Origin of the sequence: Mycetohabitans sp. B8 (genome assembly GCF_021991875.1) — a bacterium.
Lineage (GTDB): Bacteria > Pseudomonadota > Gammaproteobacteria > Burkholderiales > Burkholderiaceae > Mycetohabitans.
Genome location: NZ_JAHLKR010000017.1, coordinates 1 through 57671, shown reverse-complemented (window position 1 = coordinate 57671; position 57671 = coordinate 1). Strand labels below are relative to the sequence as shown.

Genomic DNA, 57671 nt, shown 5'->3' with positions numbered 1-57671 from the left:
TGTCGAACTGCGAAAAGACGATTTGCCGCAGTGTCGCGAGCCCGCTTTGGAAGTTGCGTGCCGCAAGCATCTTGTCGAACAGCGCGCGCGGGAGCGGCTCGCCGGTGTCTACGTGCGATGTCATGCCGGTCAGCACCTCCCACTCCCAGCAGAAGTTCTCCATGAACTGCGACGGCAACTCGACCGCATCCCATTCGACACCATTGATGCCGGACACGCCCAGCTCGTCGATTCGCGTCAGCATATGGTGCAATCCATGGCCGAACTCGTGGAACAACGTGATGACTTCATCATGCGTGAAGCAGGCCGGCTTGCCACCGACCGGCGCCGAGAAGTTGCACGTCAGATAGGCGACCGGGGTTTGCAGCGTGCCGTCGGCGCGTCGGTGGCGTGAGCGCGCATCGTCCATCCACGCGCCGCCACGCTTGCCCTCGCGGGCATACAGATCCAGATAGAACTGGGCGAGCAACGTACCGTCATGGTTTTCGACGCGGAAAAACCGCACGTCCGGATGCCACGTTTCGGCCGCATCCGGTTTAATTAGTATGTCGAACAAGGCCTCGGTGACGCGAAACAGGCCCTGCAGCACGATGCCTTCCGGGAAATATTGCTTGACTTCGTTTTCGGAGAACGCATAGCACTTTTGCCGCAGCTTTTCGGACGCGTAGGTGACATCCCACGGTTCGAGCTGCGCAAGCCCAAGCTCGTCGGCCGCGAATGTCTGAAGCTGTGCCCAGTCTTTTTCCGCATACGTCCGCGCGCGTCGCGCCAGGTCATCGAGAAAGGCAATGACCTGCTCCGGCGAGTCGGCCATCTTCGGCTCGAGCGACACTTGCGCAAAATTTCGGTAGCCCAGCATCGATGCTTCTTCCGCGCGCAGCTTCAGTTGCTCGGTCATGTTCGCGGTGTTATCCCACTGTGGCTGGCCGCTGCCGTAGTCGGGCCCGAGTTCCGACGCGCGGGTCGCGTATGCGCGGTACATCGCTTCGCGCATTGGGCGGTGTTCCGCGTATTGCAGCACCGGAAAGTACGACGGGAAGTGCAGCGTGAATTTCCAGCCCGGCTTGCCGTCTTTTTCGGCTGCGTGGCGCGCCGCGTCGATCGCATCCGCGGGCAGGCCCGCCAGTTGTGCGTCGTCTGTCACGAAGTACGCGTACGCGTTTGTCGCGTCGAGCACATGGTCGGAGAACGCCTTGGACAGCGTGGCCTGCTGCTCCTGCAATTGCGCAAAGCGAGGTTTGCTGTGCTCTGGCAGTTCGGCGCCGGACAGACGGAAGTCGCGCAGCGCGTTGTCCAGGATCTTCTTGCGCGCGTCGCTCAACTGCGCATATGCGCTGCTGCTCGCAATCGCCTTGTATTTTTCGTACAGCGCAAGGTTCTGGCCGACATTGGACCAAAATTCGGTCACGCGCGGCAGGTTCTGTGCGTGTGCCGCACGCAGTGCTGGCGTGTCGGCAACGGCATTGAGATGGCCAATCACGCCCCATGCGCGCGACAGCGGCTCGGTGGCCGCTTCGACCGGCTCGACCACCGCTTCCCAGGTGGCCGGCGTTTGCGGCGCACTGGCCTGTCGTACCGCATCGTTCGCGGCTTCGAGCAGCACATCGAGCGCTGGGGTGACATGCTCGGGTTGGATCGATGCAAAGCGGGGCAGGTCTGCGAAATCGAGCAATGGATTGGGAGTAGCGGGTTGACCCATAATGTTCCTGTCTTATCCTGAAAGAGTAACAGCCCGGCGCGATGCACCGAGCTGCAGCGTCGCGCGCATCTTGTCACGATGATCTGGGGACGCGTGCGACAGTTTCCAGTCAATTATGCCCAATCCGGCACGACCGCGCTGTCAACCGGCCGCGCGTTCGGCCGCTTCGATTGTGTTGACCAGCAGCATGGTGATCGTCATCGGACCGACACCGCCGGGTACCGGCGTGATGTAGCCGGCCACCTCGCGAACGCCGGCGAAATCCACATCGCCGCACAGCTTGCCCTCGTCGTCGCGGTTCATGCCGACGTCGATGACGGTCGCACCGGGCTTGACCATGTCGGCCGTCACCAAATTGCGCTTGCCGGTTGCCGCGACGATGATGTCCGCGCTGCGCGTGTGCGCTGCCAGGTCCCGCGTCTTGCTGTTACAGATCGTCACGGTTGCACCGGCCTCGACCAGCAGCATCGCCATCGGCTTGCCGACAATGTTCGAGCGGCCGATCACCACCGCGTTGGCGCCCGCTAGCGGGATGCGCTCCGATTCGAACATTTTCACCACGCCGTATGGCGTGCAAGGGCGGAACAGCGGCTTGCCGGTCATCAACGCACCCGCGTTGGCGATATGAAAGCCATCGACGTCCTTTTCCGGTGCGATCGCCTCGATGACCTTGTGCGCGTCGATATGCGGCGGCAGCGGCAGTTGCACGAGGATCCCATGGATTTGTGGATCGCGGTTCAGCGCGTCGATGCGGGCGAGCAGGTCGGCTTCACTGAGTTCAGCCGGATAGCGGTCATAGACCGAATGCAAACCGTTGTCCTCGCATGCCTTGACCTTGTTGCGCACGTAGACTTGGCTGGCCGCGTTGTCGCCGACCAGCACCACGGCCAGGCCGGGCCGGTGACCGCGCGCGGCAAGCGCAGCGGCCCGTTGCGCCACTTCGGCGCGCAGCTGTTTGGAAAGGAGGGTGCCGTCGATGATTCTGGCTGTCATGGCAGGTGGTGGGTCGGATGATGGAAGCGCAAAGCGGTGGACGGCGCATGCTACACTGCGCTTGCATCGCAAGCGGCTGCACGCGGCCCGAAAGGACGCATTATACTGCCACGGGCGACGGCCTCGTTTGCGCCCCCGTGGCTTGACGCGCCGCTACGGCTTTTTTGACAGTGCCAGGCGCAGCAGGTCGGCCACCGTGTTCACGTTTAGCTTTTCCATGATGTTCGCGCGGTGCGCCTCGACCGTCTTGATCGAGATGCCGAGATCGTCGGCAATCTGCTTGTTCAGCCGCCCGGCGATGATGCGCCCAAGCACCTGGTGCTCGCGCGCGGTCAGCTTGGACAGGCGCTCGGCGGCCGCGCGCTGCTGCTGCGCGGTCGAGCTCTCGGCGCGGGCACGCTCGAGCATGCGCTCGACCAGCTTGCGCAACTCGGCTTCGTCGAACGGCTTTTCGATGAAATCCATCGCGCCTTTCTTCATTGTCGACACGGCCATTGGCACGTCGCCGTGGCCCGTGACGAAAATGATCGGCAGCATGGCATGCTCGGCAATGAGCCTTTCTTGCAGCTCGAGCCCGCTCATGCCGGACATGCGCACGTCCAGGATCAAGCAGCCGAGTTGCGACGGCTGGTAAGCATCGAGAAACTGTTCGGCGCTGGAGAAGCACTGGACCCGGTAGCCATTGGCCTCGAGCAGCCAGCGCAGCGAGTCGCGGACTGCTTCGTCATCGTCGACAACGAAGACGGTTTCCTGTTGTGTGGTGACTGGGCTGCTCATAGTTCTCCCGTAACAGTGTGTGGCGCGGCCGCTGCGGACCCAGGCTGCGTGGGTTCTTCGGTTTCGCCAAATGGCAACGTGAAATGAAAGGTACAGCCGGTCACGAGGCCGTCGGACTCGACATTGTTGACGACCCACAGACGCCCCCGGTGGGACTCGATGATCGAGCGGCAGATGTTCAGCCCCATGCCCATGCCGTCGGGCTTAGTGCTGTAGAACGGCTCGAACAGGCGCTCGGCGCTGGCCTCGTCCACGCCCGGTCCCTGGTCGACCACGCTGATGCGCACGCACTGGGCATCGTTGACAATGCACACCTGGACGCGGATCACTGGATCGATCGCGTTTGGGCGGGCATCGGCCATCGCCTCGGCGGCGTTTTTCAGCAGGTTCACGAGTACCTGCTCGATCAGTACCGGATCGACGTTGATGATTGGTAGCCGCGCGCGCCGGTCGGTGACGATGCGGATGTGCCGCTTGCGCGTCTCGATCTCGGCCAGGCCGACCGCGTCCGCGATGATGTCGTTGATCTTCGTGCGTTGACGCTTCGGTTCGCTGCGTTTGACAAATTCGCGGATGCGCTTGATGATCATGCCGGCGCGCACCGCCTGCTGCGACGTTTTCTCGAGCACCGGTAACAGGGTTTGCGGCGACGCGCGGCCAGACTTCACGAGCGCAACGGTGCCCGATGCGTAGTTGTTGATCGCCGCCAGCGGCTGGTTCAACTCGTGCGCCAGTGACGAGGCCATTTCACCCATCGTCATCAAGCGGCTGGTGAACTGTAGCTTCTCGTCCTGTTGCCGCGCCAGTTCCTGCGCTTGCTTGCGCTGCGTGATATCCGTGGCGATTTGCATCTGCGCGAGATGGCCGTCAACCCACTGGATATATTGCCGACGTACCTCGAACCACTTTTGGATGCTCTGCACGTAGATTTCGTACGCGTCCGACGTGCTTTCGGTCAGCGCGGCAGCCGGCAGGCCGGCGTAGGTGTCCACTAGGTCGATCGAGTCGTTCGATGCCTGGGTCGCCGTGTCGAAGCTGGAGCCTGCCAATTCCAGGTGTCCGTCCGGGCGGATACCGAACAGATGCCGGTAGTAACGGTTGGCGAACAGCAGTTCAGCCTGGTCCGCCGCCAGCACCGAGACTGCTGCGTCCAGCGACTCGAGTACCGTGGTGAAACGATCATGGGCGGCGGCCAACTCCTCGCGCGCGCGCTTGGGCTCGGTGATGTCGGTCATCGACGACATCCAGCCGGTTTGGCGCCCGGAGCTATCGATCAGCGGCGATATATACAGCCGCGCGTGAAAGATCGAGCCATCCTTGCGGCGCACCCGCAACTCGAATCCCGACGAGGGCGCTTTGCCGCGCAGCGTCATGTCAAGCTGCCGGTGCATCTCCGGATGGGCCTCGCGCGGCCAGTACGGGAACGGAGCGGTCTTGCCCACCAGGTCGCTTTCGTCCCAGCCGGTCATCCGGCAAAAGGCCGGGTTCACGTGCGTGATGCGCCCTTGCATGTCGAGCACGCGCATGCCGATCAGCACCGAGTTTTCCATCGCGCGTCGGAAGAACGCCTCCGCGTACAGCGCCTGTTGTGCCTCGAAGCGCTGCCGCGTGTGCTTCCATAAGCTCCACAGGCTCCATAACACGAAGCACGACAGGCCGGCCACCAGCCACACCAGCGTGTTGTTCGTGAAATTGGTCAGTTGCGGATACGAGTACACGCGCACCGCCAGGCCGTGGCCCGGCGGATCGAGTGGCAGGTCATAATACGCATCGCGCGGCAGCCGCGGGCGGGTGGACGTGGTGGACAGCTCGCGGTGGCCCGGATCGATGAACGAGATCTTGTATTTGGCGGACAGCTCGGCCGGAATGTCGTGCTTGAGCATGCCTTCGACCGAGAACACGGCGGCCACCGTGCCGAGGAACTCGCGCTCGCGAAAGATCGGCGTTTGCAGTGTCACGTAGCCGTTGCGCAAGTCGTCGTAGAGCAGCGCCGAATAGATTTGTCGGCGCGACGCACGTGCCTCGGTGAACGAAGCGCGGATCGCATCGTCCAACTGCGCATCGTTGAGCTTGGCCAGCCGCGAGCCGACGTGCAGCTCCGGGGCGCTGGCCCAGTGCGGCGTCTGCGAGCTGTCGAGCCAGTTCATGTAGAGGATTTCTGGATGGCTTTGCATCATGTCGCTGGCGGCCCGCTGGAAGGTCCGCGCGTCACCATGACCGGCAGCAATGCCGCGCGCGAGGGCCGCAATGTGTTCCTGCGCGCTCGTCATTGACAGACGGATCTGTTGCTGTGCCCACGCGACGTTGCGATATAGCGTATCTTCCTGCTGCTGTTGCTCGCGCCGGTTCAGGTTCCACAGAATCAGGCTCATGACGATCAGGAACACTACGATCGACACGAGCGGCGTGAGCAAGTAAGAGTTGGACCACCACGGGCCGTGGTGCCAGCGGTTGGACGGCGGCGTCGGCCCGGGCCGCGCTGCACGAGCGAGAAGCCGTTCAGTCAACATGGAAGAGATTGTAGCGCAGGGTTAAAAGCATAAAGCGAGCAGTTCGCGGCAATGCGGTGGTAGAACCCGGATAGATGCCGGATGTTCGGGTTGCACTGCAGCAATTTTTCATATGATGAGAAATCATCTCGTCATTTGAAAATTTTGTTGCGCAGGCTTAGACCGGGTCTTTACAATTCGGTGGCCACCCGGCCAGGATGCCGCTTCCGGCCGCACGATTCCGCAGGCGGAACCGCGCGCGGCGGCTGCTTAGCTTGTGCTGCATGTTCCCCATACAGGACTAGGAGACGCTCATGTCCGCCGTACCCGAGGAAGTGATGAAGTATGTCGCCGCCGAAACAGACAACGACCCGCAGGAAACCGCCGAATGGCTCGAGGCGTTGGATGGCGTGCTGTCGGCCGTGGGCCCCGAGCGCGCACATTATCTAATCGAGAAGCAGATCGAATTTGCGCGGGTCCATGGCGAGCATCTGCCGTTCTCCGCGAACACACCGTACATCAATACGATTCCCGTGTCCGCGCAGGCCAAGAGCCCCGGCGATCAGGACATCGAACACCGGATCCGCTCGTACACGCGCTGGAATGCGCTGGCGATGGTGCTGCGCGCCGGCAAGCACACGAACGTCGGTGGGCACATTGCATCGTTTGCGTCGGCCGCCACGCTCTATGACGTCGGGTACAACCATTTCTGGCACGCGCCGAGCGCCGAACATGGCGGCGACCTGGTGTTCGTGCAGGGCCACTCGTCGCCCGGCATTTATTCGCGCGCGTTCCTGTTAGGCCGACTAACTGAGGAGCAACTGGACAACTTCCGGCAGGAGGTCGGGGGCAAGGGCATCTCCTCGTATCCTCACCCGTGGCTGATGCCGGATTTCTGGCAGTTCCCGACGGTGTCGATGGGCCTGGGCCCGATCATGGCGATCTACCAGGCGCGTTTCATGCGCTACCTGGAGGCGCGCGGCATCGCGAAGAGCGCGGGGCGCAAGGTTTGGGCTTTCCTCGGCGACGGCGAGACCGACGAGCCGGAATCACTCGGCGCGATCGGCATGGCCGGGCGTGAGAAGCTGGACAATCTCGTGTTCGTGATCAACTGCAACCTGCAGCGGCTGGACGGGCCGGTGCGAGGCAACGGCAAGATCATCCAGGAGTTGGAGTCCGAATTCCGCGGCGCGGGCTGGAACGTCATCAAGGTGATCTGGGGCAGCCGCTGGGATTCGCTGTTCGCGCGCGACAAGACGGGCGCGCTGATGCGCCGGATGATGGAAGTGGTCGATGGCGAATACCAGACGTACAAGTCGGAGTCCGGTGCCTACGTGCGCGAGCATTTCTTCAACACGCCGGAACTCAAGGCGCTGGTGGCGGACTGGTCCGACGATGACATTTGGAATTTGAACCGAGGCGGCCACGACCCGCATAAGATCTACGCGGCATTTCACGCGGCGCAGCACAATGTCGGCCAGCCGACCGTGATCTTGGCAAAGACGATCAAGGGCTACGGGATGGGCGAGGCCGGGCAGGCGATGAACATTACCCACCAGCAGAAGAAAATGCAGGTGGAGCACCTGAAGAAGTTCCGCGATCGATTCCGGTTGCCCATCTCGGACGATGAGATCGCCGATGTGCCTTACCTGAAGTTTGAGGAGGGCTCAAAGGAGCTCGAGTACATGCGCCAGCACCGGCTGGCGCTTGGCGGTTATCTGCCGCAGCGACGGATGAAGGCCGATACGTCGCTGGACGTGCCGACGCTGTCCGCGTTCGAACCGGTGCTCAAGGGCACCGGCGAGGGACGCGAGATCTCCACGACGATGGCGTTCGTGCGGATTTTGAACATCCTGCTCAAGGACAAGGTGCTCGGCAAGCGAATCGTGCCGATCGTGCCGGACGAGTCGCGCACGTTCGGCATGGAGGGGTTATTCCGCCAAATCGGCATCTGGAACCAAGAGGGGCAGAAGTACGTGCCGGAAGATTCCGATCAGTTGATGTTCTACAAGGAATCGACGACCGGACAGATCCTGCAGGAAGGCATCAACGAGGCGGGCGGCATCTGCGACTGGATTGCGGCGGCGACATCGTACTCGACGCACAACGAGATCATGGTGCCGTTCTACATCTTCTACTCGATGTTTGGCTTCCAGCGCGTTGGCGACCTGGCCTGGGCCGCCGGCGACATGCGCTCGCGTGGCTTCCTGCTCGGCGGCACCGCGGGACGCACGACGCTCAATGGCGAAGGGTTGCAGCATGAGGATGGGCATTCGCTGTTGTGGGCGTCGTCGATCCCAAATTGCGTCAGCTACGATCCGACATTTGGCTACGAGCTTGCGGTGATTATCCAGGACGGCTTGCGCCGCATGGTGCAGGAGCAGCAGGACGTGTTCTATTACCTGACGGTAATGAACGAAAACTACGAGCATCCGGCGATGCCCGAGGGCGAGCATGTCGCACAGCACATCGTCAAAGGCATGTATTCATTGCGCAAGGCGGAGGCGGACCAGAACGCTGCGCGCGTGCAATTGCTCGGTGCCGGCACGATACTGAACGAAGTGATTGCCGCAGCCGAGTTGCTAAAGAATGATTGGGGCGTGGCCGCCGATCTTTGGAGCGTGCCGAGCTTCATCGAGTTGGCCCGCGAAGGGCAAGCGGTACAGCGCCAGAATCTGCTCAATCCCCTCGCCGAGCCCAAGCTGTCACACGTGCAGACCTTGCTGAAGGACACACAGGGGCCGGTGATCGCGGCGACCGACTATGTCCGCTCGCTGGCCGAGCAGATCCGCGCATTCGTGCCGCGTCGCTATGTGGTGCTGGGCACCGATGGTTTTGGTCGTTCCGATACGCGCGAGAAGCTGCGTCACTTTTTTGAGGTTGACCGCTATTGGGTCACGGTGGCCGCGCTGCACGCGTTGGCCGACGAAGGCACGATTGACCGCAAGCGGGTGGCGCAAGCGCTGCAGAAATACCAGCTCGATCCGGCCAAGCCGAACCCGGTGACTGTCTAACGCCATTTTTCCGCATCGCGCGAATGCGCTGCCCCGTGTGCGACAGCCGTGGTCGGCTGTCGCACACGTGTGGCTGATGGAGACAAAATCAATGAGTGAAGCGATCGAAGTGAAGGTGCCGGACATCGGCGACTACAAGGACGTGCCGGTGATCGAAGTGCTGGTCAAGCCGGGCGATGCCGTCGAGCCGGAGCAATCGCTGCTCACGCTCGAGTCGGACAAAGCAACGATGGACGTGCCGAGCCCGAGCGCCGGTGTTGTCAAGGAAGTGAAGGTCAAGCAGGGCGATACGGTCTCCGAAGGGTCGCTGATCGTGATCCTCGATCGCGCGAGCAGTGCGTCGGTGACTAACGGTCAAGGTACGGCGCCGGCCTCAGACCGGGCCGCAGCGCCTGCCGCGTCAAGTAGAGCCGGCGGCGGTGTCCATGAGGTTAAGGTCCCTGATATCGGTGACTACAAAGACGTGCCGGTGATCGAAGTGCACGTGAAGGTGGGCGATGTCGTCGAACCGGAGCAGTCGCTGGTCACGCTCGAGTCGGACAAGGCGACGATGGACGTGCCGAGCCCGGCCGCTGGCATGGTGAAGGCACTGAAAGTCAACGTCGGCGACATGGTGTCGGAAGGCACGCTGATCGTCGTGCTGGAGCGCGCCGATGGCGTGGCCTGCGAGCAGGCGCAGCCCGTGCCGGCCGCGCCACCGGCTACGGTGTCCACACCGCTCCAGCAGCCTTCGGGCTTGTCGGTTGTGCCAACGCCGGCGAGCGGCGCTGGCGAGCCGTCGGCGCTTGCGCAGGCGCCGGTGATCCCGATTGCCGGCGAACACCGTGCCAGTCATGCGAGCCCGTCGGTGCGCAAGTTCGCACGCGAGCTAGGTGTCGAGGTCGCGCGCGTGCTGGGCACGGGCCCGAAGGGCCGGATCACGCGCGAGGATGTGACCGCCTATGTGAAGGGCGTGATGACCGGACAGCGCGGCGTGTCTGCAGGCGCAACTGCCGCGTCGGGTGGCGCGGGACTGGATCTGCTGCCCTGGCCGAAGGTCGACTTTGCGAAGTTCGGCCCGGTGCAGGCCAAGCCGCTGTCCAGGATCAAGAAGATCTCTGGGGCGAACCTGCATCGCAACTGGGTCATGATCCCACACGTGACGAACAACGACGAAGCCGATATTACCGAGCTTGAGACGTTGCGCGTGCAACTGAACAAGGAAAACGAGAAGGCGGGCATCAAGGTGACCATGCTCGCGTTCGTGATCAAGGCGGTCGTCGCTGCGCTGAAAAAATTCCCGACCTTCAACACCAGTCTGGACGGCGACAACCTGGTGTTCAAACACTATTTCAACATTGGCTTTGCGGCCGATACGCCGAACGGGCTCGTCGTGCCGGTGCTCAAGGATGCGGACCACAAGGGTGTGTTCGACATCGCGAAGGAAGCCTCGGAACTGGCGAGGCTGGCGCGTGAGGGCAAGCTCAAGCCGGACCAGATGCAGGGCGGCTCGATGTCGATTTCTTCGCTTGGCGGCATCGGCGGCACGCATTTCACGCCGATCATCAATGCACCGGAAGTGGCGATTCTCGGTCTGTCCAAGAGCGCTTACAAGCCGGTCTGGGACGGCAAGCAGTTTGTCCCGCGGTTGATGCTGCCGCTGTCGCTGTCATATGACCATCGCGTGATTGACGGCGCAGAGGCTGCGCGCTTCAACGCATACCTGGGCCAGATTCTCGCGGATTTCCGCCGCGTGATGCTGTGACTCGACTATATCAACCCGTTGCGCAAACAAGAAGGGGACGTGGATGAGTCTCGTTGAAGTGAAAGTGCCCGACGTCGGCGATTTCAAGGACGTCAGCGTGATCGAGGTATTGATCCAGCCTGGCGATACGATCGACAAGGAGCAGTCGCTGTTGACGCTAGAGAGCGACAAGGCGTCGATGGAGGTGCCGAGCGACTACGCCGGCACCGTGAAGGAGGTCAAGGTCAAGGCCGGCGACAAGGTGTCCGAGGGCACCGTGATCGCGGTCGTGGAGGTGGCCGCCCGGGTCGAACGTGCTGACGGCGGTCGCGCCGCGGCGCAGTCGCCGACTGCGTCCACCCCGGCTCCTGCGTCGGCGCCGACATCGCCAGCTGCGTCAGGTGCGGGGCTGGCGAGCGCGTCGCTGCCGACGTCGGGAGAGCGGCCCGCATCCGGTGCGCCGGCGGTAGCCTATCGTGGCAACGCCGACATTGAATGCGACGTGTTGGTGCTCGGTGCCGGCCCGGGTGGGTACTCGGCCGCGTTTCGCGCCGCCGACCTCGGCCTGAAAACCGTGCTCGTCGAGCGCTATCCGACACTGGGCGGCGTTTGCCTGAACGTCGGGTGCATTCCGTCGAAGGCGTTGCTGCACACTGCCGCCATCGTTGACGAGGCGGCGGCGCTGGCAGCGCATGGGATCACGCTCGGCAAGCCGCAGATCGATTTGGTTAAGCTGCGTGAGTTCAAGCGCGGCGTGGTGCGTAAGCTGACGACCGGGCTCGCCGGCATGGCCAACGCGCGCAAGGTGCAGGTGGTGACCGGCGTCGGGGCGTTCACCGACCCTTATCATCTCGAGGTGCAGGCCGACGGCGGCAAGCAGATCGTGCGGTTCAAGCAGGCGATCATCGCGGCCGGCTCGCAAGCCGTGAAACTGCCGTTCCTGCCCGACGACGCACGCGTCATCGACTCCACTGGCGCGTTGGAGCTGCCGCAAATCCCGCAGCGGATGCTGGTGATCGGGGGCGGAATCATCGGGCTCGAGATGGCCACTGTGTATTCGACCCTCGGCGCGAGCATCGACGTGGTCGAGATGCTCGATGGCTTGATGCAGGGTGCGGACCGAGACCTCGTCAAAGTATGGGAGAAGTTCAACGCGAAGCGCTTCACAAACGTGATGCTGAAGACCAGGACCACGGCTGCCGAGGCTAAGCCGGACGGCATCTATGTGAGTTTCGAAGGCGAGCATGCGCCAGTGGGTCCGCAGCGCTACGACTTGGTGCTCGTCGCAGTCGGGCGCAGTCCGAACGGCAAGCGCATTGGCGCCGAGCGTGCTGGCGTTGCGGTGACCGAGCGCGGTTTCATCGACGTCGACAAGCAGATGCGTACCAACGTGCCACACATCTATGCGATCGGCGATATCGTGGGTCAGCCGATGCTCGCGCACAAGGCGGTCCACGAAGGGCACGTGGCTGCGCAGGCCGCCGCCGGCGAAAAATCCTATTTCGATGCGTTGCAGATTCCTTCGGTGGCATACACTGACCCCGAGGTCGCATGGGCCGGCAAGACAGAGGCGCAACTGAAGGCCGAAGGCGTTCAGTATGGCAAGACCGTGTTTCCGTGGGCTGCTTCCGGGCGTGCCATTGCGAACGGCCGCGACGAGGGCTTCACGAAGCTGCTGTTTGATGAGCAGACCCATCGCGTGATCGGCGGTGGTATCGTCGGGCTCAATGCGGGCGATCTGATCAGCGAAATTTGCCTGGCCGTAGAAATGGGCGCGGACGCGACAGATATCGGCAAGACGATTCATCCGCACCCGACGCTCGGTGAATCGGTTGGGATGGCCGCGGAGTTGTACGAGGGCATCTGCACCGATTTGCCGCCGCAGCGCAAGAAGTAACGCAGCCGGCTCCGTGATGCTGAGCCGGTAGCCGTTACTTCCTTGCGGCACGCGATGCCTGTGCGGCCGTCTGCTGGGCAGCCTTCGATGCAGCGGCGGCGGTGGCGTTGAAGTTACTTTCGGCGATCTCAACCGCCTGCTTCGTGGCCTTTTGCACCGTTTCGTATGTCGTGTTCGCGGCGGTGATCGCCGACTTCAACACCGAGACGGCGGCTTCCGAGCCAGCCGGTGCGTTCTTCGCGACGTTGTCAACCAAGACCTGCACTTTGCGGCTTTGTTCGTCATATTGCGTTTCGGCAACGCGAGCGAATTCGGCTTGCGTAGCCGATGCAATGTCGTACAGCTGACGGCCGTACGACAGAACCTTCTCCGCGACAGGCTGCGTTAGGCTGGCCTGCAGCGACAACAGCGCCTGCACATCCTTCACCGACAGCGTACGGTGCGCGATTTCCTGCGATTCGACCCATGTCGACTTGATCGTTTGCAGGTTCAGTTCAACGAGTTTTTCGACGCCTTCGAACGCTTTGTTCGTCAGACCAAACCACGTTTCCAGATGGCCCTTCTGGGCGGCAGCGATTTGCTCGGGGGTCAACAGATTCATGCTTGCGCTCCTGATCCGACCCTGGCGGGGCCGCTAGTGGGGGAAAGACCGCCGCGCTGTTGTGCACCGCAGCATGATACATATTCTAGAAACATTTGCACGTATGTCAAGCCTAATTTGTGCATTGCACAAATTAGGCTTCGGCTTAATAAACAATGGTTTAGCGACGCAAGACGATGGGGCGCCGCAGCCGGTGCGGCCGGCTCAATGCAGCGTCTTGGCACACTGCGCTTCGCCTGGTCGAGGTGTAGTGGCACAGTTCTGTGCCAATTTCTGGAACGTTTGTTTCGTTGTTTTGTTTTAGCGCGGCGCGCGGGATGCGAAAGGACATCCCTGTGCTGTCTCGGACCACCTGGGTTCAACGTTGACGGCACCGAACCGTTAAGCCGGCAGTAGACCTCGTTCAGCGACAGTGGAGCGAATCGCCGCGCACGCCTGATTACTGATTTCAATTACACTGTGCGGCTCGATTGGTTGCCCCGAACGCCTCACGGATGTTGGGTTAATTATCAGCGATAAGTGCCTAACATCGTTAATCTTTCCGGGCTTGGCCACACTTTCGGAAATTCGGTCATAACACGAATGAAAATTTCCCTGTTTTCGTTGCTGAAAGGCATCCGTGTCGCTGCCTTTGGCACGGCGTTGTCCATCGCCGGATCAGCCGTGCTGATGACTGCGTGGGTCACGCCGGCCAATGCGTATGCTGCCACCGTCGTGAAGAATGCGCGCGAATCCCGTGCGAGCCCTGCTTCCACCGGCAAAGGTGGCAAGGTGTTGGCTGCGAAGCGCGCGTCCAAGACCCAGGCCCGTGTCGCGCGCTCGAACAAGGTGACGCGGCAGGCCGCCGCGCAGCCGGCGAAACGGCGCGTGTCGGCGCGGCTAAAGGGCCGCGCGCACCATGCAGCGGTGCGCCGGGTTGCGTACCAGCCTAGGCCCGCGGTGGGCGCGTTCACGTTGCACGCCGACAGCAGCGTGGCGTTGCGCTCGACGGTGGGCTTCATGGTCGACCAGCACACCGGCGAGGTACTGTACGACAAGAACTCGGCGTCAGTTGTGCCGATCGCGTCGATCACGAAGCTCATGACAGCGATGGTCGTGCTGGATTCGAAGGCGCCGCTCAATGAAAGGCTGACAGTGACTGACGAGGACCGCGACTACGAGAAGGGCACCGGCTCTCGGTTGTCGATCGGCTCGACGTTATCGCGTGAGGATATGCTGCACATCGCGTTGATGGCCTCGGAGAATCGCGCCGCCGCGGCGCTGTCACGCTACTATCCCGGCGGCCGGCCCGGATTCCTTGCGGCGATGAACCGCAAGGCCGCCGAGTTGGGCATGACGCAAACCCGTTTCCAGAACGCGACCGGCCTGACGTCGCAGAACGTGTCCACCGCGCGCGACCTCGTGAAGATGGTCGATGCAGCGTATCAGTATCCGCTGATCCGCCAGTTCTCGACTGACCGCAGCTACGACGTGTTTACCGGCAAGCGCACGCTCGCCTATAACAGCACGAATGCGCTGGTGCGCAACGCTTCGTGGGACATCGGGCTGCAAAAAACCGGCTTCATCAACGAGGCTGGCGAATGCTTGGTCATGCAGGCGACGATCCATGGCCGGCCTGTGATCATGGTGCTGCTGGACTCGTTCGGCAAGTATTCACGCTTTGCCGATGCGCAGCGGTTGCGCAATTGGATGGACACGGGCGGAGTGCAACGCGTGGTGAGCGCCCAGGCCAACGGCGCCGGCACCTGAGCTGCACCCGCGTGCTGGCGCGCGGCCCATCCGTGCACTAGCGCGGGCCGGTGCCGGCGCGTGTTCGCGGGTTCATCGTTCCCGGGCCCATCGTCCGCCGTGGATACCTGGCGGACGGCGACGCTGCTCATTTCATGCGGCGACGGCCGTAGTGGCGTTCGTCGGCGGTTGGTACCCGAGCGCCTGTGAAATTTCCAGCGCGGTATGGGTGAGCTGCGCGAGCCATGCGTCTTGCAAGCGGTCCGCTGGCGCGGACAGTGACAGGCCCGCCACTAGTTTCAAACTGTCGTCATAGATGCCGGCCGCGATGCATCGCACGCCCAGTTCCAGTTCCTCATTGTCACGCGCGCACGCTTGCTGGCGCACGTGTGCCAGTTCGCGCTCTAGCTTCGCTAGGTCCGTGATGCTGTTCTGCGTATGACCGGCCAGCCCGGTGCGCGTCGCGTAGGCGCGCACGCGTGAGGCTTCATCCGCGGCCAGGAACAACTTGCCGACGGACGTCAGGTGCAGCGGCGCGCGGCCGCCAATCGCACGGACCACCTGCATGCCGGAGCGCTCTGAATAGGCGCGTTCGATATAGACGATTTCGTCGCCTTGCCGCACAGATAAGTTCACCGTTTGTCCAGTGAGCCGGTGCAGTTCGCGCATCGGGCTGAGCGCGGCGTCGCGCACCGACAACCGAGCCTTGACCAGATTGCCCAACTCGAGCAGGCGCATGCCCAAGCGGTACGTGCCCGGATCCGAACGATCGACGAGCCGGCACGTTACCATGTCGTTCAGGATCCGATGGGCGGTCGATGGATGAAGCTCAGTGCGTTGCGCGAGGTCCTTGAGGCTGACAGGATCGCTATGCGCGGCGAGCGCGTCAAGCAGCCGCATCATCCGGTCGATTACCTGGATTGAGGTCTTAGCTTCTGCGTTCGGGTCACTCATCATGGATACGGCCATGCTCCAGTAGGAACCCGATTGTATCTCGTATTGTGAAAGGTGCGAACAGGGTGACGCAGGCCTCCCAGCGTTTCGCGCGAATCCGCGCGTAGCCTGCACGCGAGTGGCGTGCAGGTGCGGTTCGGGCCGATGCGCGCATAATCGGGGCCTTTTGCAGCGCAATGCGAAGGGCGGGATGATAAGCGGTGCTGCTTCGTAACGCGAGGAAGGGCTATGACTACAGGATCGCCCGCAGCGGGCAGGGTGGAAGCCGCCGCCGGAGCGCGGCGTGATGGACGGGTCGATGCACTCGTGACAGCCGAGCATTTGAGTTATCAGGTGATCAACCGGGTGGCGGTCGTCACGCTGAATCGTCCCGATACGCTGAACGCGCTGTCGCATTCGATGGTGCGCACGCTCGCGCAATGGGTCGAGCAATGCCGGGCGGACGAGCGGATTTTGGCGCTAGTGCTGCGCGGCGCCGGCGACAAGGGTTTTTGCGCGGGCGGCGATGTGCGGGCGCTGTACCGGCTGGCGAGCGCCGGCGAGCACGCGTGGCAAGCGTTCTTTATTGACGAATATCGGCTCAATTTCGCACTCCATCATTTCCCCAAGCCCGTGGTGGCGCTGATGGACGGCATTACGATGGGCGGCGGGATGGGGTTGGCGCAGGGTGCCTCGCTGCGGATTGCCACCCAACGTAGCCGGATCGCGATGCCGGAAACGCGAATCGGTTTCGTGCCGGACGTGGGGGCCACGCGATTCCTGGCCGTCATGCCGGTGGAGCTGGAATTGTATGTTGGATTGACCGGCGTGACGCTCAGCGGCGCTGATGCGCAGCGGCTCGGATTAGCCGATCGGCTGGTTGACGCCGATGCGTTGCGCGATTTCGACGTGCGACTGTGTGAGGCGGACACCACGGACATTGACCGTGCGCTAAAGCAGGCGTTTGGCGGCCCCGGTTCCGAGCCGGGGCAGGTACGCAGTACCGTGGACGATTGGCGCGCGCTAGCCGTGCGTCATTTCAAACCTCGCCACTCGGTTGAGCAGATCGTTGCATCGCTACGCGGCCATCTGTCGGCCGGTCCCCGCGAGGCTGAGCGCGAATGGCTCAGCGCGACCCTCGATGCGCTGAGCGCCTATTCCCCCACCATGCTCAACGTGACGCGGCAGGCGTTACTGCGGGGACGCCACATGACGCTGGCTGAATGCCTGCGGATGGAACTGGCGATCGCCACGCAGGCGATCGACGAGGGCGACTTCTGCGAAGGGGTGCGGGCGCACCTGATCGACAAGGACAAGCGGCCGCGCTGGGCGCCGGCCACGCTGGCCGAGGTCCGCGAAGAGCGTGTCGCCGCGATGTTGCGCTCGCCGTGGCGCGCCGACGCGCACCCGCTGGCCGACCTGCACGGCTGAGCCGTTCAACTCACGCATCGCGTACGCCGCCGCGGCGCCTGCTCAGGGCCAGTGTGCGTGTCCGCCTTGCGGGCTCTTCCATGCAGGGTTGGCTTCGGAGCCGCCAACGCCACCGCCCGGAGCCGCCAACGCCACCGCTCGCGTTGTGGCCCTGGGCATGACCGCACGCCGATGCGTGGACGGGCGCCGGCTGCTGCGGATCGGCGCGACCGTGCCCGTCGGTTCATCGATGCTCAGTCGATGCCCGGGCGGGCGGAGCGGCCAGTGCGCGACGCGGCAATCGTGCCGATCAGCACAAGCGTCCAGCACGAGCATTGATTCCAGCGTAGAATTGCGGCGCTCCGAACATTCAAACCCATGAAAACCGTCGCGCTGCTTTTCGTCTGTCTTGGCAACATTTGTCGTTCCCCCACCGCCGAAGCGGTGATGCGCGCCAAAGTACACGAGGCCGGGCTGGCCGACACAATCCACTTGGACTCGGCCGGCACGGGCGACTGGCATGTGGGTGCCGCGCCCGACCCCCGTGCGTGCCGCGCGGCGATGTCGCGGGGTTACGCGTTGGACGCGTTGCGGGCCCGGCAGGTCAGCGCCGGCGATTTTGCGCAGTTCGATCTGCTGCTCGCAATGGATCATGACAACGCCGCCGAGTTGCGGCGCCGCTGCCCGTCCGAGCATGGGCATAAGATTCGTCTGCTGATGGAGTTTGCGCGCCGTCACGATACCGACATCGTCGACGATCCTTATTTCGGTGGCCACGAGGGCTTCGAGCGCGTGCTTGACGAAGTCGAGGACGCCTGCGACGGCTTGCTCGCGCAGTTGCGGCATCGCTACGCGATCTAAGCGGCACAAAGCGCGCGGGCCGACGCGCTGGCGCGCGTCGTCGCAGGGGGCGGCGTACTGTTCTGTCCCTAGCCGCGGTAGGGGTACTTGACTAAAATGCTAGGATATTTATACTTGACAGGAATTGTCGAGAATTACGGGTGCCCCACACCATGAGACTCACTACAAAAGGCCGCTTCGCCGTTACCGCGATGATCGACTTGGCTTTGCGCCAAGAGACGGGCCCCGTGACGCTCGCAGGCATTAGCCAGCGGCAGCGGATCTCGCTGTCCTATTTGGAGCAGCTGTTTGGCAAGCTGCGTCGGCACGAGATCGTCGAGTCGGTGCGCGGACCGGGCGGTGGCTACCATCTCGCGCGCCGCGCCGACGAGGTGACCGTGGCCGACATCATTATCGCTGTTGACGAGCCGCTGGACGCGACGCAGTGTGGCGGCAAGGGCGCGTGCGAGGGCACCAAGCAGCCAGACGGCCATTGCATGACGCATGAATTGTGGTCGACGTTGAACCAGAAGATGGTCGAGTACCTCGATTCCGTGTCGCTGCAGGACTTAGTTGACCAACAGCGCTCGCGCGAAAGTACAGCGCCGGTGCGGCTCGACCGACGAGGCGAGCCGGTAGCGCCGGACACGGTCCGCGTTGGGCCGAAAGGACCGAATTCCGTGTTCAACATCGCGCAGTCCTGAGCGGACAGCGACGCAACACAACGTATTGGCAGCAGACTCAGACTTGCGGAGCCCCACATGAAAAATCTTCCGTCCCACCTGCCCATCTACATGGACTACAGCGCGACAACGCCCGTTGACCCGCGCGTGGCGGATAAAATGATCCCGTACCTGCGCGAGCAATTCGGCAACCCGGCCTCGCGCAGCCATGCGTATGGTTGGGACGCCGAGCGCGCGGTCGAGCAGGCGCGCGAGCAGGTGGCCGCGCTGGTGAATGCCGATCCGCGCGAGATCATCTGGACGTCGGGCGCGACCGAGTCGGACAACTTGGCGCTGAAGGGCGCAGCGAATTTTTATCGCAGCAAGGGCAGGCACATTGTCACGGTGAAGACCGAGCACAAAGCCGTGCTCGACACCACGCGCGAATTGGAACGGCAGGGCTTCGAGGTCACGTACCTGGATGTGCAAGACAATGGCCTGCTTGACCTGGAGGCATTCAGTGCGGCGCTGCGGCCGGATACGATTCTCGTGTCGGTGATGCATGTGAACAACGAGATTGGCGTGATCCAGGATATCGCGGCGATCGGCGAGATCTGTCGGCAAAAAGGGATCGTGTTCCACGTCGATGCCGCGCAGGCGACCGGCAAGGTCGAAATCGACTTGCAGAAGCTGAAGGTCGATTTGATGTCGTTTTCCGCGCACAAAACCTATGGGCCGAAGGGAATCGGTGCGCTATATGTGCGGCGCAAGCCGCGCGTGCGGATCGAGGCGCAGATGCACGGCGGCGGCCATGAGCGGGGTATGCGTTCCGGCACGCTCGCCACCCATCAGATCGTGGGCATGGGCGAGGCGTTCAGACTGGCGCGCGAGGAAATGGCCACCGAGAACGAGCGGGTACGCATGCTGCGCGACCGCTTGCTCGACGGCCTGCTGCGGATCGACGAGGTGTACGTGAACGGCGACATGCATGCGCGCGTGCCGCACAACCTGAACGTGAGCTTCAACTTTGTCGAGGGTGAGTCTTTGATCATGGCGGTCAAGGATGTCGCGGTATCGTCGGGCTCCGCCTGTACGTCCGCGTCGCTGGAGCCGTCGTACGTGCTGCGCGCGCTGGGCCGTAACGACGAATTGGCGCATAGCTCGATCCGCTTCACGGTGGGGCGTTTCACGACCGAGCAGGAAGTGGACTACGTGATCGAGTTGTTGAACAACAAGATCGCGAAGCTGCGCGAGCTTTCGCCGCTGTGGGAAATGCATCAGGAAGGGATCGACCTGTCGTCGATCCAATGGGCTGCGCATTGAGCGCAACGGCTTGAACCTCTACGGATACAGCAAGGAGTACTGCAATGGCTTATAGCGACAAGGTTCTGGACCACTACGAAAACCCGCGCAATGTCGGGTCGTTTGCGAAGGACGACGATGCGGTCGGCACGGGCATGGTCGGCGCGCCGGCATGCGGCGATGTGATGAAGCTGCAGATCCGGGTCGGCGCGGATGGGGTCATTGAGGACGCGAAGTTCAAGACCTATGGCTGCGGCTCTGCGATCGCGTCCAGTTCGCTGGTGACGGAATGGGTCAAGGGCAAGACACTGGACCAAGCACTATCGATCAAAAACACCCAGATCGCCGAGGAGTTGGCGCTGCCGCCGGTGAAGATCCACTGTTCGATCCTGGCGGAAGACGCGATCAAGGCGGCGGTGGACGACTACAAGCAGCGACGTGGGGCGGTGGTCGACAAACCTGCTGTCCAAGCGGGTGAAGCGGCGGCTTGACCGTCGTGGGGAGCCGCACGAGCGGCCGGCCCAGCCGGTCTAGCGCGGCAGTGGGCAAACCGATCAATGACGGCCGGCTGGGCCGGTGAACGAAGATGGCGATCACTTTGACGGAAAAAGCGGCGCAGCACGTGCACAAGTACCTGATGCGCCGCGGCAAGGGCATCGGGCTGCGGCTCGGTGTGCGCACGACCGGCTGCTCAGGCCTGGCGTACAAGCTCGAATACGTCGATGAATTGGACTCCGGCGACAAGGTGTTCGAGAGCCACGGGATCAAGGTCATCGTCGATCCGAAGAGCCTGGCGTACATCGACGGCACAGAATTGGATTTCGCTCGCGAAGGGCTGAACGAGGGGTTCCGGTTTAACAACCCGAACGTGAAGGACGAATGTGGGTGCGGCGAGTCGTTCCGCGTCTGATTTGTCGCATGCTGCCTTGGGCGCCATTGGCGTATTTCCTCGGCGCCACCGTACAGTAGGGCGCCAGTTAAGAGTCCCGACGATGCGTTCGCTGACCCAGAACCATTTCGAATTGTTCCAATTGCCCGAGCGTTTCGGGTTGGATGGGCACGCGCTCGATCATGCGTATCGTGCCGTGCAGGCGCAGGTGCATCCGGACCGTTTCGCTTCAGCCGGCGACGCGCAGAAGCGCATTGCGATGCAATGGGCGGCGCGCGCGAATGAGGCATACAGGACACTGAAGTCGCCGTTGCGACGCGCGACCTACCTGTTGCACCTGCGTGGCATCGACGTGGGTGCGGAAAACAATACCGCGATGGAACCAGCGTTTCTGATGCAGCAGATGGAATGGCGCGAGCGGACCGAGGATGCGGCTGCGGCGCGCAATGTCGATGCGCTGCAGGCGCTGCTGCACGAGTTGCAGGATGAGGAATCGGCACGGCTCGCGCGGCTCGGCGAATGGCTCGATTCCGGTGCGCACCAGCCGGCGGCCGAAGCGGTGCGCCAATTGATGTTCATTGAACGGGTCGCACACGAAATCGACGCACAGATCGACAAACTGCAGGCGGCATAAAGCTGGCCGCCCGATGCGATGCACGGTCGCCACGCGCCCGGCATCGTACTCCACATGGATAAAGATGGCCTTACTGCAAATCTCCGAACCCGGCATGGCGCCGGCGCCGCATCAGCGCCGAATCGCGATCGGCATCGACCTTGGGACGACCCACTCGCTGGTGGCTGTGGTGCGCAACAGCATCCCGGAGGTGTTGCCTGACGGCGAAGGGCGGGCGTTGCTGCCATCCGTCGTCCGCTACCTGCCTGGCGGTGGGCGCAAGATCGGTTATCCGGCGAAGGAAGACGCGGCGCTGGACCCGCGCAACACGATTGTCTCGGTCAAGCGCTTCATGGGGCGCGGCAACGCTGACGTGCAGGACCTGGACAACGCACCTTACGCGTTCATTGATGCGCCTGGCATGGTCCAGCTGCAGACCGTGGACGGCGTGCGCAGCCCAGTCGAAGTTTCTGCGGAGATTCTTGCGACATTGCGGCAGCGCGCCGAGGATACGCTTGGTGACGAAATAGTCGGGGCCGTCATCACAGTTCCCGCGTATTTCGACGACGCACAGCGGCAGGCCACGAAAGATGCTGCCCAGCTCGCCGGCTTGAATGTGTTGCGCTTGTTGAACGAGCCGACCGCCGCGGCGATCGCCTATGGGCTAGACAGCGGTGCGCAAGGGTTATACGCAGTGTACGACTTGGGTGGCGGCACATTTGACTTGTCGGTGCTCAAGCTCACGCGCGGCGTGTTCGAGGTGCTGTCCACGGGCGGCGATTCGGCGCTGGGCGGCGATGACTTCGATCAGGCGCTGTATCGGCATGTGCTGAACCGTGCGGCGCTCGGCACGCTGCCGCCGCAGGACGTGCGGGCGCTGCTGGATGCGGTGCGTGTCGCGAAGGAAACGCTGTCGGCTCAGGATGAGGTCGTGCTCGACGTCACGTTATCTTGCGGCCGGCGCGTCGTGCTAACGCTCACGGAAGCCGAATTCGCGACGATGACCCAGCCGCTGGTCGAACGTACGCTGGCGCTCACGCGCAAAGCGTTGCGCGATGCGAAATTGATGCCGCGGGATTTCGACGGCATCGTGCTGGTAGGCGGCTCCACGCGTATGCGGGGCGTGCGGCGCGCTGTCGAACAGTATTTCGGCAAGGCGCCGTTGACCGACTTGGATCCGGACCAGGTCGTCGCACTGGGTGCCGCGATCCAGGCCGACGTGCTGGCCGGCAACCGGCGCGAGGGTGACGACTGGTTACTGCTCGACGTGATACCGCTGTCGCTCGGATTGGAGACGATGGGCGGGCTGGTGGAGAAGATCATTCCACGGAACTCGACGATTCCTGTGGCACGGGCGCAAGAATTCACAACGTTCAAGGACGGCCAGAGCGCGATGGCCATTCACGTGGTGCAAGGCGAGCGTGAATTGGTGTCCGACTGTCGCTCGCTCGCGCGTTTCGAGTTGCGCGACATTCCGCCGATGACCGCCGGCGCCGCTCGGATCCGCGTCACATTCCAGGTCGATGCGGACGGGCTGTTGTCCGTGTCCGCTCGCGAGATGCAGTCGGGCACGGAGGCCGCAGTGGTCGTCAAGCCATCGTACGGCCTCGGTGACGTCGATATCGCTCGGATGCTCGAGGAGAGTTTCAGCAGCGCGGAGCACGACATGCAGGCGAGGGCGTTGCGCGAGGCACAGATCGATGCGCGGCGCTTGGCGGACGCCACCGACGCGGCGCTGGCGGTCGATGGAGAATTGCTCGACGCCACTGAGCGTGCCGACGTCGATGCCAAATTGAAAGCACTGCGCGCCGTGATCGACGGCGACGACGCGGACCGCATCGACGCGGCGACGAAAGCCCTGTCGAGCGCGACCGACGAGTTCGCCGCGCGGCGCATGGACAAGAGTATTCGTGGCGCACTCGCTGGCCGCAAGCTTGACGAAATCGGCTGATCGGTGCCCTATTGCCGCTTTACAGGACTGTTTTTCAATGCCTCAAATCGTTGTTTTGCCCCATGTCGAGTTGTGCCCCGACGGAGCGGTGCTTGAAGCCGAGCCTGGCAAGAGCGTCTGCGACACGCTGCTGGACGCTGGCATCGAAATCGAGCATGCGTGCGAGAAGTCATGCGCGTGCACCACGTGCCACGTGATTGTGCGCGAAGGGTTCGATGCGCTGGCGCCGTCGGAGGAGGATGAGGACGACCTGTTGGACAAGGCCTGGGGCCTGGAGCCAACTTCCCGGCTGTCGTGTCAAGCCAAGGTGCCGCAAAATGCGGATCTGGTGATCGAGATTCCAAAATACTCGATCAATCATGCGAAGGAAAACCACTGAGTCCGAGGAGGGCGGCGGCGATGAAATGGACCGACACGAACGACATCGCGATGGCACTGACCGATGCCTATCCCGACGTTGACCCTCAATACGTGCGTTTCACCGACCTGCATCGATGGGTGACGGAACTGGACGGCTTTGACGACGACCCGGAGCGCTCGAGCGAAAAGATTCTCGAGGCGATCCAGGCCGCGTGGATTGAGGATGCCGACTACTAAACGTCGCGCACGTCCCTGATCTGCGTCGCCGGCGCCCTAGTCTGCGGCCTGTAAACCGGCGTGCGTTAGCGCGCCGTTTTTGATTCGTACGCGTTCGCCAGGCTGGAAGGAGGGCGGCTGCCGGTACGTGAAGTAGCGCAGCTTGCCGTTCTGCATCCGTACGTGGACCCGATAATCCGTTTCGCTGCGCATCTGTTTCTCGACCGAGTTGCCAGCCAGTCCGCCGCTGAGTGCGCCGAGCAGCGTCATCGCGGTACGTCCACCGCCGCCGCCGAACTGGTTGCCGATCACGCCGCCTGCCACCGCGCCGCCGACCGCGCCGAGGCCTGTGCTATGGCCTTCGCGCCGAACAGGAACGACCGACTCTACGGTGCCGCATGATGCGCATGCTACTGCACGGGGCGGAGCATATTGTGGCTCGGCGCCGGGCCCAGTGCCATTTTGCGCGTAGCCGGCGGGCGACGCGGTCATGGCTGTACCGCCCGATTGCTGTGCACGGGGTGCATACGACGTGGCGGGCGGCGCTGATTGTTGTGCGGATGATGGCGCCTGGGGTGACGTAGCGCTCGGCTGCACCGCAGCAGCCGGTGCGGCGGCATCCATGACCAGCTGCTGCGCGGTTTGGGTGATTGGCGCGGCATCGTTCCGCGTGCTACTGCTGCGGGATGCGTTGGGCAGTAACCTCGTGACGGCCGCGGTTGCGGCCAGGCTGGCAATGATGACCCCGACTGCGGCGGCCGCGACCAATGGGTGAAGTTTGCGTGGGCTTTCCAATTTTGACCTTCACGAAGGGGCGCTTTCCGATGCCGCCTAGTCTGCGCGATGCCTCGCCCGTTGTTGGTTTCAAGTTGTAACCAATTGCGGCGTACCGGCCGCCGCACCCGCGCCGCTTGACCGTTTGTTACAAATAATTAGGGCCGGCAATTTGCCGGCCCGCAGGGCGACGTTGGCGCACAGATCCACGCGGGGCCGACCGTGCGCGCGTATGGCCGTGTTAATCCTCGCGCCGCAGGTGCGGGAATAGGATCACGTCACGGATGCTTGGGCTGTCGGTCAGCAACATCACGAGCCGGTCGATGCCAATACCGCATCCACCGGTCGGCGGCATGCCGTATTCGAGCGCGCGGATGTAGTCGGCGTCGTAGTACATTGCTTCCTCGTCGCCGGCATCTTTCTGCTCGACCTGCTTGCGAAAGCGCGCCGCCTGGTCCTCCGGATCGTTCAGCTCCGAGAAGCCGTTCGCGATCTCGCGGCCGGTAATGAACAACTCGAAGCGTTCGGTAATGCCAGGGACCGTGTCCGACGCTCGCGCGAGCGGTGATACTTCCACCGGATAGTCGACGATATAGGTTGGCTCCCACAACTGCGCTTCAGCAGTTTCCTCAAACAGGGCAAGCTGCAGCGCGCCCACGCCGGCGTTGCGCAACGGCGCGTCGTGCGTATCGACGCCGAGCCGGCGCAATTCAGCACGCAGCCAGTCGCGGTCAGCAAGCTGTGCGTCACTGTATTGCGGGGCATACTTTTGGATCGCGCCGGTGATCGTCAAGCGGTGAAAGGGTTTGCCCAAGTCCAGTTCGCGCCCCTGATAGTGGATCGCCGTCGAACCCAGCGTGTCCAGCGCCGCTTGCCGAATCAACTGTTCGGTGAAGTCCATCAGCCAGCGGTAGTCAGTATACGCGGCGTAGAACTCCATCATCGTGAATTCCGGATTGTGCCGCGGCGAAATCCCTTCGTTGCGGAAATTCCGGTTGATTTCGAATACGCGGTCCAATCCGCCGACGATCAGCCGCTTCAGGTACAGCTCCGGCGCGATGCGCAGGAACATCTGCCTATCCAGCGCATTGTGGTGCGTGATGAACGGCTTGGCCGACGCGCCGCCCGGGATCGGGTGCAGCATTGGCGTCTCGACTTCCATGAAGCCCGCGTTCGTCATGAACTGTCGGATCGACGTGATCGCGCGCGTGCGCGCCTGGAACGTCTGGCGTGCTTCGGGCGTGACGATCAGATCCACGTAGCGCTGCCGATAGCGCGTTTCCTGGTCGGACAACCCATGAAACTTGTCCGGCAGCGGCCGGATGGCCTTGGACAGCAGTCGCAGCCCGATGCAGCGTACCGACAGTTCGCCCTTGTTGGTCCGGAACAGCACGCCGTGCGCCGCGATGATGTCGCCCAGGTCCCATTTCTTGAATGCATCGTAGACATCGGCACCGATGTCGGCCGGCGTGATGAAGAACTGGATCTGACCGGTGCCGTCCTGCACGGTCGCGAAGCTTGCCTTGCCCATGACGCGTTTGAGCATCATCCGGCCGGCAATCGATACGTTGAGCGCGTGCGCTTCGAGGGCGTCTTTGTCGGTGCTGGCAAAGCGAGCGCGCAGATCCGCCGCGCTGTTTTCCGGGCGGAAGTCGTTCGGATACGCGACACCTTGCTCGCGCAGCGCCCGCAGCTTGTCGCGGCGCTCCGCGATGATCGCGTTGTCGTCGCTGTCGATGCCGGTCTGCACGGCATTGGGATTCTTTTCGGTCATGGTCAGTTGCGCCCGCGGTTATACGCCTTGCTTCAGGCTCGCGCTGATGAAATCGTCGAGGTCCCCGTCGAGCACCGCACGCGTGTTGCTGATTTCGACGTTGGTGCGCAAGTCCTTCACGCGGCTCTGGTCGAGCACGTAGGAGCGGATCTGGTGGCCCCAGCCCACGTCGGTTTTGCTCGATTCGAGTTTGTCCTGCTCGGCTTGGCGCTTGCGCATCTCCGCTTCGTACAGCCGAGATTTGAGCATCGCCATCGCCTCGGCGCGGTTTCGATGTTGCGAGCGGTCGTTCTGGCACTGCACGACGATGCCTGACGGCAAATGCGTGATGCGCACCGCCGAGTCGGTCTTGTTGATGTGCTGGCCGCCGGCCCCGGATGCGCGAAACGTGTCGATGCGCAGGTCGGCTGGGTTAACATCGATGTCGATCGATTCATCCACTTCCGGATACACGAACACCGACGAGAACGACGTATGGCGTCCGCCGGACGAATCGAACGGCGACTTGCGTACCAAGCGGTGGATGCCGGTCTCGGTGCGCAGGTAACCATAGGCGTACTCGCCTTCGACCTTGATCGTCGCATTCTTAATGCCTGCTACTTCACCGTCGGATTGCTCGAGCACTTCGGCCTTGAAGCCCTTGCGCTCGCAGTAGCGCAGATACTGGCGCAATAGCATCGACGCCCAGTCCTGTGCCTCGGTGCCGCCGGCACCGGCTTGAATGTCGACGAAGCAGTTGTTCGGATCGGCCGGATTGTTGAACATCCGGCGAAACTCTATGTCGGCCACGCGGCGCTCCAGGGCCTGCACGTCGCGCTCGCAAGCGAGCAGCGTGTCATCGTCCTGTTCCTCGTTGGCCAGCTCGAACAGCTCCTGCGTGTCCGTCAGGTCACCGTTCAGCGCCGAGAGCATTTGCACGACCGCGTCGAGCAGTTTCTTCTCGCGACCGAGCGCCTGCGCCTGCTTCGCGTCGTTCCAGACGTTCGGGTCCTCGAGCGCCGTGTTGACTTCCGCTAGGCGGGCTTGTTTCGCATCGAAGTCAAAGATACCCCCGTAGCTCTCCCGCGCGCTTGCGCAGGTCGGCGAGGGTCGCTTCGATCACGTTCAGACGTTCTGCTTCCATGTCGATCGGGGCCTTGCAAAAAGGGTAAATTATAGCGGATCAACATCAGGGCGCCGCATGCTCGACGACCAACTGCACACGCGACACACCGTTCCAAGTGTCGCGCACGAGCCGGTAGGCGAACAGCGCCCGTGCCGGAAGTGTGTCGATGTGGTTGAACCAGATTGCCGCATAGCGCAGGCGCCCGCGGGCAAGCTGCAACTTCAGGTGCCGCTCCTTGACGAGTGACTGAGACAGCACGTCGAATTCCCCCGAAAAAACCGGCGCCGGGAAACCCTGGCCCCACACCGCGTTGTCGATCAGCTCGACGAACGATGGCGTGTGATACGCGTCCTCCAGCTCGCCATCGGTCTCGATCTGCCGCGCGAGCGCGTCCTCGTTCAGCCATTCGCGCGCCAGCGCCTCGAATGCCGCCGCGAAGCGCGGCACGTCGCTGGTGCGTAGCGTGAGGCCGACAGCCATCGCGTGGCCGCCAAAGCGCTCGATCAGTCCGGGCTCCCGCTTGGAGATCAGGTCCAGCGCGTCGCGCAAGTGAAAGCCCGGGATCGAGCGTCCCGAGCCTTTCACGCGCTCGCCCAATTCGTCGGCCGGCGCGAACGTGATCGCCGGTCGGTGGAAGCGCTCCTTGAGCCGGCCGGCGACGATGCCGATCACGCCCTGGTGCCATGCCGGGTTGAATAGCGTGATCGTGGCCGCGTCGCGCGGATCGAGCTGCGCGAGTTCGGCCAACGCCTGCTCCTGCATCCCCGCCTCGATTTCACGCCGTTCGCGGTTCATTGCATCGAGTTGCTGTGCCAGTGCATCGGCGCGCTGTGCATCGTCGGTGATCAGGCATTCGATGCCAAGCGACATGTCGGAGAGCCGACCAGCCGCATTCAGTCGCGGCCCTAACGCGAACCCCAGATCGAATGCGGATGCGTTGCGCGCATCGCGCGCGGCTGCCCGGAAAAGCGCAGCCACGCCCGGTTGCATCTTGCCGTTGCGGATGCGCTGAAGGCCCTGCGCAACCAGCACGCGATTGTTCGCGTCCAGCCGTACGACGTCGGCTACCGTGCCCAACGCGACCAGGTCGAGCAGACCGTCCAGCCGCGGCTCGGGGCGGCCGTCGAAGGCGCCGCGCTCGCGCAATAGCGCACGTAGCGCCAGTAGCACGTAGAACATCACGCCGACGCCGGCCAGGTGCTTGCTCGGAAACGCACAGCCTGGTTGGTTCGGGTTGATGATCGCGCGTGCCGCGGGCAGCGTGTCGCCGGGCAGGTGGTGATCGGTAATCAGCACGTCGATGCCGAGCGCGTTGGCGGTTGCCACGCCGTCCACGCTGGCGATCCCGTTGTCGACGGTGACTAGCAGGTCGGGTCGTGCGCCGGGGCGGCGGGCGGCCAACTCGACGATATCCGGCGTCAGGCCGTAGCCGTATTCGAACCGGTTCGGCACCAGGTAGTCGATGTGCGCGCCGAACAGGCGCAGGCCGCGCACGGCCACCGCGCATGCGGTCGCGCCATCACAATCATAGTCGGCTACCACCAGGATCTGCCGTCGTGCGGCAATCGCGTCGGCCAGCAGCGCGGCCGCGGCGCTGGCGCCCGAGAGCTGCGCTGGCGGCAGGAGTCGCGCCAGCGCGGTTTCCACGTCGGCGGGTGCACCGATGCCGCGTGACGCATACAGCCGCGCGAGCACCGGATGGATGCCATGCTGCGCAAGGGCATGCGCGTCGGCGGGTGGGCAGGTTCGGGTGACGATTCGGGTCATAGGCACGGGCTCACGGCAACAACGACGCAAATGGCCGGCGTCGCCAGAATTTTTTTATGTCGATGGGACGCACGACGAGCGTTGTCGTGCCGGTGTCGCCGCACAGCGTCAACGCGAGTTCTGCGAGTTCGCGGCGCTCTAACGCCGCGAGCGCTGGCGCGAACCAGTCGCGCTCCAGCACCGCGAACGCGGCGCGAAAGCGCGGCCAGTCCTGCTGCACGAAGGGTGCGCTCAGTTGATCGAGTTCGACCAGCGTCACGCTGGCTGTGCCGCGACCCGCGGCGCGGGCCGCGGCCTGGTCGCCGGTGTGCTGCCGCAGCATGTCGAAAGTGGCAGGCGGCATCTCCCATGCCGCGCCGGACGCGAGCGCCAGCCCACGCGTGGCCGCTGCCTGCGATAGCACGCGCTCGAAGGGGCGCGACACCGGCATCATACGCCCTTGCGCGTGAAGCCAGATCGAGTTGGCGGCGGGCAGCCCGCGTGCTTCCCGAGCCTGGTTGACCGGATGCTCGAACCAAGCCATTTGGACCTCGTTTTGCAGCTTCATCCATGTGCGCGGCCGGTGGCCGGTATGGGCCTCATGCGGCAACCAGATCTCGATGTTGCGTCCGGCGGCGCGCAGTGGCGCCGCGCTGGCCAACGCGCCGAGTTGCTCACTTGACAAGTACCAGCGCAGCGGCGTCGGGGCAGCCAGTTCGACGCCGAGTTCCTCAATAAGGGGCCGCGCGACAGCGAGTAGCGCGGCCGCGTCATCCGTCGAAAGCTGCAGCGTCTCGGGATCGATCAGTACCAGATGATCGTGCGCGACCTGCACATGGACGGGCTCGACGCATGCCCAGACGGCATCGCGCGGTTCGCCGCCGTCCGCCAACAGCATGTACGGGGCGAGCGGCGCATCATCGTTGGCTGCTGCTGCTGCTGCTGCTGCTGCGGTTGCGGACGGATCTGCTCGCCCGTTTGATGCTGCATCGTCCGCTTGCTGGCGCAACGCAGCAGGCGCGGCGGCATGGCCGACGCCGAAACAGCGAGCGACCCATCGCTCGTGTGGCAATGTGCGCTGGAAATCGTCCCCAATGACGCGTTCGACGAGCGTCGCGCGTTCGAGCAACTTGTCTAGCGCCGGCTTATCCAGGCCCTGCAGCGCAGGCTGTGCGCTGGCCGCAGTGGGCAACGCAAAGGGCAGCAGTAGGTGGAGGCGGGAAATGGGATGTGCGACATGCATGATGGAGCGCATTGTAGGGCAATCACCCGGTCATATCGACGTCGTTCGCCTATCGCGCGTCATTTTCGCGCGAGGGCACGCTTTGCGCGTCACCATTGAAAACCGCCTGCCGCGACCATGCCAACGTAGCCACGGCTGCTCGCGTTTGCGGCAAATTTCAGCACCCAGCGGTTATTCGGCGTCACGTGCGATATGCCAAGCGCCACACCGTACTGGCCGCGGTAAGTCGCACTGGCGAACGTCATCAGGCTCTTGCCGGGCAAGGTTGGCTGTGGCAGCCCCGCGACCGCCATCGCCGCCGCGGTGCCCGCCGATGCGTTGCGGTCCACCTGTGCGACCGCTTCATCCATTTGCGCCTTGTTCACTGCGTCGGTGGGCTGCGTGCCGCGTGCGACGTCCGTAATCCTGCGTTCATGGCCGGGTTGGCCGACCGAGACGCGCGTGTCGTCGACGTGGATATCCAGTTTTTCGGCCAGGAGCGAAGGTAGGTCAGCCCCGATGAATTCGCGCAGTCGCCCTTGTGCAGAGCCGTGCCCGCACTCGGCAGGCTGGTCGCAGGAGGCGATGTCATCGCGAGCCGACACCCCATCGTCCGCGAGCATGGGCCCGGGATGGCCGCTGCTATCCCGGAGCGCTCGCCAAGCGGCGCGGACATCGTCGGCGGTCATCGGTTCGACGGCCCCGCGTGGGTCCGCCGGCGCAGGTTTAGCATGGCCGCCTGGGTCCGCTGGCGCAACTTTGGTATGGCCGCGTGGGTCCGCTGGCGCAACTTCGGCATGGCTGCCTGGATCCGCTGGTGCAACTTCGGCATGGCTGCCTGGGTCCGCTGGCGCAACTTCGACATGGCTGCCTGGGTCCACTAGCGCAACTTCGGCATGGCCGCCTGGGCCCACCGGCGCACGTTCGGAGGGCCCGCCTTGGTTCGCCAGTGCAAGTTCGGCATACTGGCCTTCGTCCGCCGGCGCAGGCCCGGTATGGCGGCTTTTGTTCGCCAGCATCAGTGCTGGCTGGCTGTCGGCGTGCGTCAGCTGGAGCCCCGGACGCACTTCATTGCCCGCCAGCATGGGCTGCGAAGACCCACCGTCGTTTGCGTTGGCCAACTCTGCTTGCAGCGATACCGTGGTGGATGACCCTGCAACGAACGTGTCTTTCGGGTTTTTGTACCGATTGCCCGGGCCGTCCTTTGCGCTTCTGTGGTTTTTTGTTTGTTCTTCTATTTGATCTACCCTGTTTTCCAGTATTGTTAATTCATTTTTAATGATTTCCTTGTGCTCCGTGAGTTGGTTTTTTGTCGTCAATGTGAGTTCATTTATGGTATCTATAATTTCTCCGTAATACTTATGTGACTGATTCTGGGTATTATTTATTTGATTCTGAATTAGTGCTTGTGCATTATTAAGCTTATTGCTAAGTGATTGGTTGTTATGTGCTATCTGCTCCACGGTGCTATTGAGTTCGCGTATATTTTGGTGTAGAGATTTTTTGAGATTAGCTTGTTCATTGGATTGCCGGGTTATCTTTTGATTAAGGTTGTTGATTTTATTTTTGAGATTGTCTACTTGCTCTTCCGTTTCCAAGCTGATACGATCTATCTTTTGATTTATTGTTTTACTTTCTGTGGCAAGCTGATTTTTGAAATTTAAAAGAGCGCTACTGGTGTTTATTTTTAGTTTGTCCAATTTTTCTTCCGTTTTTGAGTGAGCGACGTCTAATTGAGCGACGTCTAATTTGATTGGCGCCAATCCAAAGGATGCTAGTTTGTTTGATATGATGTTTGTTATGATGTTTTCCAGGGTTGGTTCGTCATAATGGTGGGTGGACGCAGTGGCGTCATTGATAAATGCCAAGGCTAAAATTATGCTAAATGTAGATGATTTGCTAGATATTTTTTGGATAATGAAGTTCGAGCGTCGGGAGAGCGGAGCGCTATAACCTGTGACTCGTCGCGAATAATAAAATCCGGTCATTTTAAACCTTTGGTTGGCATTGAGTCGAAAAATGAAATGCGGGAAAAATGTACGCGGCAATACCGGGGAATGCAATCGAGTCGAACTATTCGTGCGGAATGAAAAAGGGGTATGGCGGCTCCAAATAGTTTAAACCGATAATCATTGGCAATGGGAGAGTCAAATGAATAATGGCCCTGGGGGCGATCCCGTTGCGCAAAACTTCAGGTATTAGTGTCAAAAAAACTGAAATTTCGTCGGCCTGCCGAGGCAACGGCTTGTGGTAGCCTGGAAGCCGTCGTGCCCCGGTTTGGAGCCGCGCGTGTGATGGCTTGGGCCGAGAGATGGACATGAGCCAGAAGCGATGGCGGGTGCCCGGCATGCGCGAAACAACACGATCGTGCGTCTCACGGGTGCGTCAGGCCAGCAGGCGGCCATCGGATCCGGTTATTGTGGCACGTAGCGGCGGAAGGGCACCGTTGTGTGGCAAACTTCGCTGTTACCCGCGATGGTGTCTAGCGGCGGGATCAGTCAGCGTGGATACAAAGGATTGATTTGAAGCTCCCTTACGAATGGCAAATCGGCTTGCGCTATACGCGTACTGGCAAGCGTTCTTCAGGCAACGGGTTTATTTCGTTCATTTCGCTGATTTCGATGTCGGGCATCGCACTCGGTGTCGCGGCACTGATTGTCGTGCTGTCAGTGATGAACGGCTTTCAGAAGGAAGTGCGTGACCGGATGCTGTCGGTACTGGCGCACATCGAGATCTTCTCGCCGACCGGCTCGATGCCAAACTGGCAATTGACCGCCAATGAGGCGCGCGAAAATCCGGCGGTGATCGGCGCGGCCCCGTACGTCAACGCGCAGGCGCTGCTCACACGGCAAAGTGCGGTCAACGGCGTCGCGTTGCGCGGCATCGACCCGACGCTGGAGCCGCAGGTATCCGACATGGGTGCTGAGATGAAGGCGGGCCGGCTGGCCGATCTGCAGCCGGGATCGTTCGGTATCGTGCTCGGCGTTGACCTGGCGAGTGCGCTGGGCGTGACCGTCGGTGGCAAGGTGACGCTGGTCGCTCCGGAGGGCACCATCACGCCGGCCGGCATGCTGCCTCGGCTTAAGCAGTTCACCGTGGTCGGCGTGTTCGAGTCCGGTCATTATGAGTTCGACAGCACACTGGCCATGGTATCGATCGCCGATGCGCAGGCACTGTTCCGGTTGAGCGCGCCCAGCGGCGTGCGGCTCCGGATCAAAGACATGCAGCGCGCTCCGGAAGTGGCACGACAACTCGCGCGGTCGCTGTCCGGCGACCTGTATATCCGCGACTGGACGCAACAGAACAAGACTTGGTTCTCGGCGGTGCAAATCGAGAAAAGGATGATGTTCATCATCCTGACGCTGATCATTGCGGTCGCCGCGTTCAACCTTGTCTCCTCGCTGGTGATGACGGTCACTGACAAGCAGGCCGACATCGCGATCCTGCGCACGCTTGGCGCGCAGCCGCGCTCGATCATGAAGATTTTTGTGATTCAGGGGGTGACTATCGGCTTCGTGGGCACCGGCATCGGCATTGCACTTGGCTGCGCCCTCGCCGTCAGTATCCCGTGGCTGGTACCGTTGATCGAGCATGCGTTCGGCTTCCAATTCCTGCCGCCGTCGATCTACTTCATCAGTGAGCTGCCCAGCGACTTGGTCGCGGCTGATGTGGTGAAAATCGGCGCAATTGCGTTCGTGCTGTCTGCGCTTGCGACACTGTATCCGAGCTGGCGGGGCGCGCGCGTGCGTCCGGCTGAGGCATTGCGCTATGAGTAAAACAATGAACGAGCAGCCAATCGTGCTGGCCGCGACCGGCATATCGAAGACCTTTGTGCAGGGCGGCCAACCGGTGCCGGTGCTGGCCGACGCGCATCTGCACGTGTATCGCGGCGAGAAGCTGGCCATCGTCGGCGCTTCCGGCTCGGGCAAGAGTACGCTGCTGCATCTGCTGGGCGGGCTCGATGAGCCCAGTACAGGGCATGTTGCGCTATTGGGTCGACCGTTTTCGCACCTGGCGGAGCGTGAGCGCAACGATTTGCGCAATCGCGCATTGGGTTTCATCTATCAGTTCCATCATCTGCTGCCCGAATTTACCGCGCTGGACAACGTTGCGATGCCGCTGCGGATTCGCCGGATGCCGGTCGAGGGCGCGCGTGGCGAGGCGTTGGCCACGCTGGAGCGCGTTGGCATCGCGCATCGCGCGAAACATCGGCCTGGAGAACTCTCCGGGGGCGAGCGGCAGCGCGTGGCAATCGCGCGCGCGTTGGTGACGCGGCCCGCGTGCGTGCTGGCGGACGAGCCGACCGGCAACCTCGATGGCCATACTGCGGAAACGGTGTTCCAACTGATGTTGACGTTGTCGCAGACGTTCGAGACAAGTTTCGTGATCGTCACGCACGACATCGAGTTGGCCGCGCGCTGTGATCGGGTATTACGCTTGCGGGACGGTGTGCTGCACGATGAAACAACGGTGGCGCGCGCCGCGTTCGCAAAGACGATCGCCTAACGACGGCCGGGTCCGCGCAGCGTCACACCGGCGTGGAGGACGAGAAGCCTCAATGTGGATCGATACCCATTGTCATTTAGATGCATCCGAATTCGATGCGGACCGGGCTGCCGTGGCGTCGGCGGCGCGTGATGCGCAAGTGTCGCGCATTGTGATTCCAGCGGTCGCCCGCTTCAACTTCTCGGCGGTGCGCGAGTTGGCCCATTGCGTGGATGGGGGCGCCTACGCGCTGGGCATTCACCCGCTGTACGCGCCGGCTGCGCTGGATGAAGATCTCGCGGTGCTGCGCAGCGAGATCCACGCCAGCCTGGATGATCCACGCTTTGTCGGCATTGGCGAAATCGGTCTGGATTTTTTCGTGCCGGGGCTGGATGCGGTTCGTCAACGCGAGATCTATACGGCGCAGTTGAAGATGGCCCGCGACTTCGACTTGCCGGTGATCTGCCACGTGCGCAAGTCACAGGACGCGGTGATCGCCGAGTTGCGACGCTTCAATGTCGTGCGGGGCATCGCGCATGCATTCAATGGTAGCTTTCAACAAGCCGATGCGTATATCGCACAAGGCTTCAAGCTCGGTTTTGGCGGCAACGTGACGTTTGAGCGTGCGCGGCGTATCCGCCAGCTCGCTGCGCAATTGCCGCTCGATGCGTTGGTCGTGGAGACCGACGCGCCGGATATTGCGCCGCAGTGGATCTACAAGGGGCGCAACACGCCCGACCAAGTGCCACGCATTGCAGCGGTGATCGCGGCCATGCGTTCGCTGACGTTGCCGCAACTGGCCCTCTGTACAACGGCCAACGCGCATGCCGCGTTGCCGCGGCTCGCCCTCATGCAGCGATAATTCGATTTCGCATTTAAACGTTCCGGACGTTTGTCGCGGTGCCAGGTTGTGCGGCTTGCGTCGGTCGCCAGCTTCGCGGCGGCGCGTCTGTCGCTGTGCCGGCGTGGGTCGTCGCTACGTAATCCGTCGCGCACGAACGCACGGTCAAGGGGAATGATGCTCGCACGATTATGCGCGTTCGCCGTGGGCACGGGCGTGTTGCAGTGGCAGCCCAGTTTGCCGGACGTTGCCGGTTGGCTCGCCTGGGATGCGGCAGTGTTCGTCGCCGCCGGGGTGGCATGCATTGCGTATCGTGCGCGGGCAGCGGGGCACGCCAGTTGGCACATGTTGTGGCTGGCGCGGGCGGCTAGCCTCGGGTGCGCGGCGCTGCTCGGTTTTGGCTACGCGGCGTGGCGCGCGCATAGCGCGCTGTCGGATGCTTTGCCGCCACAGTGGGAAGGGCGCGATGTGACGCTGACCGGCACGGTGCGCGGCTTGCCGTCACGCGATGCGCGCGGGCTTCGCTTTCTGTTCGATGTTGAGTCGACATCGCCCCAGATCGAGCGGTTTCCCCGCACCGTCCAGTTGAGCTGGCTTGCCGCGTTCGGCCGGCAACCATCGGTGACGCTCGTGCCGGGCGGGCGTCATACGCTCGTTGCAAGGCTCAAGCGGGTGCATGGCCACGGCAATTTCGGCTTGCCGGACACCGATGTGCGGCAACTGGCGCGCGGCGTGCGCGCGCAGGGCTATGTGCGCCACCTGCAGGCCGATCCACGCTGGCAATCGGGGGCATCCCCCGGCTTACCACACGCGCCCGATATTGAGCGCGGTCCCGGCATCCGAGCGATGCTCAACGCCGTGGACCGTCGGCGTGCGGCCATTCGCGCGCGAATCGAGCAGGTCTTGTCCGAGTCTGACCGAACAGGGACGGATAGCGGCAGCGGCGAGGCCGCGCGGTCGCATGCTGGGATCGTGATTGCGCTGGCGATCGGCGTACAGGATGCGATTACGGAGCCGGACTGGGAGCGGCTGCGCCGTACCGGCACGAATCACTTGATGGCCATATCGGGCTTGCATATCGGCTCGGTTGCGGCGTGGGCGGCCACAATCATCGCGCTGGCCTGGCGTCGCGGTTTCGGCGTTGCGCCGGCGTTGCCGTTGCACGTGCCGGTTCCTATCGCATGTTGTGTCGGTGCGATGCTCGCCGGTGCCGGCTATGCCGTACTCGCCGGGCTGGGCATTCCCGCCCAGCGCACGGTTGCCATGCTGTCGATCGCGACGCTTGCCTATGCGAGCGGGCGTCGCGTCGACCCGTTGTTGGTCCTTGCGTGGGCGCTCGTGATCGTGGTGCTCGTCGATCCATGGGCAACGTTGTCGGCGAGCACGGCACTGTCGTTCGGTGCGGTCGCGGCGATCGTGGTGGCGTTGCGCTGCGTGGGCCGCAACCATCCGCAGCGAGACGACGACGAACCGGATTGGCCGTCACTCGATCCGGCCGATGCGTCGCCGCAGGCCGGCGTGGGCGGGCCAGGCGAGCGGCCTGCTGGTATGCGTGGCACGCGCGTGGCCATGGCCGTTGGCGCGCTTGGGGCCCGCATGCGTGCCGCGGCGCGCAGGATGCCGGCGCGGCTGGCGTCGGCCATGCGCGTGCAATGGGCGGTGACAATCGGTCTTGCGCCGCTGACGCTCGTCTGGTTTTCGCAGATTCCGGCACTCGGTCCGGTGGCCAATGCGATCGCGATTCCGTGGGTCAGTACCCTGGTCGTGCCCTGCGTGCTGCTCGCGATCGCGATCCCGGCGCCATTGGACGCGCCGCTGCTGCAATTGGCGCATCGGCTGGTGCAGTGGCTGTTTGCCGTGCTCGATGCACTGGCTTCGCCCGCGTGGGGGGTGTGGTACTTGCCGGCGCCGGAACCGGCCGCGTTGCTGCTCGCGCTCGCTGGTGCGGCTTGGATGCTGGCGCCTCGGGGCTGGCCATTACGTGCGGCCGCGCCCATCCTGTGGCTGCCATTGCTGTGGCCGGCGCCGCGGGCGCCACTCGGCGACGGTTTTCGCGTCACGGCGCTTGATATCGGGCAGGGCACCGCCGTGCTGGTCGAGACCGCGCGGCGACGGCTGCTATTTGATGCCGGTCCGGGCCCGGAAGGGGGCAATGCGGGACAGCGTATCGTCGTGCCATTCCTGCGCGCGCACGGCGTCAACGCATTGGACATGCTGGTCGTCAGTCACCGCGATGTTGACCACGCGGGCGGCGTGCCTGCGGTGCTGGCCAATATGCCGATCGCGCAGATGCACGCTTCGTTGCCGTCCACTCATCCGTTGTGGGCGCGTGCCACCGCGCGCGGCGCAATAACGCGGGCATGCCGTGCCGGAGCGCGATGGCGATGGGACGGCGTGACGTTCGAATTCCTGTGGCCGGCGGGCGCGGCGGATCCGCGCAAGCCGAATGCAACAGCATGCGTGCTGCGTGTCTCGAATGCGCTTGGCGCAGTGTTGATCGCATCGGATATTGAACGGGCCGCCGAGCGAGCACTGGTCGAGCGGCATGGGCCGGCATTGAGCAGTGACGTGCTGATTGTGCCGCACCATGGCAGCAAGACGTCGTCAACGAATGCTTTTCTCGATTCGGTACGGCCACGCATGGCGGTATTTCAGGTGGGCTATCGCAATCGCTTTGGTCATCCGCACCCGCTGGTTGCCGCGCGTTATCGTGTGCGCGGCGTCGATATGCTGCGCAGCGATAACGATGGCGCGGTGCGCATTGACAGCGGGGTGTCCGGCTGGGTGGTCGATGCGTATCGCCGCTCACGCAGGCGCTATTGGACCGAGCGCTGACCTGCGTCACTTTCCGCTGGGCAAAGCGTGTCGATCTGCGTTGCACGGGCCGCGTCGGTCGCCAAGGCTGCCAAAGGCACGCAATCAAGGCTTCCAAAAGCAGCGAATGCCTGCGATGCCGTATGCTCCGTGTCGTTCGGCATGAGGCAGTGTAGCCGTTGAGAGGCCGCCTAGTGCGTAGACGGGTAGCGTGGCCCGCGAGGCTAGCGCGAGAAAGCCATCCCATCCCAGTGGCTCGGTGTCGGGATGGCTGGCGGTTCGCAGCACGGGCGAGAGCGTGACGAAATCCGCGCCAATGGACTGAGCCTTGTCGAGTTCCGCCATCGTGTGGCACGACGCAGCCACCAGTTTTGTTGCCGGGAGTGGGCGTTCGTCGCACGCCATTAGGCTTTGGCTGTCCAGGTGCAGCCCATCGACGTTGCGCTGTGCACTACGCGGGGCGTGGGCGTTCAATAATAGAAACGCATGATGCTGCTGGCATAAGGCCATCGCTTTCTCGGCCAAACGCATGTAATGGATGGGATGCAACTTTTTTGAACGAAGCTGGACCAGTTCAATTCCTGAGTCCAACGTCCGCTTCAACTGTTCGAGAAATAGCGCCGGATGGTCGGCATCATAGGGGTCCGGCGTGATGAGATAGTGTTTGGGTAAGAGCATTTGGGCAAAAGCACCGAAGGCTGCGGGCTGTTTACGGTTTTTTCTCAGATTAGCAGAACTGGGCGGGCGCCAGAGTCGGGATTTTGACGCTTGGTCCCGGCGGTCCCTGTGCACTAACGTTTGACCGAGCGATTGAATAGCCGATCTACCGCACGCTGCCCTGTACCCTCGGCGCGCGCCTCGCGCATGGTGCGCCGAGGCCGATCGGATTCGCGGCCGGCACGCATTCCCGCGAGATGCGGCAGGCCGGGCTCGATGCGACACAGCACATCGTCGGTCCCCGTTTTGACTGGATCGACGGCTCGTATTGATTTCCCATGGAGCGTGCGCTCGATACCGCTCGCGCGATCCGGCGCCTGCTGCGTGATCTGAAGCGGAGCGCTTAGAAAAAGCCGGGCTTTCGAGTATAATCCGGCTTTCCCGCGAGCATCCAGCGATGACCCAATATGTATTTGTCACTGGCGGCGTAGTGTCCTCTTTGGGCAAGGGCATTGCCGCCGCCTCCCTCGCCGCGATCCTCGAGTCGCGCGGTCTTAAAGTCACTCTACTGAAGCTCGATCCCTACATCAACGTTGATCCTGGCACGATGAGCCCGTTTCAGCACGGTGAAGTGTTCGTGACCGAGGACGGCGCCGAGACGGATCTGGACTTGGGCCACTACGAGCGCTTCATCAGCACGAAGATGCGCCGCGCCAACAACTTCACGACGGGCCAGATCTACGAGTCGGTGATTCGCAAGGAGCGCCGCGGCGAGTACCTCGGCAAGACGGTCCAGGTCATTCCTCATATCACGAACGAGATCCAGGCGTTCATCGAGCGCGGCGCCGCGTCGGCGACATGCGGCGAGCCGGACGTGGCGATCGTCGAGATCGGTGGCACGGTTGGCGATATCGAATCGCTGCCGTTCCTAGAGGCAGCCCGCCAGATGAGCTTGCGGCTTGGGCGTCGCAGCGCGTGCTTCGTGCACCTGACGTTGGTGCCGTTCATCGCAACGGCCGGCGAACTGAAAACCAAGCCGACGCAGCACAGCGTGCAAAAGTTACGGGAAATCGGTATCTCGCCGCACGTGCTGCTGTGCCGCGCCGATCGCCGGATCCCGGATGACGAGCGCGCTAAGATCTCACTGTTTTCGAACGTGCCGCAGGATGCGGTGATCTCCGTGTGGGATGTGGATAGCATTTACAAGATCCCGCAGATGTTGCACGACCAGGGCCTGGACGAAATCATCTGCGACGAGTTGAAGCTCGCGCCGAATCCCGCCGATCTGACGCTGTGGGCGGACCTGGTGTACCGGCTCGAGCACCCGGAGCACGAGGTCACGATTGGCATGGTCGGCAAGTATGTCGAACTCACCGAATCGTACAAATCGTTGATCGAGGCACTGCGCCATGCGTCTTTGCATACGCTCACGCGTGTGAACATCGAGTACATCGACTCGGAGCAGATCGAGACGGAGGGCGTCGACAGCCTCGCCCACTTGGACGCGATCTTGGTGCCGGGCGGTTTCGGTCGGCGTGGCACGGAAGGCAAGATCAAGGCGATCCGCTACGCGCGCGAGGCAAAGGTGCCCTACCTAGGAATCTGCCTGGGCATGCAACTGGCGGTAATCGAGTTCGCGCGCCATGTCGCGAACCTGCAGCAGGCCGATAGCACCGAGTTCGATCCGTCAACGCCGAATCCGGTTGTCGCGCTGATCACCGAATGGTACGACCGTGATGGTACCGTTGAGAAACGCAGCGAATCGTCGGACCTAGGTGGCACGATGCGGCTGGGCGCACAACGCTGTCCGGTCAAGTCGGGTACGCGCGCCGAGCAGATTTACGGCAACGATGTCAACGAGCGGCATCGGCATCGCTACGAGGTCAACAATCATTTCGTACCGGCGCTCGAAGCTGGCGGGATGATCATCAGCGCGCGCACGCCGACCGAGGACCTGCCGGAGATGATGGAGTTGCGCGAGGACCTGCATCCGTGGTTCGTCGGCTGCCAGTTCCATCCCGAGTTCACGTCGACGCCGCGTGATGGTCATCCGCTGTTCAAAGCCTACGTGCAGGCCGCGCTTGCGCATCGCCAACAACGCGAGCATGCCGCGAAGGTGGCGGCCGCGCTGCGCGCCCATTAACGTGGGTCGGGAGCAAATATGAAACTATGCGATTTCGAGGTCGGCCTGGACAAGCCGTTCTTCCTGATCGCCGGCACCTGCGTAGTCGAGTCCGAGCAGATGGCGCTCGACACCGCTGGCCGGCTCAGCGAGATCTGCGGCGCGCTGCGTATCCCGTTCATTTACAAATCGTCGTACGATAAGGCCAACCGCAGTTCGGATAAATCGTTTCGCGGATTCGGCATCGACGAGGGCCTGCGTATCCTGGGTGAGGTGCGTCGCCAGATCGGCGTGCCGGTGTTGACCGACGTGCACACGGAGGATGAGATCGACGTGGTCGCATCGGTCGTCGATGTGCTACAGACGCCGGCATTTCTGTGCCGGCAGACCGATTTCATTCACGCGTGCGCTCGTTCGGGTAAGCCCGTCAATATCAAAAAAGGGCAATTTCTGGCGCCGCACGACATGAAGCATGTAATCGACAAGGCGCGTTCGGCAGCCAGCGAAGCCGGGCTGTCGGCGGATCGCTTCCTCGCTTGCGAGCGCGGCGCTTCGTTCGGCTACAACAATCTGGTCTCCGACATGCGTTCGCTCGCGATCATGCGCGAGACTGGCGCCCCGGTCGTGTTCGACGCGACTCATTCAGTGCAGTTGCCTGGCGGCCAAGGCACCCAGTCTGGCGGGCAGCGCGAGTTCGTGCCGGTGCTGGCGCGTGCCGCGGTTGCGGCCGGCGTGGCGGGATTGTTCATGGAGACGCATCCGAATCCCGCGCAGGCGAAGTCAGACGGCCCGAACGCGGTACCGTTGCAGCGGATGCATGCATTGCTGGAAACGCTGGTGACACTCGATCGCGCGGTGAAATCTACGCCGCTGCTCGAGAACGATTTCAGCTGAGCCACCCGCAGTGGGACAGGCCGGTGGCATTGTGAATGAACCTAGTCACGGTTTCGTGCGTCTGATCGGCAAGTCCGTACTGCCAGAACGCGGCGCGTGGCATGCTAGCGGTCGGCATCGGGCGGCGACGCCGACCGGCGCGCACCGCGGTTCCGATTGGACCTGACTGGCCCCGAACGGCGCAGACCGCGGCCTCGTTGACTCAGTGTAGTCGAAACCGATTCATCCATCCTTTGAGGACATCATGAGTGCTATCGTAGACATCATCGGGCGCGAGATTCTCGATTCGCGCGGCAATCCGACCGTTGAGTGTGACGTATTGCTTGAATCGGGCACGATGGGGCGCGCAGCGGTGCCGTCCGGTGCATCGACGGGGTCGCGTGAGGCGATCGAACTGCGCGACGGCGAAGCGGGCCGCTACAGCGGCAAAGGGGTGCTCAAGGCGGTCGAGCATGTGAACACCGAGATCTCCGAGGCTATCATGGGCTTGGACGCGTCCGAGCAGGCGTTCCTGGACAAGACGCTGCTGGAGTTGGACGGTACCGACAACAAGTCGCGGATCGGCGCGAACGCGATGCTCGCCGTATCGATGGCGGTCGCGAAGGCCGCTGCCGAGGAGGCCGGCTTGCCGCTGTACCGCTACTTCGGCGGTTCCGGTGCGATGCAATTGCCGGTGCCAATGATGAACATCGTCAATGGCGGGGCGCACGCGAATAACAGCCTGGATATTCAGGAATTCATGATCGTGCCGGCGAGCCAGCCGACCTTTCGCGAGGCGCTGCGCTGCGGCGCCGAGGTGTTCCATGCGTTGAAGAAGATTTTGTCGGACCGTGGCATGAGCACCGCAGTCGGTGATGAAGGCGGCTTTGCGCCGAACTTCGGCAGCAACGACGAATGTCTGTCGACAATTCTTCAGGCGATCGAGAAGGCTGGTTATCGCGCCGGCGAAGACGTGCTGCTCGCGCTGGACTGTGCGGCCAGCGAGTTCTACCACGACGGCAAATATCAATTGGCCGGCGAAGGCCTGCAGTTGTCGTCGTCCGAGTTCACCGACTATCTTGCGACGTTGGCCGACAAATTCCCGATCGTGTCAATCGAGGACGGCATGCATGAGAGCGACTGGAACGGCTGGAAGCTGTTGACTGATCGGCTTGGCAAGAAGGTCCAACTGGTCGGCGATGACCTGTTCGTGACCAATACGCGGATCTTGAAGGAAGGCATCGAGAAGGGCATCGCGAACTCGATCCTGATCAAGATTAACCAGATCGGGACGTTGACCGAGACGTTCGCGGCGATCGAGATGGCCAAGCGGGCCAGCTATACCGCCGTCGTGTCGCATCGCTCCGGCGAAACCGAGGATTCGACGATTGCCGACATTGCCGTCGGGCTGAACGCCGGCCAGATCAAGACCGGCTCGCTATCGCGTAGCGACCGGATCGCTAAGTACAATCAGCTGCTGCGCATCGAAGAGGATCTGGGGGATATCGCGAGCTACCCCGGACGCTCTGCGTTCTACAATTTGCGCTGATCCAACGTGCTGGACCGCGTGGCGACGCGGCCGGCGGCCCGATAAGGGCCTTGTGACACGCGTGGCCGCCGCTCCCGGACTCGGGGCGGCGGCTTTGTGCAACCCACGCCTGCCCGGCGGCAGCTCGTTATGCGGCTCGTTACCGTTGTCTTGATCGGATTGATCGTGCTGATCCAGTTTCCGTTGTGGTGGGGCCACGGCGGCTGGCTGCACGTGCACGAGCTGCAGCAGCAACTCGCAGCGCAACAGAAGAAAAACAATGACTTGAAGTTGCGCAATGAGCGGATCGCTGGCGAAGTGCAGGATCTGCAAGGCGGGACCGCCGCGGTCGAGGAGCGGGCGCGCTATGAGATGGGGATGATCAAGGACAGCGAGGTGTTCGTGCAGTTCGTGTCGCCGAACGCCTCGACCGTGTCCGCGACGGCCGCGCCGTCGAACATGTCCATGCGCGGCCAGGTGTCAGCCCAACCGATGCGCGTGGTGCCGAATCCTGAGCCGCGCATGCCGAAGGCGAAGGCCAGCCGGGCCGCGAAGGGCTCGGCCGTGCGACGCGGTGACAATCAGGAACCGGCAGTGATCGGGAACCGACGGTAACGCCGGGCATCGCTTGCGCGCTGGCACCGGTCGCGGCAGGACCGGTCAGCAGTATCACCAGCCTGGAGAGTACCCCGGATAGCCCCATCCGCTGCCGACACCCCAGCCGGGTCCCCAGCGTCCGCTGTAGTACTGACCATACACCGGCGTGACCGCGTACGGATACCGGGACCACGCGCGCGCGAGCGCGTCAGCCTGCATGGCCGCGTCCTGCTCACGCAACACCTGGCGACCCATTTCGTCATAGCGCCGTTTTTCTGCGGGGGTCAACGGCGTCGGTGCGTTGCGGGACGACTCCGGCAACTGGCTCAGCACGGTCTGTGGAGTGGGTGGGTAACTGACGGCGCAGCCGCCGAGCAGCAGCGCCGACGCCGTCACGGCGGCGCGAGCGCCAAACGCCGCCACGGTGGCGCGAAGGGAATATTTGTTCATGTCGATCTCCGTCGTCGGTGTCATACTGTGCTCGCCGTGCGCGATGGCTCGCGCCGGCCGCTTTTCCCGCGCCGATCCGCCATTCAATGCCGCTGTTGGCTCGGTGCGGCCGCGACGTTCAATGAGAGTTGATTGCCGTGGAAAAGTTGCGTGGCGTCGACCGCGTCGAATTCATAGCGCTGGTTGCAGAACTCGCAATGCACTTGCACATGGCCTTGCTCGACCAGGATGCTGTCGATCTCGTCACGTCCGAGCATTTGCAGCATCCCGCCGACCTTGTCGCGTGAGCAGGTGCAGGCGAAACGCGTGGGGGCGGGGTCGAAGCGGCTGACGTTCTCTTGCCAGAACAATCGCCGCATCAGCGTATCCGGGTCGGCTGCGAGCATCTCGTCGGCCTTCAGCGTCGAGCCGAGGTGGCAGACCCGGTCCCACGTGTCGGCGTCGGTCTGCACCGCGCGCGGCACGATCCCGCCGTCGCCGGGCAATTTCTGCAACAGCATACCGACCGCGCGCCGTTCGTCGGCCGCCAGCCACAACCGCGTGCCGAGTTGCTCCGAGTGGTGCATATAGTGCTCGAGCACCTGCGCGATGCTGTCCAGCGGGCCATCATGCGCGTTGGTCAACGGCACGATGCCCTGGTACGGCTGCTGGCCGGTAAGCTTTTCGTGTGGATCCAGCGTGATGATGCAGCGCCCACGACCGTTTGCGTTGACCAACTCGGTCAGCGACGCGGTGTCGCTCAATGTGTCACACTCGCTGCCAAGCTTGGCCGTCGCTCGCATCGACAAATCTGAGCGGCACTGGACAACCAGCATCTTGACCGGCCCGTCGCCCAGGATCTGCATGACCAGCGTGCCATCGAACTTGATGTTGGCCGACAGCAGCGCAGCGGCGGCCATCATTTCGCCAAGTAACGTGCGCACCGGCGCCGGATAGTCACGGCGCACCAGGACTTCCTGCCACGTCTTCTCCAGCGTGACGAGTTCGCCACGCACCGGCGCGGCTTCGAACATGAATTTTTGCAACTGGTCTGTCACAACTGACTTCCTCGACTACGACAAATGGATTGCGGCGCGGCGCCGGGCTGGTCCCGGCGGTCCGGATCAGCCGATGCGCACCAGGTTCTCCTTGAACAGTTGGCGCCGCTCGATGTAACTGCGTGCGTTCCTTTGCAAGCCCTGGATCTCGTCATCGCTGAGCTGGCGCACCACGCGCGCCGGCGCTCCGAGGATTAGTGAATTGTCAGGAAACGTCTTGCCCTCGGTGACCACCGCGCCGGCGCCTACTAGGCAATGGCGGCCGATCACCGCGCCGTTCATTACCACGGCCTGGATGCCGATCAACGTGTTGTCATGGACCGTGCATCCGTGCAACATCGCCTGGTGCCCAATCGATACGTTTGTGCCGATGGTCAGCGCAAAGCCCGGATCCGTATGCATCACCGCGCCGTCCTGCACGTTGCTGCCGGCGCCGATCGTCAACGGCTCGTTGTCACCGCGCAGCACCGCCGAGAACCACACACTGGTGTTTTCGGCGAGCACGACCAGGCCGATCACCGTTGCAGTGTCAGCGACGAATGCGGATTCATGGATCGTTGGCGCGTCCTCGCCGAGCTTGTAGATCGCCACACTGCCTCCTTGTCGAAATCCAGCCTAGCCGGCCAGAGAGTCCGTGACGCGCGAGCGCGCCGGTAAAATGCATGCCACGGGACATTGCCCAAAACGATATTGTACCGGCGCGTCAGCGGCGGTGTCTGGGCTGCGCGCGGCCCGTTACCGCGGTGCCGCCCGAGCGCCGCCAGCATAAGGAAGCATCAACATGGTCGAGTCGCTCGTTCAATTGTGTTTACGGCAGCGCGCACTGGAGGCACTCCTACTCATCGATCCGAGACGCAAGGTCGATGCGGTGACCGCGCTCGGCGCGCATTGGCGCTCGGGCGGCGTCGTCATCGATGCGAACCGGGCGCTTGGCGAGCCGCCGGGCGTGCCGGGGCGCCCGGCGCGTCCGCGGCGCGTCGCGCCCGAGCGCCTGGAGCGGCGCAGCATGCATACGGAGCAGGGTCGGGCGGCGCTGCTGCACGCGCTGGCGCATATCGAGTTCAATGCGATCAATCTCGCACTCGATGCGATCTGGCGGTTTCCGGCGTTGCCCGACGCGTTCTATCACGATTGGCTAACCGTGGCCGAAGAGGAAGCGTATCACTTCACGCTGTTGTCCGATCATTTGGGCACGCTCGGGTATGCGTACGGGGACTTTCCGGCGCACGACGGGCTGTGGGAGATGGCTGAGCGCACGCGTGCGGACGTGCTCGCGCGTATCGCGTTGGTGCCGCGCACGCTGGAGGCACGCGGACTCGATGCATCGCCGCCGATTCGCCGCAAGCTCGAGCAGGCCGGCGACCTTGCCGCCGCGCGCATCCTCGACGTGATTCTGCGCGACGAGATTGGGCATGTGCGGATCGGCAACTTTTGGTTCCGGTGGTTGTGCGAGCGCGCCGGCATTGCGCCGCTGCCCACCTACGCTCGGCTTGCGCGCGAGTATCGCGCGCCGCGGCTGAAGGGCCCGTTCAACGTCGATGCGCGTCGTGCGGCGGGCTTTGACGACGCGGAGCTTGCCGCGCTGAACCATCCGGACGCGCTTGGGTGACATGGGCCGATTCGGCGCGACGACCCAATCCGACGCGACGCGACGAGCCGAGCCGAGCCGAGCCGACGCGTGACGCAGCGGGACAGCGTGACGCCACGTGAGTCAGCATCTCGATGCGCCGCAGTATAGGCGTCGCTATAATCGAACGATCATTCGTTTTTAGGGGTGTGGTCAGATGAATGCTTCAACCTCCGAGTTCTTCACGGTGCGCGGTGTGACGCTGCACATGCGTTGCTGGGGCCCGGATGATGCGCCGGTGTTGTTCATGCTGCACGGCTGGATGGACGTATCGGCATCGTTCCAGTTTGTCGTCGATGCGCTAGGCGGGAACTGGCGCGTGATCGCGCCCGACGCACGGGGATTCGGATTGTCGGACTGGCCTGTACAGCAACACGGCGGTGGACATTATTGGTTCCATGACTATCTGGCGGATCTTGATGCGTTGCTGGATCGGTACGCCCCTGGGAGGCCGGTGAACCTGGTCGGCCATAGCATGGGGGCGAATCTGGCTTGTCTGTACGCCGGTGTGCGACCGCACCGGGTGCGTCGCGTCGTGGACCTGGAGGGGTTCGGCCTACCGGCGTCCAATCCCGCCCATGCCGGCGCGCGTATCGAGCACTGGCTCGATGACTTGCGCCAGCCGCCCACGCTGAAGACCTATGCGTCATTGGACGAGGTAGCGGCACGGCTGACCCAGACTAACCCGCGCCTGGCGCCGTCGCGTGCCGCGTTCCTGGCGGCACACTGGTCGCGTCAGCGCGCGGACGGGCGCTTCGAGTTGCTGGCGGATCCTGCACACAAGCTGCGCGGGCCGTTGCCGTATCGCCTCGACGAGGTGATGGCGGTGTGGGCGCGCGTGAGCGCGAAGGTGTTGCATGTCGAGGCGGTCGATTCGCCGACATTACACGCGCTGGCCGGCGATGTGCCGATTCCGGCGTTCAAGGCGCGGTTCCGGGCGTTCACGCACTGGCGACAGGAGACTATCTCCAACGCGGGCCATATGCTGCATCATGACCAGCCGGAGCAGGTGGCAGCGTTGATCGACGCGTTTTGCGCCTGATCTGTCACGGCGCTGCACCATGGCGCGCGGTGGCGCGGACCGCTGCGCCGCGCTTGCAGTAGAATGGTCGGACCTGCCGTGAACGACCATGAATGCTGATCTCCATTGCCACTCGACCCTTTCTGACGGACGTCTGTCGCCCGCCGATGTTGCGCGCCGCGCGGCTAACGGCGGCGTGCAGTTGTGGGCGCTGACCGACCACGACGAGGTGCGCGGCATCGCGCAGGCGCGCGCGGCCGCAGCGGCGCTGCAGATGCGCTATGTGACCGGTGTCGAGATTTCGGTGACGTGGGCGTCGCGTACCATCCACGTGGTGGGGCTGGGCATTGATGAAGGCCACCACGCGCTGGTCGATGGGCTGGCGGCGACGCGCAGCGGCCGGCAGACAAGGGCGGTCGAGATCGGCCGGCGGCTCGCCGAGGTCGGCATCGATCATGCGTACGAAGGCGCGCTGCGCTATGTATCGAATCCGGACTTGATCTCGCGCACGCACTTTGCGCGCTTTCTCGTCGACGCGGGCTATGCGGTGTCCACCGCCGACGTGTTCGCCCGTTACCTTGTGGAGAGCAAGCCGGGGTATGTGCCACACCGCTGGGCCCTGCTTGAGGATGCAATGGGATGGATTCTCGGCGCAGGCGGCGTGGCGGTGCTCGCGCATCCGGGGCGCTACCAGTACACACCGTTGGAATTCGACACGTTGCTCTCGACATTCAAGCAACTCGGCGGCGAGGCGATCGAGGTGGTGACCGGCAGCCATACGCCGGATCAGTACCGCGAATATGCGCAAGTGGCGCGGCGCTTCGGCTTGCAGGCCTCGCGCGGTTCCGATTTCCATGCGCCTGGCGACGGCGTAACCGAGCTCGGCAGCCTGCCGCCCTTGCCGTCGGATCTGACGCCGGTGTGGACCCGCTGGCTCTGACCGATCGATGTCCCAATACTTCCGCATTCACCCGGACAACCCGCAACCGAGACTGATCAAACAGGCCGCGCAGCTCATCGACGGCGGCGGCGTTGTCGCGTTGCCGACCGATTCGAGCTATGCGCTTGCTTGCCATCTTGACGACAAGGCTGCCGTCGAGCGGTTGCGACGCATCCGCGGCCTTGACGAGCGCCGGCATTTGTCGCTGATGGTACGCGACCTGTCTGAATTGGCGACGTTCGCGATGGTAGACAACCGGCAGTATCGGCTGATCAAATCCGTCACGCCGGGCCCCTATGTGTTCATCTTGCAGGCGACTAAGGAAGTGCCGCGGCGCCTGTCGCATCCGTCGCGTAAGACCATTGGGCTGCGCGTGCCGGATCACGCGATCACACTTGCGCTGCTCGAGGTGCTTGGGCAACCCGTGATCGCATCGACGTTGATCTTGCCCGGCAGCGATGAGCCGCTGAACGAGCCCGAAGCGATCCGCACGCGGCTGGAAAAACAACTCGATCTTGTGATCGACGGGGGCGCGTGCGCGGCCGAGCCGTCAACCGTGATCGATTTGAGCGGGGACGAGCCCGTGCTCGTGCGGGCCGGCCGCGGCCCGTTGGAGACCTTCGGGCTCGCGCCGTGAGCGTCGGCCGGCGCAGCGTGGGGCGCGTCGCGTGCGCGCAGCTGGCTATCGGTGCCTTGTTACAATAGCGCGATGGACTCTTTCGTACAGACAATCTTAGTTAGCGCGTTGCCGCTGCTCTTCGCGATCACGTTGCATGAAGCGGCGCATGGCATCGTCGCCCGCCGCTTCGGTGACAATACCGCGTACCTAATGGGGCGTATCTCGCTCAATCCGATGCGTCACATCGATCCGATGGGCACGATCTTGATCCCGCTGATGATGTTGTTTGCGACCAGCGGTGCATTCATCTTCGGCTATGCGAAACCGGTGCCAGTTGATTTTGGCCGCTTGCGTAATCCTCGCTGGGACAGCCTCTGGGTTGCGCTCGCGGGGCCCGCGTGCAACCTGTTACAAGCGCTCGCGTGGGCCTGTATTGCGATCGGACTGCGCGGCCTCGGCGTCGAGGAGCCATTTTTTGTGCGCATGGCGTCGGCCGGTGTCGCGGTGAACCTGGTGCTATGCGCACTGAACCTGTTTCCGCTGTTGCCGCTCGATGGGGGCCGCGTGCTCGCCGCGCTGTTGCCGGTGCGCGCCGCGTACCGCTTCGCGAAGATTGAGCCTTACGGCTTTTTCATCGTGATGGCGCTGGTGATGACGCGCGTGCTCGATACATTGTGGCTGCGTCCGCTGGTGAACGTAGGCTACGACGTGGTGTTCGGCCTATTGCGTCCGATCGTTTCTTTGTTCAGCCACGTCTGAGCGGGCATTGGCCAGACTCCGACGATTTCCTCACATTCGACCTCTCGATACCATGTTCCCCGACCGTATCTTCTCCGGCATGCGTCCGACCGGCTCACTGCACCTTGGCCATTACCATGGTGTGCTGAAGAACTGGATCAAGCTGCAATCCGAGTATCCGTGCTTTTTCTGCGTGGTCGACCTGCATGCGCTGACGACGCACTATGAAACACCGGATGTGATTGAGAACAATGTGTGGGAAGTGCTGATCGATTGGCTTGCGTCCGGTATTGACCCGGCGCAGGCCACGCTGTTCATCCAGAGCCGCGTGCAGGAGCACGCGGAGTTGTCGCTGCTGCTGGGCATGAGCACGCCGCTTGGCTGGCTCGAGCGGGTGCCGACCTACAAGGAGCAGATTGAGAAGCTGCGCGACAAGGATCTGGGCACGTACGGCTTTCTTGGCTATCCGGTGCTGATGGCCGCGGACATCCTGCTGTACCGCGCGTCGCTAGTGCCGGTGGGCGAGGACCAGGTGCCGCACGTGGAAATGACGCGCGAGATCGCACGCCGCTTCAACTACCTGTATGGGCGCGAGCCGGGCTTTGAGGATAAGGCCAATGAGGCAGCGCGCAAACTCGGCGGCAAGCGCTCCAAGCTGTACCACGAATTGCGCAATGCTTATCAGCAGGAGGGCGACGAAGAGGCGCTGGAGCAGGCGCGCGCGCTGCTGCAGGAGTCGCAAAGCCTGTCGATGAGTGACCGTGAGCGGCTGTTTGGCTATCTCGAAGGCTCGCGCAAGATCATTCTGGTCGAGCCGCAGGTACTGCTGACCGAGGCATCGCGGATGCCGGGGCTTGATGGGCAGAAGATGTCCAAGTCGTACGGCAATACAATCAGGCTGCGTGAAGACAAGGTGTCGATCGAGAAAAAGGTCCGCACGATGCCGACTGACCCGGCGCGCGTGCGCCGCAGTGATCCGGGCGATCCGGACAAATGCCCGGTATGGCAGTTGCACCAAGTCTATACGGATCAACCGACGCACGAATGGGTGCAGCGCGGTTGCCGCAGCGCCGGGATCGGCTGCTTGGAGTGCAAGCAGCCGGTGATCGACGGCATCCTGCGCGAGCAGCAGCCGATGCTCGAGCGGGCACAGAAGTATATGGACGATCCGTCGCTGCTGCGCGCGATCGTCGCGGACGGCTGCGACAAGGCGCGCAAATTGGCTCATGAGACGATGCGCGACGTGCGCGAGGCCATGGGGCTGTCGTACAGCTGATGGCGATCCCCGCTGCCTCCGAGTGGGTCCGCCGATGGACCCATCTGGTGCCACGCGATGGCACTGTGCTTGACGTGGCGTGCGGCAGCGGCCGGCATGTGCGCTGGTTTGCCCAGCGCGGCCATCCGGTCGTCGCGCTGGATCGCGATGCGCAGGCGTTGGCCGCGTTGGCCGAATTGCTGACGGTGCGCATCGTGCATGCCGATCTAGAGCCGGGTGAGGGTAGCGCAGCATGGCCCTTCGAGGCGCACCAGCGCTTCGCGGCTGTCGTCGTCACGCAGTATCTGCACCGGCCGCTGTTCGATGACTTGACCGAAGCGCTGGCGCCGGGCGGCGTGCTGCTGTACGAAACGTTTGCGCAGGGCCACGAAACGCTGGGGCGGCCCTCGAATCCGCGCTTCCTGTTACGCTCGGGCGAGCTGCTGGAGGTGGCGCGACACGCCGCGTTGCGCGTCGTTGCGTTTGAGGACGGCTTTGTTGCCGGACCTAAGCCCGCGTTCGTGCAGCGACTGTGCGCCGTTCGAGAAAGCCGCGGTGACATGCACGGCGGTAAAATGGGGTCGTATGAAGGGCCAGCGAGATACGATTTGCCTGGCCAATCCGCTACAATCTCAGTTTAACGATTGATTTTTCAGACAGTTTCATGAGCCAAGCAATGCAAGCCACATCGATTGGCGGCAGCATCCCGGCAATTGTCACGCCGATGCTGGAGGACGGGGCGCTGGATCTTCCGGCGCTGCGCGCGCTGATCGACTGGCATGTCGAGGAAGGCAGCGATGCACTGGTCGTGGTCGGCACGAGCGGCGAGTCGGCGACGGTATCGGTCGAAGAGCATGTATTGCTGGTCAAGACAGCGGTCGAGCATGCAGCGCGCCGCATCCCGATTATCGCCGGCGCGGGTGGCAACTCAACGGCCGAAGCGATCGAGTTGACTCGGGTGGCCAAGGAGGTCGGCGCCGACGCATCGCTGCAGGTCGTGCCGTACTACAATAAGCCGACGCAGGAAGGAATGTACCGGCATTTTAGAGCGATCGCCGAAGCGGTCGATCTGCCGGTATTCCTGTACAACGTGCCGGGCCGTACTGTCGCTGACATGAGCAACGAGACGATTCTGCGGCTCGCTCAGGTGCCAGGCATTGCGGGCGTGAAGGATGCGACCGGCAATATCGATCGCGCGGCGCATCTTATCAAGACAGCACCAGCCGATTTCTCGATTTTCAGCGGCGACGATCCGACCGCGATCGCGTTGATGTTGCTGGGCGGACACGGCAATATCTCGGTCACGGCCAACGTGGCGCCGCGCGCGATGAGTGAGCTGTGCCGCGCCGCGATCGCCGGTGATGCGAAGACCGCGCGGGCAATCCACCTGAAGCTGTTGTCGTTGCACAAGCACTTGTTCGCCGAGTCGAATCCGATTCCGGTCAAATGGGCATTGCAGCAGATGGGCAAAATTCGCGGTGGTATCCGCCTGCCGCTGACACCGCTGGCCGATCAATATCATGAAACAGTACGCGCCGCGTTGCGCGAAGCGGGGCTGGTCGGTTGACCGCGCGTTGCCGGGGCGGTTGCAGGGCCGGGCCAGCAGTATCATTCGCATCACGAAGGATTTCATGAAACGTTTCGATTTCTCCGCGCGCGGGTTGCGCGTGACGGTATGGGCGATTGCTGTGTTGTCGCTGGCAGGTTGCGACACGCTCAATGACGTACTTGCTCCGGATCGCGTCGACTACCAGAACGCGACTTCCGCGCCGCGGCTCGAGGTGCCTGCGGATCTGAAGGCTGCGCCGCTGGACCAGCGTTATGTCGCTCCGTCCACGACCGCGGGCTTGGGCGGGCAACCGACGCGGGCCACGACGCCGGCCGGCAATGCGACCGAGGGCGTGCCCACCGCGCAGGACCCCTATGGGATGCACGTGGAGCAAGATGGCACGCGCCGCTGGCTAGTGATCAACGGGCGCACGCCAAACGAATTGTGGCCGCAGCTCAAGGCGTTCTGGGAGCAGAACGGCTTCGCGCTGAAGACGGATTCGCCGGCAACGGGGATCATCGAGACGGACTGGGCCGAGAACCGCGCGAAGATCCCGAGCGACGGGTTCCGCAACTCGGTGGGCAAGCTGTTGGACTTCGTGTACTCGTCGGGCACGCGCGATCGCTTCCGCATGCTGGTTGAGCGCAATGCGAACAGCAACGCCACCGTGATCACGATATCGCACACCGCGATGGAGGAAGTGCTGACCGGGCGGGACAAGGCGTCGTCGCGCTGGGTCGAGCGGCCGCGTGATCCGAAGCTGGAGGCGGCGATCTATGCGCGACTCATGCAGCAGTTTGGGCTGACTGACAAGCAAGCCCAGCAGTTGATCGACGGCGCGCGGCACGCCGGCCCGAAGGTGGAGGTGGCGCTCGGCAGCGCAGGCGCATCGACGCTCGACTTGGCCGAGTCATTCGAGCGCGCGTGGTTGCGCGTCGGCCTGGCGCTCGATCGCACGGACTTTGCCGTTGACAACCGCGATCGTGAACGCGGTATCTATTACGTCCGTTTCAATGATCCTGTACAGGAAATCAAGCGGGAGGGTTGGCTGGGTAAGTTAATCTATGGCAGCAAGCCGAATGTCATCGGCAACGAGTATCGGGTCAACGTGCGCCCGAGGGGCGACGGCGCCACGCAGGTCGCAGTGATCGACGCGAGCGGCCAACTTGATACGTCCAGCAATGCGCAGCGGCTGATGGCGGCCTTGCATCAGCAACTGAATTGAGCCCGTCCGGATTACAACCTGCTGATCGCGTGATGCCGTGCGTTTTGCAAGCCTAGGTAGCGGCAGCGACGGCAACTCGCTGCTCGTTGAGGCGCAAGACGGCACCACGACGACCCGCGTGCTGCTCGATTGCGGGTTTTCCGCGCGCGAACTCGAGCGGCGGCTCGCCCGCTTGGATGTCACGCTTGATGCGTTGCACGCGATTGTGATCACGCATGAGCACGCCGACCATATCGGCAGCGCGCTGACCGTTGCCCGGCGGGCTTCGATTCCGCTCTACATGAGTTGGGGCACGGCGCTGGCGGTCGGCGCAGACGATGCTAAGGGCGTCGAATGGCGGGTGTTGTGGGGCGGGGAGCCTGTTGGCATCGGTGACCTGGAATTGCTGCCGTACACCGTGCCACATGACGCGCGCGAGCCGCTGCAATTCGTGTTCGGCGATGGCCAGCACCGCGTTGGCGTGCTGACTGACGTGGGCACGTCGACGCCCCATATTATCCAGATGCTAAACGGCTGCGACGGCTTGGTACTGGAATGTAATCACGATGTGCGCATGCTCGCGCAAAGCCGCTATCCGCCCTCGCTGAAGGCCCGGATCGGCGGCATGCACGGACACTTGAACAATGACGAGGCGGCGACGATCCTGGCGGCGATTGACCGCTCAAAGCTGCGCTGCATTATCGCGGCCCACCTGTCGCAGCAGAACAATCTACCCGAGCTTGCGCGTAATGCGTTGGCGACGGTCCTCAGCGCATCCTCGGCTGATGTGATCGTCGCGACACAAGAGGATGGATTCGGCTGGCAAACGCTTTGAGTGCGGCGCGTGTACCGCTGTCGTGCGGCGATGTGGCGTCAAGACAAAAAAAACCGGCCCGCAGGCCGGTTTTTTTCGCTGACGGCGATTACTGGCTTGCGCCCGAAGCCGCGGCGGCAGCCGAAGCAGCGTCGCTCGCAGCAGCGGCAGCGCTCAAAGCAGCGTCGCTGGCCGCAGCCGCGGCGCTCGAAGCGGCAACTGCCGCGTCCGAAGCAGCCGAAGCAGCAGCCGGAGCCGATGCGGCAGCAGCGTCGCTCGCAGCAGTCGGAGCTGTGCTTTCGTCCTTCTTGCCGCAAGCCGCCAGAGCCATCACTGCCAACAGAGATGCTACGAGGAGGGATTTCTTCATGATCACGTCCTTTTATGGTTACAGGTAAGCAACAGCGCGAATAATACCGGTATTGTGTGCTTCAACACTCACCTATGGCCGCTGGTGAGTCGCATGCTCATCGCATTCCTTTCACCTACGGCTTGGGCAGGAATTATAGGCACTTTCATATCGACCGTCGATAAATCCGGGGCCGGTTCGTTGTCTTTTACAGACAAAATTTCACATCACGGGATACCGAACGCCAGCCGCCTACGGCTCGCCAATCCGTATCCAGCCCGCACAATACCATTCGTACAACAGCTGTGTCATGGACGAATGGTGAGAGAGTGTTACAAATTTTTTCCCTGTAAGCACTCGCTGATCGGCTAATGTGGTAATGGCTTTGCGCAAACTTCGTACCAGCGTCGCTGATTCCCCATTCAAGTAATAGCGCGTGTCGTCATAGAGCAAAATCGTTTTCGGATCGAGTTCGATGCCGTTTTCAGCGATGCGCGAAACAAACGCATGACGTGAAAATGCGCGTGCGGGTGGATCGAAAAAAACACTCGACTTGGGTTCGCTTAGGTAGCTGCCGACAAATTCCGCGATGTCCGCACGCGACCAACGCATCCGCTCGACCAGTTCCACGACGTGGTCGACCAGCGCGGGGGGCAGCGCGGCCGGATGCTCGCTCACGGGCGGCTGATTCGGGTCCGCGTAGCGGCGTGATGCGCCACGGGCCTGCGCCGCGCGCTCAGCGGCATGATACAGGAATTGCCCGGACAGCTCGCCGTCAAGTGGCGCGCGAAAGCCGATTGAACAGGTCATGCACTCGCCCAGCGCGATGCCATCGTGCGCAATGTGCGGCGGCAGATAAAGCATGTCACCCGGCTCAAGGATCCAGTCCTCGCTGGGCTCAAAATGCTGCAGCACTTTGAGCGGCAAGTCCGGACGCAGCGAAAGGTCGCGCTGCGCGCCGACACGCCAGCGGCGCCGGCCGTGCAACTGAAGCAGGAATACGTCGTACGAGTCGAAATGCGGTCCTACGCCGCCGCCATCGGTCGCATACGAAATCATCACATCATCCAGCCGCGCATCTGGCAGGAAGCGGAACTGGCTCATCAGCGCGTGCGCGGCCGGCACGTGCAGGTTCACGCCTTGTACGAGCAGCGTCCATCGACGCTGACGCGTGGCCGGCAAGCGTTCAAATGGCCCGTGCTCGAGTTGCCAGCGCACCTCGCCGCGCACCGTGCGCTGCCGGATCACGCGTGACTCGACATCGTCACGTTGTACGAGGTCAAATAGGCACTGTCGGGTGACCGGGGAATGGATGTCGAGCAGCGCTTGTCGAATCAGCAATGGCTTTTTCTGCCAGTAGCGGCGCATGAACTGCGCCGGCGTCAGGCCACCGAGCAGTGGGGTCGGTACGTCGGGGTGGGGTGGGGCGACGA

General features: G+C 63.0%; 51 protein-coding genes and 1 pseudogene (1 of these 52 running past the window's edge). 34 read left to right on the top strand and 18 right to left on the bottom strand.

Features of this window, described 5'->3' with window-relative positions; all coding sequences use genetic code 11:
• The 4 genes from KQH60_RS09030 to fixL form a co-directional block, all read right to left on the bottom strand.
• Positions 1-1699 carry the 5' portion of a M3 family metallopeptidase gene (locus KQH60_RS09030; protein ID WP_237576152.1) on the bottom strand. It extends 398 nt beyond the left edge of the window, so only the first 1699 of its 2097 coding nucleotides appear in the window; its start codon is at positions 1697-1699; the stop codon falls past the left edge of the window.
• Positions 1700-1840: 141 nt separating this feature from the next.
• Positions 1841-2692, bottom strand: a complete 852-nt coding sequence (gene folD, locus KQH60_RS09025; RefSeq protein ID WP_237576151.1) for a bifunctional methylenetetrahydrofolate dehydrogenase/methenyltetrahydrofolate cyclohydrolase FolD — start codon at positions 2690-2692, stop codon at positions 1841-1843.
• 153 nt (positions 2693-2845) lie between these two features.
• Positions 2846-3469: an oxygen response regulator transcription factor FixJ gene (gene fixJ / locus KQH60_RS09020; protein WP_237576150.1), complete on the bottom strand. Its 624-nt coding sequence runs from the start codon at positions 3467-3469 to the stop codon at positions 2846-2848.
• Positions 3466-5979 carry an oxygen sensor histidine kinase FixL gene (fixL, locus tag KQH60_RS09015; protein WP_237576149.1) on the bottom strand — a complete coding sequence of 838 codons (2514 nt, stop codon included), beginning with the start codon at positions 5977-5979 and terminating at the stop codon, positions 3466-3468. Before fixL ends, fixJ begins: the two co-directional genes overlap by 4 nt.
• Before the next feature lie 293 nt (positions 5980-6272).
• Here fixL and aceE point away from each other — a divergent pair, with 293 nt between their 5' ends.
• The 3 genes from aceE to lpdA all read left to right on the top strand — a co-directional run bounded on the left by aceE (position 6273) and on the right by lpdA (position 12592).
• A complete protein-coding gene (aceE, locus tag KQH60_RS09010) occupies positions 6273-8972 on the top strand; it encodes a pyruvate dehydrogenase (acetyl-transferring), homodimeric type (RefSeq protein ID WP_237576148.1) in 2700 nt (899 codons plus the stop codon).
• A gap of 91 nt (positions 8973-9063) precedes the next feature.
• Positions 9064-10716 carry a dihydrolipoyllysine-residue acetyltransferase gene (aceF, locus tag KQH60_RS09005; protein WP_237576147.1) on the top strand — a complete coding sequence of 551 codons (1653 nt, stop codon included), beginning with the start codon at positions 9064-9066 and terminating at the stop codon, positions 10714-10716.
• A 43-nt stretch (positions 10717-10759) separates the two neighbouring features.
• Positions 10760-12592 carry a dihydrolipoyl dehydrogenase gene (lpdA, locus tag KQH60_RS09000; protein WP_237576146.1) on the top strand — a complete coding sequence of 611 codons (1833 nt, stop codon included), beginning with the start codon at positions 10760-10762 and terminating at the stop codon, positions 12590-12592.
• A 34-nt stretch (positions 12593-12626) separates the two neighbouring features.
• Here the strand turns inward: lpdA and KQH60_RS08995 are convergent, their stop codons facing one another.
• A complete protein-coding gene (locus KQH60_RS08995) occupies positions 12627-13193 on the bottom strand; it encodes a phasin family protein (protein ID WP_237576145.1) in 567 nt (188 codons plus the stop codon).
• Between the two features lie 582 nt (positions 13194-13775).
• Here KQH60_RS08995 and pbpG point away from each other — a divergent pair.
• Entirely contained in the window at positions 13776-14942 is a 1167-nt protein-coding gene (gene pbpG, locus KQH60_RS08990) for a D-alanyl-D-alanine endopeptidase (protein ID WP_237576144.1), read from the top strand.
• 132 nt (positions 14943-15074) lie between these two features.
• Here pbpG and KQH60_RS08985 read toward each other — a convergent pair whose 3' ends face one another.
• Positions 15075-15875, bottom strand: coding sequence for an IclR family transcriptional regulator (locus KQH60_RS08985; protein ID WP_237576143.1), 801 nt, complete (start codon positions 15873-15875; stop codon positions 15075-15077).
• A 228-nt stretch (positions 15876-16103) separates the two neighbouring features.
• On the opposite strand from KQH60_RS08985, the gene KQH60_RS08980 reads away from it, so the two are divergent.
• The 10 genes from KQH60_RS08980 (at position 16104) to iscX (ending at position 24118) form a co-directional block, all read left to right on the top strand.
• Positions 16104-17285, top strand: a complete 1182-nt coding sequence (locus KQH60_RS08980; protein WP_237576142.1) for an enoyl-CoA hydratase/isomerase family protein — start codon at positions 16104-16106, stop codon at positions 17283-17285.
• Positions 17286-17642: 357 nt separating this feature from the next.
• Complete coding sequence (locus KQH60_RS08975; RefSeq protein WP_237576141.1) at positions 17643-18125, top strand: low molecular weight protein-tyrosine-phosphatase; 483 nt, start codon at positions 17643-17645, stop codon at positions 18123-18125.
• A 152-nt stretch (positions 18126-18277) separates the two neighbouring features.
• Positions 18278-18808, top strand: coding sequence for a Fe-S cluster assembly transcriptional regulator IscR (iscR, locus tag KQH60_RS08970; RefSeq protein ID WP_237576140.1), 531 nt, complete (start codon positions 18278-18280; stop codon positions 18806-18808).
• Between the two features lie 57 nt (positions 18809-18865).
• A complete protein-coding gene (locus KQH60_RS08965; protein WP_237576139.1) occupies positions 18866-20089 on the top strand; it encodes an IscS subfamily cysteine desulfurase in 1224 nt (407 codons plus the stop codon).
• A 44-nt stretch (positions 20090-20133) separates the two neighbouring features.
• Positions 20134-20559, top strand: a complete 426-nt coding sequence (gene iscU / locus KQH60_RS08960; RefSeq protein ID WP_237576138.1) for a Fe-S cluster assembly scaffold IscU — start codon at positions 20134-20136, stop codon at positions 20557-20559.
• A 95-nt stretch (positions 20560-20654) separates the two neighbouring features.
• A complete protein-coding gene (iscA, locus tag KQH60_RS08955) occupies positions 20655-20978 on the top strand; it encodes an iron-sulfur cluster assembly protein IscA (protein ID WP_237576137.1) in 324 nt (107 codons plus the stop codon).
• 82 nt (positions 20979-21060) lie between these two features.
• The gene (gene hscB / locus KQH60_RS08950) at positions 21061-21591 is read left to right on the top strand and encodes a Fe-S protein assembly co-chaperone HscB (protein WP_237576136.1); all 531 of its coding nucleotides are present in this window, start codon (positions 21061-21063) and stop codon (positions 21589-21591) included.
• 64 nt (positions 21592-21655) lie between these two features.
• A complete protein-coding gene (gene hscA / locus KQH60_RS08945; protein ID WP_237576135.1) occupies positions 21656-23521 on the top strand; it encodes a Fe-S protein assembly chaperone HscA in 1866 nt (621 codons plus the stop codon).
• 37 nt (positions 23522-23558) lie between these two features.
• The gene (gene fdx, locus KQH60_RS08940; protein WP_237576134.1) at positions 23559-23900 is read left to right on the top strand and encodes an ISC system 2Fe-2S type ferredoxin; all 342 of its coding nucleotides are present in this window, start codon (positions 23559-23561) and stop codon (positions 23898-23900) included.
• A 20-nt stretch (positions 23901-23920) separates the two neighbouring features.
• On the top strand, positions 23921-24118 hold the full coding sequence (iscX, locus tag KQH60_RS08935; RefSeq protein ID WP_237576133.1) for a Fe-S cluster assembly protein IscX: 198 nt from the start codon (positions 23921-23923) through the stop codon (positions 24116-24118).
• A gap of 36 nt (positions 24119-24154) precedes the next feature.
• Here the strand turns inward: iscX and KQH60_RS08930 are convergent, their stop codons facing one another.
• On the bottom strand, positions 24155-24721 hold the full coding sequence (locus tag KQH60_RS08930; RefSeq protein WP_368669328.1) for a glycine zipper 2TM domain-containing protein: 567 nt from the start codon (positions 24719-24721) through the stop codon (positions 24155-24157).
• On the opposite strand from KQH60_RS08930, the gene KQH60_RS15045 reads away from it, so the two are divergent.
• On the top strand, positions 24720-24872 hold the full coding sequence (locus KQH60_RS15045; protein ID WP_368669327.1) for a hypothetical protein: 153 nt from the start codon (positions 24720-24722) through the stop codon (positions 24870-24872). The two genes, KQH60_RS08930 and KQH60_RS15045, sit on opposite strands and share 2 nt — an antisense overlap.
• Before the next feature lie 240 nt (positions 24873-25112).
• Here the strand turns inward: KQH60_RS15045 and lysS are convergent, their stop codons facing one another.
• The 5 genes from lysS to KQH60_RS08905 all read right to left on the bottom strand — a co-directional run bounded on the left by lysS (position 25113) and on the right by KQH60_RS08905 (position 32706).
• Entirely contained in the window at positions 25113-26645 is a 1533-nt protein-coding gene (lysS, locus tag KQH60_RS08925) for a lysine--tRNA ligase (RefSeq protein ID WP_237576131.1), read from the bottom strand.
• An 18-nt stretch (positions 26646-26663) separates the two neighbouring features.
• Positions 26664-27768, bottom strand: a protein-coding gene (prfB, locus tag KQH60_RS08920) for a peptide chain release factor 2 (RefSeq protein WP_237576130.1) whose coding sequence is annotated in 2 segments (ribosomal slippage) — positions 26664-27695 and positions 27697-27768 — 1104 coding nt in all. Because the reading frame shifts where the segments join, the coding sequence is not laid out codon by codon here.
• Positions 27769-27813: 45 nt separating this feature from the next.
• A complete protein-coding gene (gene recJ, locus KQH60_RS08915) occupies positions 27814-29517 on the bottom strand; it encodes a single-stranded-DNA-specific exonuclease RecJ (protein WP_237576129.1) in 1704 nt (567 codons plus the stop codon).
• Between the two features lie 10 nt (positions 29518-29527).
• The gene (locus KQH60_RS08910; protein ID WP_237576128.1) at positions 29528-30751 is read right to left on the bottom strand and encodes a regulator; all 1224 of its coding nucleotides are present in this window, start codon (positions 30749-30751) and stop codon (positions 29528-29530) included.
• 77 nt (positions 30752-30828) lie between these two features.
• Entirely contained in the window at positions 30829-32706 is a 1878-nt protein-coding gene (locus tag KQH60_RS08905) for a YadA-like family protein (protein WP_237576127.1), read from the bottom strand.
• Positions 32707-33240: 534 nt separating this feature from the next.
• Here KQH60_RS08905 and KQH60_RS08900 point away from each other — a divergent pair.
• From KQH60_RS08900 to KQH60_RS08885, 4 genes are all read left to right on the top strand, one after another.
• On the top strand, positions 33241-34494 hold the full coding sequence (locus KQH60_RS08900) for a lipoprotein-releasing ABC transporter permease subunit (protein ID WP_237576126.1): 1254 nt from the start codon (positions 33241-33243) through the stop codon (positions 34492-34494).
• 4 nt (positions 34495-34498) lie between these two features.
• Positions 34499-35224 (top strand): ABC transporter ATP-binding protein, encoded by a 726-nt coding sequence (locus KQH60_RS08895; protein ID WP_237576125.1) that lies wholly within the window; start codon positions 34499-34501, stop codon positions 35222-35224.
• Positions 35225-35276: 52 nt separating this feature from the next.
• Positions 35277-36065 (top strand): TatD family hydrolase, encoded by a 789-nt coding sequence (locus tag KQH60_RS08890; protein ID WP_237576124.1) that lies wholly within the window; start codon positions 35277-35279, stop codon positions 36063-36065.
• Positions 36066-36218: 153 nt separating this feature from the next.
• A complete protein-coding gene (locus tag KQH60_RS08885; RefSeq protein ID WP_368669326.1) occupies positions 36219-38879 on the top strand; it encodes a DNA internalization-related competence protein ComEC/Rec2 in 2661 nt (886 codons plus the stop codon).
• Between the two features lie 84 nt (positions 38880-38963).
• Here KQH60_RS08885 and KQH60_RS08880 read toward each other — a convergent pair whose 3' ends face one another.
• Positions 38964-39536 carry a thiamine phosphate synthase gene (locus tag KQH60_RS08880; protein ID WP_237576123.1) on the bottom strand — a complete coding sequence of 191 codons (573 nt, stop codon included), beginning with the start codon at positions 39534-39536 and terminating at the stop codon, positions 38964-38966.
• Between the two features lie 110 nt (positions 39537-39646).
• Between KQH60_RS08880 and KQH60_RS08875 the strand changes: the two are divergent.
• The 5 genes and pseudogenes from KQH60_RS08875 to ftsB form a co-directional block, all read left to right on the top strand.
• A pseudogene (locus KQH60_RS08875) lies at positions 39647-39922 on the top strand (alpha/beta hydrolase); the annotation flags it as partial.
• Positions 39923-39972: 50 nt separating this feature from the next.
• The gene (locus KQH60_RS08870) at positions 39973-41658 is read left to right on the top strand and encodes a CTP synthase (RefSeq protein ID WP_237576122.1); all 1686 of its coding nucleotides are present in this window, start codon (positions 39973-39975) and stop codon (positions 41656-41658) included.
• Positions 41659-41676: 18 nt separating this feature from the next.
• Positions 41677-42531: a 3-deoxy-8-phosphooctulonate synthase gene (kdsA, locus tag KQH60_RS08865; protein ID WP_237576121.1), complete on the top strand. Its 855-nt coding sequence runs from the start codon at positions 41677-41679 to the stop codon at positions 42529-42531.
• 244 nt (positions 42532-42775) lie between these two features.
• Positions 42776-44059, top strand: a complete 1284-nt coding sequence (gene eno, locus KQH60_RS08860) for a phosphopyruvate hydratase (protein WP_237576120.1) — start codon at positions 42776-42778, stop codon at positions 44057-44059.
• Between the two features lie 129 nt (positions 44060-44188).
• Complete coding sequence (gene ftsB, locus KQH60_RS08855) at positions 44189-44653, top strand: cell division protein FtsB (protein WP_237576119.1); 465 nt, start codon at positions 44189-44191, stop codon at positions 44651-44653.
• 54 nt (positions 44654-44707) lie between these two features.
• On the opposite strand, the gene KQH60_RS08850 is transcribed toward ftsB, so the two are convergent.
• The 3 genes from KQH60_RS08850 to KQH60_RS08840 all read right to left on the bottom strand — a co-directional run bounded on the left by KQH60_RS08850 (position 44708) and on the right by KQH60_RS08840 (position 46713).
• Positions 44708-45085: a hypothetical protein gene (locus tag KQH60_RS08850; RefSeq protein ID WP_237576118.1), complete on the bottom strand. Its 378-nt coding sequence runs from the start codon at positions 45083-45085 to the stop codon at positions 44708-44710.
• Between the two features lie 83 nt (positions 45086-45168).
• The gene (gene hslO, locus KQH60_RS08845; RefSeq protein WP_237576117.1) at positions 45169-46122 is read right to left on the bottom strand and encodes an Hsp33 family molecular chaperone HslO; all 954 of its coding nucleotides are present in this window, start codon (positions 46120-46122) and stop codon (positions 45169-45171) included.
• Positions 46123-46188: 66 nt separating this feature from the next.
• Positions 46189-46713 carry a gamma carbonic anhydrase family protein gene (locus KQH60_RS08840; protein WP_237576116.1) on the bottom strand — a complete coding sequence of 175 codons (525 nt, stop codon included), beginning with the start codon at positions 46711-46713 and terminating at the stop codon, positions 46189-46191.
• Positions 46714-46903: 190 nt separating this feature from the next.
• On the opposite strand from KQH60_RS08840, the gene KQH60_RS08835 reads away from it, so the two are divergent.
• The 10 genes from KQH60_RS08835 to KQH60_RS08790 all read left to right on the top strand — a co-directional run bounded on the left by KQH60_RS08835 (position 46904) and on the right by KQH60_RS08790 (position 55910).
• Positions 46904-47731, top strand: a complete 828-nt coding sequence (locus KQH60_RS08835; protein WP_237576115.1) for a ferritin-like domain-containing protein — start codon at positions 46904-46906, stop codon at positions 47729-47731.
• A 175-nt stretch (positions 47732-47906) separates the two neighbouring features.
• Positions 47907-48791: an alpha/beta fold hydrolase gene (locus KQH60_RS08830; protein WP_237576114.1), complete on the top strand. Its 885-nt coding sequence runs from the start codon at positions 47907-47909 to the stop codon at positions 48789-48791.
• An 88-nt stretch (positions 48792-48879) separates the two neighbouring features.
• Positions 48880-49710, top strand: coding sequence for a 3',5'-nucleoside bisphosphate phosphatase (locus KQH60_RS08825; RefSeq protein ID WP_237576113.1), 831 nt, complete (start codon positions 48880-48882; stop codon positions 49708-49710).
• Positions 49711-49717: 7 nt separating this feature from the next.
• Complete coding sequence (locus tag KQH60_RS08820) at positions 49718-50347, top strand: L-threonylcarbamoyladenylate synthase (RefSeq protein ID WP_237576112.1); 630 nt, start codon at positions 49718-49720, stop codon at positions 50345-50347.
• A 72-nt stretch (positions 50348-50419) separates the two neighbouring features.
• Positions 50420-51088, top strand: a complete 669-nt coding sequence (locus tag KQH60_RS08815) for a site-2 protease family protein (protein ID WP_237576111.1) — start codon at positions 50420-50422, stop codon at positions 51086-51088.
• A gap of 52 nt (positions 51089-51140) precedes the next feature.
• On the top strand, positions 51141-52343 hold the full coding sequence (locus KQH60_RS08810; RefSeq protein WP_104077225.1) for a tryptophan--tRNA ligase: 1203 nt from the start codon (positions 51141-51143) through the stop codon (positions 52341-52343).
• Positions 52343-52963, top strand: a complete 621-nt coding sequence (locus KQH60_RS08805; protein WP_237576110.1) for a bifunctional 2-polyprenyl-6-hydroxyphenol methylase/3-demethylubiquinol 3-O-methyltransferase UbiG — start codon at positions 52343-52345, stop codon at positions 52961-52963. The genes KQH60_RS08810 and KQH60_RS08805 overlap by 1 nt, the downstream gene beginning before the upstream one ends.
• A gap of 23 nt (positions 52964-52986) precedes the next feature.
• Entirely contained in the window at positions 52987-53889 is a 903-nt protein-coding gene (gene dapA / locus KQH60_RS08800) for a 4-hydroxy-tetrahydrodipicolinate synthase (RefSeq protein WP_237576109.1), read from the top strand.
• Positions 53890-53953: 64 nt separating this feature from the next.
• On the top strand, positions 53954-55096 hold the full coding sequence (gene bamC, locus KQH60_RS08795; RefSeq protein WP_237576108.1) for an outer membrane protein assembly factor BamC: 1143 nt from the start codon (positions 53954-53956) through the stop codon (positions 55094-55096).
• Between the two features lie 37 nt (positions 55097-55133).
• On the top strand, positions 55134-55910 hold the full coding sequence (locus KQH60_RS08790) for an MBL fold metallo-hydrolase (protein WP_237576107.1): 777 nt from the start codon (positions 55134-55136) through the stop codon (positions 55908-55910).
• A gap of 88 nt (positions 55911-55998) precedes the next feature.
• On the opposite strand, the gene KQH60_RS08785 is transcribed toward KQH60_RS08790, so the two are convergent.
• Complete coding sequence (locus KQH60_RS08785; RefSeq protein WP_237576207.1) at positions 55999-56259, bottom strand: hypothetical protein; 261 nt, start codon at positions 56257-56259, stop codon at positions 55999-56001.
• 231 nt (positions 56260-56490) lie between these two features.
• Positions 56491-57636 (bottom strand): cupin domain-containing protein, encoded by a 1146-nt coding sequence (locus tag KQH60_RS08780; RefSeq protein WP_237576206.1) that lies wholly within the window; start codon positions 57634-57636, stop codon positions 56491-56493.
• Positions 57637-57671: the final 35 nt, after the last annotated feature.

Excerpts from the sequence above, each read along its gene's own strand:
- KQH60_RS08895 (WP_237576125.1), top strand. The coding sequence starts at position 34,499 with ATGAACGAGCAGCCAATCGTGCTGGCCGCGACCGGCATATCGAAGACC.
- KQH60_RS08890 (WP_237576124.1), top strand. The coding sequence starts at position 35,277 with ATGTGGATCGATACCCATTGTCATTTAGATGCATCCGAATTCGATGCG.
- KQH60_RS15045 (WP_368669327.1), top strand. The coding sequence starts at position 24,720 with ATGACCAGCTGCTGCGCGGTTTGGGTGATTGGCGCGGCATCGTTCCGC.
- KQH60_RS08930 (WP_368669328.1), bottom strand. The coding sequence starts at position 24,721 with ATGGATGCCGCCGCACCGGCTGCTGCGGTGCAGCCGAGCGCTACGTCA.
- bamC (WP_237576108.1), top strand. The coding sequence starts at position 53,954 with ATGAAACGTTTCGATTTCTCCGCGCGCGGGTTGCGCGTGACGGTATGG.
- KQH60_RS08975 (WP_237576141.1), top strand. The coding sequence starts at position 17,643 with ATGAAAACCGTCGCGCTGCTTTTCGTCTGTCTTGGCAACATTTGTCGT.
- pbpG (WP_237576144.1), top strand. The coding sequence starts at position 13,776 with ATGAAAATTTCCCTGTTTTCGTTGCTGAAAGGCATCCGTGTCGCTGCC.
- hscA (WP_237576135.1), top strand. The coding sequence starts at position 21,656 with ATGGCCTTACTGCAAATCTCCGAACCCGGCATGGCGCCGGCGCCGCAT.
- KQH60_RS08850 (WP_237576118.1), bottom strand. The coding sequence starts at position 45,085 with ATGAACAAATATTCCCTTCGCGCCACCGTGGCGGCGTTTGGCGCTCGC.
- fdx (WP_237576134.1), top strand. The coding sequence starts at position 23,559 with ATGCCTCAAATCGTTGTTTTGCCCCATGTCGAGTTGTGCCCCGACGGA.
- lpdA (WP_237576146.1), top strand. The coding sequence starts at position 10,760 with ATGAGTCTCGTTGAAGTGAAAGTGCCCGACGTCGGCGATTTCAAGGAC.
- iscR (WP_237576140.1), top strand. The coding sequence starts at position 18,278 with ATGAGACTCACTACAAAAGGCCGCTTCGCCGTTACCGCGATGATCGAC.
- lysS (WP_237576131.1), bottom strand. The coding sequence starts at position 26,645 with ATGACCGAAAAGAATCCCAATGCCGTGCAGACCGGCATCGACAGCGAC.
- KQH60_RS08880 (WP_237576123.1), bottom strand. The coding sequence starts at position 39,536 with ATGCTCTTACCCAAACACTATCTCATCACGCCGGACCCCTATGATGCC.
- aceE (WP_237576148.1), top strand. The coding sequence starts at position 6,273 with ATGTCCGCCGTACCCGAGGAAGTGATGAAGTATGTCGCCGCCGAAACA.
- KQH60_RS08905 (WP_237576127.1), bottom strand. The coding sequence starts at position 32,706 with ATGACCGGATTTTATTATTCGCGACGAGTCACAGGTTATAGCGCTCCG.
- KQH60_RS08825 (WP_237576113.1), top strand. The coding sequence starts at position 48,880 with ATGAATGCTGATCTCCATTGCCACTCGACCCTTTCTGACGGACGTCTG.
- hscB (WP_237576136.1), top strand. The coding sequence starts at position 21,061 with ATGCGTTCGCTGACCCAGAACCATTTCGAATTGTTCCAATTGCCCGAG.
- iscX (WP_237576133.1), top strand. The coding sequence starts at position 23,921 with ATGAAATGGACCGACACGAACGACATCGCGATGGCACTGACCGATGCC.
- KQH60_RS08785 (WP_237576207.1), bottom strand. The coding sequence starts at position 56,259 with ATGAAGAAATCCCTCCTCGTAGCATCTCTGTTGGCAGTGATGGCTCTG.
- dapA (WP_237576109.1), top strand. The coding sequence starts at position 52,987 with ATGAGCCAAGCAATGCAAGCCACATCGATTGGCGGCAGCATCCCGGCA.
- KQH60_RS08815 (WP_237576111.1), top strand. The coding sequence starts at position 50,420 with ATGGACTCTTTCGTACAGACAATCTTAGTTAGCGCGTTGCCGCTGCTC.
- KQH60_RS08885 (WP_368669326.1), top strand. The coding sequence starts at position 36,219 with ATGATGCTCGCACGATTATGCGCGTTCGCCGTGGGCACGGGCGTGTTG.
- KQH60_RS08835 (WP_237576115.1), top strand. The coding sequence starts at position 46,904 with ATGGTCGAGTCGCTCGTTCAATTGTGTTTACGGCAGCGCGCACTGGAG.
- fixL (WP_237576149.1), bottom strand. The coding sequence starts at position 5,979 with ATGTTGACTGAACGGCTTCTCGCTCGTGCAGCGCGGCCCGGGCCGACG.
- folD (WP_237576151.1), bottom strand. The coding sequence starts at position 2,692 with ATGACAGCCAGAATCATCGACGGCACCCTCCTTTCCAAACAGCTGCGC.
- aceF (WP_237576147.1), top strand. The coding sequence starts at position 9,064 with ATGAGTGAAGCGATCGAAGTGAAGGTGCCGGACATCGGCGACTACAAG.
- KQH60_RS08985 (WP_237576143.1), bottom strand. The coding sequence starts at position 15,875 with ATGAGTGACCCGAACGCAGAAGCTAAGACCTCAATCCAGGTAATCGAC.
- ftsB (WP_237576119.1), top strand. The coding sequence starts at position 44,189 with ATGCGGCTCGTTACCGTTGTCTTGATCGGATTGATCGTGCTGATCCAG.
- KQH60_RS08995 (WP_237576145.1), bottom strand. The coding sequence starts at position 13,193 with ATGAATCTGTTGACCCCCGAGCAAATCGCTGCCGCCCAGAAGGGCCAT.
- KQH60_RS08810 (WP_104077225.1), top strand. The coding sequence starts at position 51,141 with ATGTTCCCCGACCGTATCTTCTCCGGCATGCGTCCGACCGGCTCACTG.
- iscA (WP_237576137.1), top strand. The coding sequence starts at position 20,655 with ATGGCGATCACTTTGACGGAAAAAGCGGCGCAGCACGTGCACAAGTAC.
- KQH60_RS08820 (WP_237576112.1), top strand. The coding sequence starts at position 49,718 with ATGTCCCAATACTTCCGCATTCACCCGGACAACCCGCAACCGAGACTG.
- iscU (WP_237576138.1), top strand. The coding sequence starts at position 20,134 with ATGGCTTATAGCGACAAGGTTCTGGACCACTACGAAAACCCGCGCAAT.
- recJ (WP_237576129.1), bottom strand. The coding sequence starts at position 29,517 with ATGACCCGAATCGTCACCCGAACCTGCCCACCCGCCGACGCGCATGCC.
- KQH60_RS08910 (WP_237576128.1), bottom strand. The coding sequence starts at position 30,751 with ATGCGCTCCATCATGCATGTCGCACATCCCATTTCCCGCCTCCACCTA.
- eno (WP_237576120.1), top strand. The coding sequence starts at position 42,776 with ATGAGTGCTATCGTAGACATCATCGGGCGCGAGATTCTCGATTCGCGC.
- KQH60_RS08870 (WP_237576122.1), top strand. The coding sequence starts at position 39,973 with ATGACCCAATATGTATTTGTCACTGGCGGCGTAGTGTCCTCTTTGGGC.
- KQH60_RS08965 (WP_237576139.1), top strand. The coding sequence starts at position 18,866 with ATGAAAAATCTTCCGTCCCACCTGCCCATCTACATGGACTACAGCGCG.
- kdsA (WP_237576121.1), top strand. The coding sequence starts at position 41,677 with ATGAAACTATGCGATTTCGAGGTCGGCCTGGACAAGCCGTTCTTCCTG.
- KQH60_RS08830 (WP_237576114.1), top strand. The coding sequence starts at position 47,907 with ATGAATGCTTCAACCTCCGAGTTCTTCACGGTGCGCGGTGTGACGCTG.
- fixJ (WP_237576150.1), bottom strand. The coding sequence starts at position 3,469 with ATGAGCAGCCCAGTCACCACACAACAGGAAACCGTCTTCGTTGTCGAC.
- KQH60_RS08980 (WP_237576142.1), top strand. The coding sequence starts at position 16,104 with ATGACTACAGGATCGCCCGCAGCGGGCAGGGTGGAAGCCGCCGCCGGA.
- KQH60_RS08805 (WP_237576110.1), top strand. The coding sequence starts at position 52,343 with ATGGCGATCCCCGCTGCCTCCGAGTGGGTCCGCCGATGGACCCATCTG.